Origin of the sequence: Sphingobacterium sp. Ag1, assembly GCF_000988325.1 — a bacterium.
GTDB lineage: Bacteria > Bacteroidota > Bacteroidia > Sphingobacteriales > Sphingobacteriaceae > Sphingobacterium.
Map to the genome: position 1 here is coordinate 1 of NZ_LBGU01000024.1, position 57671 is coordinate 57671.

Annotated in this window: 45 protein-coding genes and 4 tRNA genes (1 of these 49 running past the window's edge); 12 read left to right on the forward strand and 37 right to left on the reverse strand. The window is 40.6% G+C overall.

All coding sequences use genetic code 11. From position 1 onward, the window contains the following. Window positions 1-678: 678 nt before the first annotated feature. Together AAW12_RS03840 and AAW12_RS03845 are read left to right on the forward strand one after the other, a co-directional pair. Window positions 679-2085, forward strand: coding sequence for a Gfo/Idh/MocA family protein (locus tag AAW12_RS03840; protein ID WP_197083968.1), 1407 nt, complete (start codon window positions 679-681; stop codon window positions 2083-2085). Window positions 2086-2253: 168 nt separating this feature from the next. After that, the gene (locus AAW12_RS03845) at window positions 2254-3192 is read left to right on the forward strand and encodes a formylglycine-generating enzyme family protein (RefSeq protein ID WP_231585197.1); all 939 of its coding nucleotides are present in this window, start codon (window positions 2254-2256) and stop codon (window positions 3190-3192) included. 44 nt (window positions 3193-3236) lie between these two features. Here AAW12_RS03845 and carB read toward each other — a convergent pair whose 3' ends face one another. After that, a complete protein-coding gene (gene carB / locus AAW12_RS03850; protein ID WP_046672295.1) occupies window positions 3237-6056 on the reverse strand; it encodes a carbamoyl-phosphate synthase large subunit in 2820 nt (939 codons plus the stop codon). A gap of 354 nt (window positions 6057-6410) precedes the next feature. Then, window positions 6411-8669 carry a beta-N-acetylhexosaminidase gene (locus AAW12_RS03855; protein WP_046672296.1) on the reverse strand — a complete coding sequence of 753 codons (2259 nt, stop codon included), beginning with the start codon at window positions 8667-8669 and terminating at the stop codon, window positions 6411-6413. 149 nt (window positions 8670-8818) lie between these two features. Between AAW12_RS03855 and lipA the strand changes: the two genes are divergently transcribed. Continuing rightward, the gene (gene lipA, locus AAW12_RS03860) at window positions 8819-9700 is read left to right on the forward strand and encodes a lipoyl synthase (protein ID WP_046672297.1); all 882 of its coding nucleotides are present in this window, start codon (window positions 8819-8821) and stop codon (window positions 9698-9700) included. 262 nt (window positions 9701-9962) lie between these two features. Here lipA and AAW12_RS03865 read toward each other — a convergent pair whose 3' ends face one another. The 8 genes from AAW12_RS03865 to upp form a co-directional block, all read right to left on the reverse strand. After that, window positions 9963-12623 carry a hypothetical protein gene (locus tag AAW12_RS03865; RefSeq protein ID WP_046672298.1) on the reverse strand — a complete coding sequence of 887 codons (2661 nt, stop codon included), beginning with the start codon at window positions 12621-12623 and terminating at the stop codon, window positions 9963-9965. Continuing rightward, window positions 12623-13525, reverse strand: coding sequence for a GLPGLI family protein (locus AAW12_RS03870; RefSeq protein ID WP_046672299.1), 903 nt, complete (start codon window positions 13523-13525; stop codon window positions 12623-12625). Before AAW12_RS03870 ends, AAW12_RS03865 begins: the two co-directional genes overlap by 1 nt. 195 nt (window positions 13526-13720) lie before the next feature. Continuing rightward, complete coding sequence (locus AAW12_RS03875; RefSeq protein ID WP_046672300.1) at window positions 13721-15355, reverse strand: amidohydrolase; 1635 nt, start codon at window positions 15353-15355, stop codon at window positions 13721-13723. 270 nt (window positions 15356-15625) lie between these two features. Beyond that, window positions 15626-16036 (reverse strand): BrxA/BrxB family bacilliredoxin, encoded by a 411-nt coding sequence (locus AAW12_RS03880; protein WP_046672301.1) that lies wholly within the window; start codon window positions 16034-16036, stop codon window positions 15626-15628. 150 nt (window positions 16037-16186) lie between these two features. Next, entirely contained in the window at window positions 16187-16720 is a 534-nt protein-coding gene (locus tag AAW12_RS03885) for an AAA family ATPase (protein ID WP_046672357.1), read from the reverse strand. Window positions 16721-16743: 23 nt separating this feature from the next. Beyond that, a complete protein-coding gene (gene pnuC / locus AAW12_RS03890) occupies window positions 16744-17346 on the reverse strand; it encodes a nicotinamide riboside transporter PnuC (RefSeq protein WP_046672302.1) in 603 nt (200 codons plus the stop codon). Window positions 17347-17397: 51 nt separating this feature from the next. Next, the gene (locus AAW12_RS03895; RefSeq protein WP_046672303.1) at window positions 17398-17871 is read right to left on the reverse strand and encodes a ribonuclease H-like YkuK family protein; all 474 of its coding nucleotides are present in this window, start codon (window positions 17869-17871) and stop codon (window positions 17398-17400) included. A 104-nt stretch (window positions 17872-17975) separates the two neighbouring features. Then, window positions 17976-18623, reverse strand: a complete 648-nt coding sequence (gene upp, locus AAW12_RS03900; protein ID WP_046672304.1) for a uracil phosphoribosyltransferase — start codon at window positions 18621-18623, stop codon at window positions 17976-17978. 283 nt (window positions 18624-18906) lie between these two features. Between upp and uvrB the strand changes: the two genes are divergently transcribed. From uvrB to AAW12_RS03920, 4 genes are all read left to right on the forward strand, one after another. Then, window positions 18907-20940 carry an excinuclease ABC subunit UvrB gene (gene uvrB / locus AAW12_RS03905; protein WP_046672305.1) on the forward strand — a complete coding sequence of 678 codons (2034 nt, stop codon included), beginning with the start codon at window positions 18907-18909 and terminating at the stop codon, window positions 20938-20940. 368 nt (window positions 20941-21308) lie between these two features. Further along, entirely contained in the window at window positions 21309-22340 is a 1032-nt protein-coding gene (gene proB, locus AAW12_RS03910) for a glutamate 5-kinase (protein ID WP_046672306.1), read from the forward strand. Further along, window positions 22337-23587 (forward strand): glutamate-5-semialdehyde dehydrogenase, encoded by a 1251-nt coding sequence (locus tag AAW12_RS03915; protein ID WP_046672307.1) that lies wholly within the window; start codon window positions 22337-22339, stop codon window positions 23585-23587. The genes proB and AAW12_RS03915 overlap by 4 nt, the downstream gene beginning before the upstream one ends. A 9-nt stretch (window positions 23588-23596) precedes the next feature. Beyond that, window positions 23597-24001 (forward strand): hypothetical protein, encoded by a 405-nt coding sequence (locus AAW12_RS03920; RefSeq protein ID WP_046672308.1) that lies wholly within the window; start codon window positions 23597-23599, stop codon window positions 23999-24001. Between the two features lie 62 nt (window positions 24002-24063). Here the strand turns inward: AAW12_RS03920 and AAW12_RS03925 are convergent, their stop codons facing one another. Continuing rightward, window positions 24064-25200 (reverse strand): acyl-CoA dehydrogenase, encoded by a 1137-nt coding sequence (locus tag AAW12_RS03925; RefSeq protein WP_046672309.1) that lies wholly within the window; start codon window positions 25198-25200, stop codon window positions 24064-24066. A 415-nt stretch (window positions 25201-25615) separates the two neighbouring features. Here AAW12_RS03925 and AAW12_RS03930 point away from each other — a divergent pair, with 415 nt between their 5' ends. Further along, the gene (locus AAW12_RS03930; RefSeq protein ID WP_046672310.1) at window positions 25616-26251 is read left to right on the forward strand and encodes a peroxiredoxin; all 636 of its coding nucleotides are present in this window, start codon (window positions 25616-25618) and stop codon (window positions 26249-26251) included. A 79-nt stretch (window positions 26252-26330) separates the two neighbouring features. On the opposite strand, the gene AAW12_RS03935 is transcribed toward AAW12_RS03930, so the two are convergent. Together AAW12_RS03935 and AAW12_RS03940 are read right to left on the reverse strand one after the other, a co-directional pair. After that, on the reverse strand, window positions 26331-27437 hold the full coding sequence (locus tag AAW12_RS03935; protein ID WP_231585198.1) for a trypsin-like peptidase domain-containing protein: 1107 nt from the start codon (window positions 27435-27437) through the stop codon (window positions 26331-26333). Between the two features lie 24 nt (window positions 27438-27461). Further along, window positions 27462-28034 (reverse strand): RNA polymerase sigma factor, encoded by a 573-nt coding sequence (locus AAW12_RS03940; protein WP_046672312.1) that lies wholly within the window; start codon window positions 28032-28034, stop codon window positions 27462-27464. Between the two features lie 383 nt (window positions 28035-28417). Between AAW12_RS03940 and AAW12_RS03945 the strand changes: the two genes are divergently transcribed. The 3 genes from AAW12_RS03945 to AAW12_RS03955 all read left to right on the forward strand — a co-directional run bounded on the left by AAW12_RS03945 (window position 28418) and on the right by AAW12_RS03955 (window position 34206). After that, window positions 28418-32464, forward strand: coding sequence for a glycoside hydrolase family 2 TIM barrel-domain containing protein (locus AAW12_RS03945; protein ID WP_046672358.1), 4047 nt, complete (start codon window positions 28418-28420; stop codon window positions 32462-32464). 216 nt (window positions 32465-32680) lie between these two features. Further along, window positions 32681-33922 carry an MFS transporter gene (locus AAW12_RS03950; RefSeq protein ID WP_046672313.1) on the forward strand — a complete coding sequence of 414 codons (1242 nt, stop codon included), beginning with the start codon at window positions 32681-32683 and terminating at the stop codon, window positions 33920-33922. Window positions 33923-33984: 62 nt separating this feature from the next. Continuing rightward, entirely contained in the window at window positions 33985-34206 is a 222-nt protein-coding gene (locus AAW12_RS03955; protein WP_046672314.1) for a (4Fe-4S)-binding protein, read from the forward strand. A 63-nt stretch (window positions 34207-34269) separates the two neighbouring features. On the opposite strand, the gene AAW12_RS03960 is transcribed toward AAW12_RS03955, so the two are convergent. The 9 genes from AAW12_RS03960 to AAW12_RS04000 form a co-directional block, all read right to left on the reverse strand. Continuing rightward, window positions 34270-34346: transfer RNA gene (locus AAW12_RS03960), tRNA-Asp, on the reverse strand. A gap of 24 nt (window positions 34347-34370) precedes the next feature. Then, a tRNA-Asp gene (locus AAW12_RS03965) sits at window positions 34371-34444 on the reverse strand. Window positions 34445-34475: 31 nt separating this feature from the next. After that, window positions 34476-34552: transfer RNA gene (locus AAW12_RS03970), tRNA-Asp, on the reverse strand. Window positions 34553-34612: 60 nt separating this feature from the next. Continuing rightward, window positions 34613-34686, reverse strand: a tRNA-Asp gene (locus AAW12_RS03975). A gap of 73 nt (window positions 34687-34759) precedes the next feature. Further along, a complete protein-coding gene (prfA, locus tag AAW12_RS03980; protein ID WP_046672315.1) occupies window positions 34760-35833 on the reverse strand; it encodes a peptide chain release factor 1 in 1074 nt (357 codons plus the stop codon). 98 nt (window positions 35834-35931) lie between these two features. Then, window positions 35932-36261, reverse strand: coding sequence for a DMT family transporter (locus AAW12_RS03985; RefSeq protein WP_046672316.1), 330 nt, complete (start codon window positions 36259-36261; stop codon window positions 35932-35934). 67 nt (window positions 36262-36328) lie between these two features. Continuing rightward, a complete protein-coding gene (locus AAW12_RS03990) occupies window positions 36329-36919 on the reverse strand; it encodes a Crp/Fnr family transcriptional regulator (RefSeq protein WP_084823069.1) in 591 nt (196 codons plus the stop codon). After that, on the reverse strand, window positions 36901-37656 hold the full coding sequence (locus tag AAW12_RS03995; RefSeq protein ID WP_046672317.1) for a UDP-2,3-diacylglucosamine diphosphatase: 756 nt from the start codon (window positions 37654-37656) through the stop codon (window positions 36901-36903). Before AAW12_RS03995 ends, AAW12_RS03990 begins: the two co-directional genes overlap by 19 nt. 59 nt (window positions 37657-37715) lie before the next feature. Beyond that, window positions 37716-39884 carry a M1 family aminopeptidase gene (locus tag AAW12_RS04000; RefSeq protein ID WP_046672318.1) on the reverse strand — a complete coding sequence of 723 codons (2169 nt, stop codon included), beginning with the start codon at window positions 39882-39884 and terminating at the stop codon, window positions 37716-37718. 330 nt (window positions 39885-40214) lie between these two features. Here AAW12_RS04000 and AAW12_RS04005 point away from each other — a divergent pair, with 330 nt between their 5' ends. Next, window positions 40215-42338: a prolyl oligopeptidase family serine peptidase gene (locus tag AAW12_RS04005; RefSeq protein ID WP_046672319.1), complete on the forward strand. Its 2124-nt coding sequence runs from the start codon at window positions 40215-40217 to the stop codon at window positions 42336-42338. Between the two features lie 128 nt (window positions 42339-42466). On the opposite strand, the gene AAW12_RS04010 is transcribed toward AAW12_RS04005, so the two are convergent. The 15 genes from AAW12_RS04010 to AAW12_RS04080 form a co-directional block, all read right to left on the reverse strand. Then, window positions 42467-43705: a thioredoxin family protein gene (locus AAW12_RS04010; protein ID WP_046672320.1), complete on the reverse strand. Its 1239-nt coding sequence runs from the start codon at window positions 43703-43705 to the stop codon at window positions 42467-42469. Between the two features lie 53 nt (window positions 43706-43758). Beyond that, window positions 43759-44997, reverse strand: coding sequence for a thioredoxin family protein (locus tag AAW12_RS04015; RefSeq protein ID WP_046672321.1), 1239 nt, complete (start codon window positions 44995-44997; stop codon window positions 43759-43761). A gap of 111 nt (window positions 44998-45108) precedes the next feature. Then, complete coding sequence (locus tag AAW12_RS04020) at window positions 45109-46296, reverse strand: aminopeptidase C (protein WP_046672322.1); 1188 nt, start codon at window positions 46294-46296, stop codon at window positions 45109-45111. A gap of 284 nt (window positions 46297-46580) precedes the next feature. After that, window positions 46581-47633: a TerC family protein gene (locus AAW12_RS04025; RefSeq protein ID WP_046672323.1), complete on the reverse strand. Its 1053-nt coding sequence runs from the start codon at window positions 47631-47633 to the stop codon at window positions 46581-46583. A 1-nt stretch (window position 47634) separates the two neighbouring features. Beyond that, complete coding sequence (locus AAW12_RS04030; RefSeq protein WP_046672324.1) at window positions 47635-48606, reverse strand: polyprenyl synthetase family protein; 972 nt, start codon at window positions 48604-48606, stop codon at window positions 47635-47637. Window positions 48607-48656: 50 nt separating this feature from the next. Next, window positions 48657-49220 carry a DUF3109 family protein gene (locus AAW12_RS04035; protein ID WP_046672325.1) on the reverse strand — a complete coding sequence of 188 codons (564 nt, stop codon included), beginning with the start codon at window positions 49218-49220 and terminating at the stop codon, window positions 48657-48659. A 5-nt stretch (window positions 49221-49225) separates the two neighbouring features. After that, window positions 49226-50011 carry a DUF3108 domain-containing protein gene (locus AAW12_RS04040; protein ID WP_046672326.1) on the reverse strand — a complete coding sequence of 262 codons (786 nt, stop codon included), beginning with the start codon at window positions 50009-50011 and terminating at the stop codon, window positions 49226-49228. Window positions 50012-50129: 118 nt separating this feature from the next. Beyond that, on the reverse strand, window positions 50130-50651 hold the full coding sequence (locus AAW12_RS04045; RefSeq protein ID WP_046672327.1) for a DUF2480 family protein: 522 nt from the start codon (window positions 50649-50651) through the stop codon (window positions 50130-50132). Between the two features lie 59 nt (window positions 50652-50710). Beyond that, entirely contained in the window at window positions 50711-52816 is a 2106-nt protein-coding gene (locus AAW12_RS04050; protein ID WP_046672328.1) for a SurA N-terminal domain-containing protein, read from the reverse strand. Between the two features lie 294 nt (window positions 52817-53110). Continuing rightward, entirely contained in the window at window positions 53111-53740 is a 630-nt protein-coding gene (gene lptC / locus AAW12_RS04055; protein WP_046672329.1) for an LPS export ABC transporter periplasmic protein LptC, read from the reverse strand. A gap of 8 nt (window positions 53741-53748) precedes the next feature. After that, complete coding sequence (locus AAW12_RS04060) at window positions 53749-55074, reverse strand: membrane protein (protein WP_046672330.1); 1326 nt, start codon at window positions 55072-55074, stop codon at window positions 53749-53751. Window positions 55075-55249: 175 nt separating this feature from the next. Next, window positions 55250-56233 (reverse strand): DUF6427 family protein, encoded by a 984-nt coding sequence (locus AAW12_RS04065; RefSeq protein WP_046672331.1) that lies wholly within the window; start codon window positions 56231-56233, stop codon window positions 55250-55252. A 20-nt stretch (window positions 56234-56253) separates the two neighbouring features. After that, a complete protein-coding gene (locus AAW12_RS04070) occupies window positions 56254-56463 on the reverse strand; it encodes a CcmD family protein (RefSeq protein ID WP_046672332.1) in 210 nt (69 codons plus the stop codon). A 147-nt stretch (window positions 56464-56610) separates the two neighbouring features. Beyond that, window positions 56611-57273: a cytochrome c biogenesis protein gene (gene ccsA, locus AAW12_RS04075; RefSeq protein ID WP_046672333.1), complete on the reverse strand. Its 663-nt coding sequence runs from the start codon at window positions 57271-57273 to the stop codon at window positions 56611-56613. Between the two features lie 37 nt (window positions 57274-57310). Then, window positions 57311-57671, reverse strand: partial view of a heme exporter protein CcmB gene (locus tag AAW12_RS04080; RefSeq protein ID WP_046672334.1) — the 3' portion only. Its footprint extends 299 nt past the window's final position; 361 of the gene's 660 nt are visible here — the last part of the coding sequence; its start codon lies beyond the right edge, outside the window; the stop codon is at window positions 57311-57313.

Below are 57671 nucleotides of genomic sequence, written 5' to 3' on the forward strand. Positions count from 1 at the left end.
GGCTTCTTTCGTTTAGGTAACTCCCGTACTTCCCTGTACAATGCTATTGCATATCTTCCGTATTTTTTGGTGATCGCAGTACGTTGCTTGAGTTTACTTTCCTTATAGGGTATCCGACTATTGCGAATTATACAGCTAGTGGCTATAGTTCTTGCTATAAAATTCATATATTATACGGTCATTCTACACTATTGTTAAGCTTAATAGGGCAAATATCATTGTATCCACATACTATTTCTCATCTACATATCCCGATCAGGAACCCGATAACATTATACCTCTAGCTAGACCGCTGTGAAGTTACAATTGCTTAGCGATAACAAATGCAGCTCGACATTCATTAGTGATCATTGCTGGAATATACTGTCGCAATTGCCATTATTCTACTCGGAATTTCATTATTAAAAACTCTATGGTTGCAGAATATCGATTGAAAAACAACGAAGATAAAAATTTAAGCAATCGTTTGTGTAGATTAAGCAAACGATTGCTTTCAAGTTTCATTTTTTATTTAGAAAAAAGTGTTATATTATTGTTATAGAGATTAAGTTCTTTAAGTAGAACCAACTATAAATCCGATCCAAAAGGATTTTTCTATTGACTGTTTAGTTTGTTTTAAAATAGGTGATTTTTTAGAGGGACCAATTGGTCCCTTTAAATTTATATGAACTTTAAATTATGGATTCTAGAAGAGATTTTCTTAAAAAAGCCGGAATATTGTCATCGCTGGCTGTTTCACTCCCTACGTTGGTCAATGCCAATGCAGTGGCAGAGTCGTTTAATATGTGTGGCTATGCAGCTCCAAAAATAGATAAGGTCAGGGTAGCGGTAATTGGACTCGGCATGCGCGGTCCTGGTGCTGTTGAACGCTTATCCTTTATTGAGGGATGCGAAATTGTCGCACTTTGTGACAAGCATCCAGACCGGGTGGAGCGCGCAACAAAAATCGTTACATCGAAAGGTCTAGCAGCTCCTAAAGCGTATTCAGGTGAAGATGGCTGGAAATCCTTGTTGAAAGAAGAGAAGCTTGACCTGGTCTATATTTGTACGCCTTGGGATTATCATACTCCGATGAGTATTGCGGCCATGAAAGCGGGTAATCACGTGGCATGTGAAGTCCCGATCGCTTTGGCAATCAAAGATTGTTGGGAGGTGGTAAAAACATCCGAGGCAACTAAAAAGCATTGTATGATGCTGGAGAACTGCTGTTATGATTTCTTCGAAATGCTGACATTGAATATGGTGCGCCAAGGCTTGTTTGGCGAACTCGTTCACGCCGAAGGTGCTTATATTCACGATTTGCTTGATCTTAATTTTGCAAAAAATGGCTATGATAACATGTGGCGCCTAAGAGAAAATATAAAACTAAATGGAAATCTGTACCCTACACATGGACTTGGGCCTGTGGCACAATGCTTAAATATCAATAGAGGGGATAAAATGGATCATCTTGTGGCGATGTCTTCCAATGATTTTATGATGGGAGAAAAAGCGAAAGAGTTAGCCGCTAAGGATTCTTTTTTTCAGGAATTTGTAGGAAAGAAATACCGTGGTAATATGAATACAACGCTTATCCGTACGGCCAAAGGGAAAACGATTATGTTGCAGCATGATGTTACTTCTCCTAGACCTTATTCTAGGCTACATACACTGAGTGGCACCAAAGGGTTTGCACAAAAGTATCCTACGGAGAATATTGCTTTTGGGCATGAATTCATTACAGAACAGAAATTGAAAGAACTGTATGATAAATACACCCCAGAATTGGTAAAATATATTGGTGAACAAGCAAAGCAGGTCGGTGGACACGGTGGGATGGATTTTATGATGGACTGGCGTCTAATTGATTGTTTGCGCAATGGATTACCTTTGGATCAGGATGTCTATGACGCTGCTTCATGGAGCTGTATCGTACCGTTGAGTTTCGAATCTGTCGAAAAGAACTGTAAAACAGTTGATGTACCGGATTTCACAAAAGGTGCATGGAAAAATAATACGCCGGTAGAAATCACGTTAAAAGGTGGCGGAAATACGCCTATCCGTTCGAGATCAGCGAAAAAAGAAAATATACAATTGGGCGTATAGTCCTCCTATATAAAATGACTTATTGAAGGGGAACTTTTTATTGTTCCCCTTTTATGTTTATCTTTAATTATGTTATTCAGTCTGACTCTAATTACCTGTTTATCGTTATTTTCCACCAAGGATACACTTTCCTGTTGTGTTGGGGAAAATATACCTACTCGCGCTGGTATGATAAAATCCCAAATTGCCCAGCTAAAAAGCAAGAATGCGGACACAATGATATTGGTTGAAGGGGGCAAATTTCTAATGGGAAGTTCAAATTTTGAAGATAGTAAGCCCCTACATCAGGTTGAACTAAATTCATTTTATATGGATGAACATGAGGTCACAAATGCACAGTTTGCGCAGTTTGTAAAGGAGACAGGTTATGTAACTGTTGCTGAGCGAGCGCTTGATCCGAAAGATTTTCCGGGAGTGGATCCCAAGATGTTAGTCCCGGGATCGGCTGTGTTCTCTAAGCCCAAAGAACTCAATTCATTAAACAATTACCTGATGTGGTGGGAGTATGTCCCTGGTGCAAACTGGCAACATCCCGAAGGACCCAATAGCTCGATAAAGGACAAAATGAATTATCCCGTTGTTCAGGTTGCCTATGAAGATGCTGCAGCTTATGCGAAATGGGCAGGCAAACGATTGCCTACGGAAGCGGAATGGGAATATGCGGCTAGGGCACGTAATGATGCAAACGACGACTTGTATTATTGGGGAAAGGACTTGAAGCCTAATGGTAAATGGACCGCAAATATTTATCAGGGAAAATTTCCTGTGCAAGATTCAAAGGAAGATGGGTTTGAGGGGGCTGCACCTGTAAAATCATTTCAGGCAAATGCGTTGGGACTGTATGATATGGAAGGGAATGTGTGGGAATGGTGTGCTGATTTTTATAGGCCCGATTACTATCAGCATAGTACAGCCGTGAATCCCAAAGGACCACAGGATTCTTATGATCCGCAGGAGCCAAACCTTGAAAAACGCGTTCAGCGGGGCGGGTCATTTCTTTGCAACGATCAATATTGTGAAAGGTATAAAGCCGGAAGCAGAGGAAAAGGGGAAGTCAACAGTCCTACAAATAATGTTGGATTTCGCTGTGTGAAAGATATCAAATAGAAAAGGCTTGCATTTGCAAGCCTTTTCTATTTGATTGATATGCCTTATTGTGCATTCAAAAACATTGATTTTTGATTGTACAATTCTCTGAAATAAGGATCGTGAAGATCTTTGATAAAGCGAATTGCTTCACCAGTTGATTTCATTTCAGGGCCTAATTGCTTGTCTACTTCAGGGAATTTGTTGAAAGAGAATACAGGTTCTTTAATCGCGTATCCCTGTAATTTACGTTCAATCGTAAAGTCTTTCAACTTATTGACACCCAACATGACTTTAGTTGCGATATTGATGTAAGGAACATCATAAGCTTTAGCGATAAAAGGAACTGTACGTGATGCACGTGGATTAGCCTCGATGACATACACATTCTCACCTTTGACAGCAAACTGAATGTTTAATAAACCTCTTACGTTCAATGCTTTTGCTAGTTTAATAGAGTATTCTTCCATTTTGTCCTGAACAGCTTGTGATAGGCCAAATGGAGGTAATACCGCCGATGAGTCACCAGAGTGGATACCTGCAGGCTCGATGTGTTCCATCATACCAATGATGTGTACATCTTCACCATCACAGATCGAATCTGATTCAGCTTCTTCTGCACGATCCAGGAAGTGGTCAATCAGAATATGGTTTCCAGGAAGGTTTTTCAATAAGTTGACAACAGCTTTTTCTAAATCTTCATCGTTGATAACAATGCTCATGCCTTGTCCGCCCAATACGTAAGAAGGACGCACCAATACTGGATAGCCAACTTCGTTTGCAACTTGTAATGCTTCTTCTGCTGAAGTCGCGACACCGTATCTTGGATATGGAATTTCCAATTCTTTCAATAAATCGGAGAAACGGCCACGGTCTTCTGCCAAGTCCATGTTCTCAAATGAAGTACCGATGATTTTTACGCCAAGTTGCTCTAGACGCTCAGCCATTTTAAGAGCTGTTTGTCCACCCAACTGAACGATAACACCTTCGGGTTTTTCTAATTCGATGATCTCACGTACGTGCTCCCAGAATACGGGCTCGAAGTATAATTTATCAGCCATATTGAAGTCTGTCGATACAGTCTCTGGGTTACAGTTGACCATAATCGCTTCGTAACCACATTCTTTAGCGGCTAATAAACCATGTACACAAGAGTAGTCAAACTCGATACCTTGACCGATACGGTTTGGACCAGAACCTAATACGATGATTTTCTTTCTATCTGAAGAGATGGATTCGTTCTCTTCTTCGAATGTCGAATAGTAATAAGGTGTTTGTGCCGGGAATTCTGCAGCACAAGTATCGACCATTTTGTAAACACGGTTGATCCCTAACTCCTTACGACGATCGTACACTTGATCCTCGGTTACATTTCCTAATAACCATGCAATTTGTACATCTGAATAACCTTTTTGTTTTAAGGTCATGAAGAAGTCGCGCGGGATATTATTCAATTGATAACGACGTAATTCTTGCTCAAGGTGTACCAACTCTTGGATCTGTACCAAGAACCATTTGTCGATACGTGTTGCCTTACGGATCGATTCCAAAGGAACGCCTAATTCGAAAGCATCTTTGATATGGAATAAGCGGTCACCACTTGGATGTTCCAGGCTATCCATGATTTCGTCAAGGTTTCTCCATTGACGACCATCAGCACCTAACCCAGCGCGGCCTGTCTCCAAGGATTGACATGCTTTCTGTAAAGCTTCGATAAATGTACGGCCGATTGCCATAACTTCACCTACCGCTTTCATCTGTAGACCTAATTCTTTGTTTGCTCCTTTGAATTTATCGAAGTTGAAACGAGGGATCTTAACAATCACATAGTCTAATGTTGGTTCAAAATATGCGGATGTTGTCTTTGTGATCTGATTTTGCAATTCATCCAAGTTGTAACCGATCGCCAGTTTAGCTGCAATCTTCGCAATTGGATAACCCGTTGCTTTCGATGCTAAAGCGGAAGAGCGTGATACACGTGGATTGATTTCGATGGCGATGATCTCTTCGTTTTCTGGGTTTACAGAGAACTGAACGTTACAACCACCTGCAAATGTACCAATTGAACGCATCATCAGGATAGCCTGATTACGCATATCTTGATAACATTTGTCTGATAATGTCATGCCTGGTGCAACAGTGATCGAGTCTCCAGTGTGGATACCCATTGGATCAAAGTTTTCAATAGTACAGATGATGATAACATTGTCATTGGTATCGCGAAGTAATTCCAACTCAAATTCTTTCCAGCCCAATACAGCTTGTTCAACCAAAACTTCATGTGTTGGTGATGCATGTAAACCTCTATTTAAGGCTGCGTCAAAATCTTCTTTTCTGTGAACAAATCCACCTCCTGTACCTGCAAGGGTATAAGATGGACGTATAACAAGCGGATAGCCAATCTCTTGTGCCGCTTCTTTACCTTCAAGGAATGAGTTTGCAATTTTGGATGTTGCAACGCCCACACCGATATCAACCATTAATTGACGGAATTCTTCGCGGTTTTCAGTTTTTTCAATGGCAGCAACATCAACACCGATAACTTTTACATTGTATTTTTCCCAAAGGCCTAGGTTGGAAGCTTCGATACATAAGTTCAAAGCCGTTTGGCCACCCATGGTAGGAAGTACAGCGTCAATGTTGTGTTTTTGCAAAATTTCTTCAATACTTTCGCAAGTTAATGGAAGTAAGTAGACATTGTCCGCAACAACTTTGTCCGTCATGATTGTTGCAGGGTTTGAGTTGATGATGGATACTTCAATACCTTCTTCTTTCAATGAAAGGGATGCTTGAGATCCAGAATAATCAAATTCACAAGCTTGACCGATAACGATGGGACCTGATCCGATGATTAAAACCGACTTAATGGAAGTGTTTCTTGGCATTATATCTAGTTCAAAAAATTAAATTTCCTATTGTAAATCTGAGCAAAGACAATCAAAAATAGCTCATGGGGAAGGGTCATTCCGACTGCTTTGTCGGAGTGCAAAGTTACATTTTAAATTTTGAAAATTAAGTATTTATTTTAATAATATTTCAAAATTAAATGCCGTTTGTTGGAAAAGTAGTCCTGAAAAACAAAAACGAGTATAGAACCTTCATGATTTTAGAGCTATTGGTGCCGTGAAATCATGAAGGTTGTTGTTTTCCGATAACAGTGAGTTTTGAACTCATTGATGCTTTAATGAGAAAACACAAATTAATAAAACATGCAGGTTTAGAAAACTGTCCAGATGTGTTTAATAAACGATGATTTCGTCTGTAAACAAGTAACCTTTTTTAGGATTGCTGGCTTTGATCTTTATATAACGCGCCTGCTGTGCTTTGTCAAGTTTGAGTTCAAACCTTTTGAAAGTCAACTTGGACTCTTTATCGGATATATCATTTTTGATTGTTCCTACCGATCTGAAGGTACGGCCATTATCCGAAAGCAGGACTTCCATTTCTCCGGGCATATAAACGCCCGGGCCAATCATCTGCATAAAATTCATGGCTACCTGGTGTATTTCTTCTCTACGTTCCATATCCACGACCACATCAATCGGACTGGTGAATCCTTGCCATTGACCATCGTGATAGGAAAGACCACCCATGATTCCGTTTGTTAAGGTAGAATCTTTTTGTGCTGGATATCCCGACCATGCTGTGTTGTACGTTACTTTTTTTCCGATAGCGCGATGAATGTCAATATCAAAGGATAGGGTTGGACCAATTTTGATAGAATCTAGAAAATAAGCCGCATTGATATGACCTGTTGAGCTGAGTTCAAATGGTGCAGTATAGGGGGTAGACTGGATTGTAGGCTCACTGCCATCAATGGTATATCGGATCTGATCTGTTTTTAGTTGCTCGGTTGTCAGCGTAATTTTATTGTTGTTTTTAGCTGCATTGTATGTTGCTGTATAAGCGACATTAAAGGAAGGACGGTAATAATTGACGTTCAGATCTTGTAAAAGCTTATAATGAGATTGCAGTCTTCGCTGAAAGTCAGTCCAACTTTTCCCATCTTTATTGGTCCAATTGACCTCTGCTAAAGCCAGTGCACGTGGGAATACCATATACTCAAGGTGTTCGGTGGTAGGAACATATTCTGTCCATATATTCGCTTGTGCTCCGAGAATATGCTTGGCTTTATCTCCTTGTATGGCCGCTGGAATAGGATCATATGAATACACCTTATCCAGTGTCAGGTAACCGCCGATGGCCTCAGGCTGTGTCCGAGGGTCTGTCTGATAAGAATCAAAATAGAGGTGTGAACCGGGAGTCATGATGACATCGTGGCCTGCATTTGCGGCCTTTATGCCGCCATCTTCACCGCGCCAGCTCATGACGGTAGCTCCTTCGGTAAGTCCCCCTTGTAGGATTTCGTCCCAACCGATCAGTTTTCTACCCATAGATTGCAGGTATAGATCCATTTGTTTGATGGCATAGCTCTGTAGTTCGTCGACAGATTTCAGGCCTTCTTTCTGCATGAGTACCTGATCTTTTGGACAGGTTTCCCAATGCTTTTTCTCAGCCTCATCACCACCGATATGAATGTACTGGGAAGGGAATATTGTAAGCACTTCATCCAATACATTTTTTAGAAATTCAAAGGTTTTTTCATTGCCGATACAGAATTCTCCTTGACTATAGGGCTTTCCGGAACAGGAGAGTTCGGGATACACGGCCAATACTTCTTCCGAATGTCCGGGCATTTCTATTTCGGGAATAACATTGATTCCTTTGCGGGCTGCATAATCGACCAATTCGCGGGCTTCCTCCTGTGTGTAGAATCCACCGCTGGCATTTGGCGTACCTTTTTCCACATATTGACGACCATTGTTCCACCAATCTTTCCAGCTGGTATGTGTTCGCCAGGCCGCCTTTTGTGTTAATTCCGGGTATTTCTTAATCTCCAATCGCCATCCCGCTCCATCGGTTAAATGCCAATGAAAGTTGTTGAACTTATAGATGGCCATGATGTCGATATACTTCTTTACAAAAGATAGCGGCATAAAATGGCGCGATACATCCAGGTGTAATCCACGATAAGCAAAGCGAGGCTCATCGACTATAGTCGCATAGGCTATTTTACTTGGATCAGCTTGTAGATAGCCTAATTGAACCAGCGTGTAAATTCCATTGATCACCTGAGGTACATTCCAAGCCCTGAGTAGCAGGCCTTTTTCATCGATTTGGATGGAATAGGCGTTTTTACTCAGATTATCTGCATCGACGGCCTTAATAATGCGAAAGCCTTCTTTAGGGCCTTTTTTATTTTTCTTGAGTACTTCGACAGCGAGGCTTTTGATGGCGGGGTGTTCAGTAAGTAACTGTGTCGCCTCCTGAAATTCATCTGAAACAATAACCTGAAGATGTGCAGGGATAGCGTATGTTCCAGTAGCCAAGGTGATTTTCGAAGGTTTGGGTATAATGTCAAAGTTGGTTTGGGCTTGTGCTGTAAAAATGGTTGCACCCCCAAGTAACAACATGGATAAAGATCCGCTCAGTCGCATAGTTTTGTTATTAGATTAATGATAATCAACACAAATATCCTAATTTTTGTTTCATAATTCTATTATTGACGGTAATCGCTCATTTTTTATGATATAAAACCAACAAATTGACGGTTAGAAATTACATTTTTAATCCTTAACTTTGTTGTATGATTGAACTTCCAGTTATTCCGGCAACTCCTGCACAACGCAAGCCTGATTGGTTGCGTGTCAAATTGCCTGTTGGTAAAGAATATAGACATGTCAGAAGTCTTGTAGACGAGCATAAATTACATACAATTTGTGAGAGTGGAAATTGCCCGAATATGGGCGAATGTTGGGGGGCTGGAACAGCAACCTTCATGATTTTAGGAAATATCTGTACACGTTCTTGCTCATTTTGTGCGGTAGCAACAGGCCGTCCGTTGGCGGTGGATCTGGATGAACCTAATCGTGTTGCCAATTCTGTTAAGTTAATGCAGGTAAAACACTGTGTGATCACTTCGGTGGATCGTGATGACCTAAAAGATGGTGGTTCGATAATATGGGCGGAGACAATAAATGCCATCCGTAGGGAAAGTCCTGAAACAACCTTAGAAACACTTTTGCCAGATTTTAAAGGACAATGGGATAATTTGGACCGCGTGATCGCAGTACGTCCCGAGGTTGTTTCGCACAACCTTGAAACTGTACGTCGTTTGACAAGAGAAGTTCGCGTTCAAGCTAAATATGATCGTTCACTTGAGTGCCTGCGTCGAATTTCTGAAGCTGGACTCCGTACAAAATCAGGAATTATGCTTGGTTTAGGTGAAACAGAGGAAGATGTTATCGAGGCAATGCAAGATTTATATAACGTTGGGGTACATATTTTGACACTGGGGCAATATTTACAGCCTACCAAAGCTCACCATCCTGTAATCGAGTGGATTACACCTGCACAATTTGAGAAATATCAAAAAATTGGTTTGGAAATGGGATTCAAGTATGTGGAGTCTGGACCGCTGGTTCGTTCTTCTTACCATGCAGAGAAACATTTATTTGATATGCAATAGAAAACATTTCTAATTTTTTTAACAAAGAATATTTTTCGCAAGATATAAAAAGAAGCCTGGGTGATTTTTTTGCTCAGGCTTCTTTTTTCTATTTTTTTTATGAAACGGTTTACCTCTAGGGGCTGAAAAACTTATTACTCCTGTTCATCATCGATAATCTGCTAAAATAGCAGGATTTCGGTTGGAAGAGATTGGTCTATGGGCGCAACAATAGACGAGCATTGGAAAACGAAATTGTTTCTTTCCGATGGGATCCGATGTCTTATAGGTTGAAAACTGTACGAAGTAAAATTGTTCTCCCGCGAAGTTCAAATTCATTTTGTGAAATCATATTGGCCGTCATCAGGTAGGTGCGATAGTTTTTGATATTGGCCAAATTATTCATTTCCAATTCGATATCCATTTTCCACTTGTTGATCTTATAGCGCGTAAAAAAGTCTATGAAGGTGTAACTTGCATTCTTCATGTTTGTTTGAAAGGTGGCCAGGTTGCGCAGGTTTAGCCGCATAAAGCCATTTTTGAAGGGACTGGCCGGAAAGCCTATATTATGCATCATGGTGGTAGTTTTGTTTTGGATCGCATTGTCAAGGCCCTGTTGTTTGCTCCTGTTCCAATTGAATAGTCCTGAATAGGAAATATTATAAGATTTAAATACCTTAGCTTCAATACTGGGCTGAAATAGATAGCTCGTACTTCGAGTAGGCACTAGCGCATTGTTTAACAATTGATTGTATTTGAAGTAAGAAATGCTTCCTTTTAGTTTGAGGGTACTTGCCAAAGGGAAGATGTATTTATCAAATCCGATCTGAGATGACCATCGATCTTGCAGGTTATCCATATTGACCAATATATTTTCGGTGATGTTATTTTTTATAACGGACGATAACATCGTGTTGGAAAGCGATCTTGTATAGCTAATACCAGCATTTGCAAATAATACTTTTAGGGTGCGGGCCAAAGTATAATTGAGATTAAACGTATGTTTTTTGGATTCATTTAGCGCGGCATTATTTTGGCTAAGCATTCTATAGTTCCGTAATACGGCACCACGGTATATATCTTCAATATTGCCTACATCCTGCGCAAATTGATAGTTAAATTGAAGATAGTCTTCTTGTGAAATCTGCCATCTTGCTTTTAAATTAGGATTGATCAGCATGGAATTTTTGGACGTGGCCAGTTGATGGCTGACATCTTCATAATGCGTAAACAAATAGGTGATCGGGATCTCGAGCTGGGTTTCAAATCGATTTGTTTTCCAGGAATATTGCGGTGTAATAAACGCTTGGGATCTGCTCCAATACAGATTATTACGGGTATTATCGCCCAATGTTCGAACACGTTGCTCATTATCTACTATGGTAAGGAGTGAGGTGAAATGTTGACGATCTGTATTGAAGCCAATTTGATAGTATTGTTTGATTCTGCCTTTATTGAAGCGATAACCTGTACTGATCTCCGTAAAAAACGAAGGAACTTCGATTTGCTGGCGGCTGCTTTTATAGGGAATGCTATCATTGAGTATTTCTGGAAAAACACCGGGATAGATCTGTAATGTCTGCGGTTTAGTGCCATAATTTAAAGACCAGTTGATTGCAATAATGTCATTGTTTTTAAGTTGGGGTATATAGCTGAACAAGTTGCTGAATCCCTTGATGTGGTGTTTTTGGAACTGCTCGATCTGCCCTGAGGAATTTGCCAGCAATGCTGTAATATCTTTTTTTTCATATTCAAATGATAAAGTATTGCTCGCATATTTCTTTTCCGTATTGGTAGATGCCGAAAGTCTGGCTGCGCCAAGCCACCGCGCTGTTTTCATGTGATTTTGCTCATTAAAATAAACGTCACCATCGTCGAGCAGGTATTGCGTGTTTGAGGCATTATTTTGCCGATCGTTGTCGTATAAGACCTGAAGATTGGATTTTAGCTGCCAGAGATTCTTGAGGTTGTATAGGTTATTGGTGTTCAGTGAACCGGTATTGTTGAAGTAATAATTGTTTTTAGGAATATTTGGACTGCCTGTTGTGCTCGTCGCCAGGAGATTGTTGATAGTCGAGCTGCCGAACTTGGCCAGTAAAGAGGATTGATTGGCCCCAATGATATCTCCGGAAAGATCATGACCTGTATTATTCCCGCTGAGAACATTCAGCATCTTTACTTTCTTGTTGAATAGGATGGAATTCAATTCAGGATCATAGAGATTGGGGGTGCCGACGCCAATTTTGGCCTGTCCAGTGAGCTTCAGCTTGGCTTCCTCTTTGATAACGAGATTGATGGCGACGTCGTCTGTAAATCTTTTATTTTTAAGGACCTTATAATGTTCGTGATTGTCGAGCACCTGAATGTCCTTTACCATTTTATGCGGGATTGTCCGTGTACCTACACCATAGCGATTTTCCAACAGATCGTCACCGTCAATGTAAAGTTTAGAAACGGTTTTATCCTGGTATTTTATAAGCCCCGATTCGGTAACTTCCATGCCCGGAAGGCGTTTGATTACGTCGCCTATATTGCGATCCTCCTCTTTGGCAAAAGATCCGACGTCGTAGGAAATCGTATCATTTGAACGGCTCACTTTAGGTTTGCTCTTTACAATGACGTCTTGTAGCAGATTGGTTTTTGGAACGAGTGCGATCCGAAGATTGGATGTCTGTGTGCCAAGTTTGAGTTCAAATTTTTCGTAAGTAAGGTGATTGATCTGCAGGTAAAGGCTCGCATATTCCTTTGTCAATGTGATTGTGAAACGCCCATCTTTATCTGTCGGCTTGAAAGCGATGATTTTACCGTCTGAAAGGATGTTGACACTGGCAAAGGGTACAGGATGCTGTGTCTTATCCACTTGGACCGTTCCACTAATCGTTTGCTGGGCAAAGGTTCTTTGCCCAAGCAAAACGACTATAAATAAACATAGAAATACTTTCATTAAGGCGTCAGCTCTATCGGATTATTGGTAACCTTCGAAGGTTTGTATTTATCGTCTCTTGAAATATTGAAACTTTTTATTTTGGATGGATCCAAAGCACCAATAGGGGAGTTTCCACCTGAATTACCGGATCGAACGGCAACGATGTTTCCGTTTGAGCCTACATTGATGGCTCTATTCTTTCCGGATTGCGCTTGCATGTAGGCTTGAGGATTGGCCTTAAAGGCTTCCTGAATTTTCTTTACTTCATCTGCCGTGCTTGCGATGGTATTTTGTGGCAGTTCGACAAATGTTTTTCCATCTTCAATTTTATCGAATCCGGCGTAAGCGAAAATCACTTCATTTTTTGTGTCCCGTGCGTCAAGGATAAGTCCGGGTAGACCATGGAGTTTCCAGGGGCCATAGGAAAACGGAAGTTCGGTTGTAAACCAGGCGATATAGGTGCGGCCTTTGAATGTTGCCTTCGCATTTTGGCAATTGTAACCACCGATTTCTTTACGATCTCCCAAGATTTCCCAATCCTGTGTGGGATATGGTGAAGTAATGGAGAAATGGTCACTAGCAACGGATATTACCTCTGTTATTTTATTTTGATCGGGGTTGATTAGATAAGATGATGATGAGGGCGAGGAGCGCGTAGTAAGGGTTAGATTGCCGGAAAATGCGGGATCTTCCATCTGTTTTTTGACCTCTTCCTGCATGCGTTTGGATGAATATGACGTATAGTAGCTGGCCTGCTGATTCAGGTAAACCACTGTTTCATCGCGTAAAAATTGGTCCCGTTGGGTACTGTCATTGACATGTTTGAATTCGTAATGTACTTTAGCGATGGCAGGAGTACGCTCTTGTGCAAATAATAGCTGCGTGGCCACAGACAGTAAGATTGATAATGAATATTTCATAAATATATGTTTATATCGTAAATATACGAAATATTCGTAATTGTAAAAATTTATTTGAACTTTTCGTTATTATCCTCCCTAGGGTTGTGCTAATGCATGTTAAGAAAGGTTTGACTCGTTAGCAATACTTTGTTAGCTATCTTGTTTTGTTGGCAGTATAAGTTTATTGGGTATGGCTAGGCCTATCAGTTTTTGTTATCTTTTAAACAGGGTCTCACCTGCAATTACTGTCCGTTCTGTTTTTACATTTCGCAGTTGCTCATTTGGAATTTTCAAGATATCCTGTTCGAGGATAACAAAATCGGCATCTTTTCCCACTTCGATACTTCCTCGTTTTTTCTCCTGAAAACAGGAGTATGCCGCCCAGATCGTCATTCCTTTTAAGGCATCTTCACGGCTTATGGCATCTTGCATCTGAAACCCGTGGTTAGGATAGCCTTTTTTGTCGACACGTGCTACCGCTGCGTGGAAACCGTATAAGGGGTTAAAATGTTCAACCGGAAAGTCACTGCCCAGAGCGAGTTTACCATATTCTGCCAACAGACGCTTATAAGCGTAAGCGCCTTTCATACGTTCTTCACCAAGTCGATCTTTGGCCCAGTACATATCGGAGGTTGCGTGTGTAGGTTGTACAGATGGTATGATTTGATACTTTCGAAACTTGTCAAAATCTGTAGGCGATATAATTTGCGCGTGCTCGATGCGCCATCTGCGGTCGCCATTATTGTGGAGGTATTTGCCATAGATATCCAGAATAATACGATTGGCCGAATCGCCTATTGCATGGGTATTTGCCTGAAACTTACTTTCGGCAATCTGTTTGATCATGGCTTCGTATTCCTGGGGGCTATGGAGGAGAAAGCCGTGGGTGGGGGCATCATGGTAATGTGCGAGGAGGCATGCGCCACGAGATCCCAATGCACCATCGGCGAGCAGTTTAAATCCTTTGATCTCGAAACGGTCCGTTTCATAGAAACCCTGATCGATAAATGACTTTATGTTTTGGGGATTGCCGAGGATCATGGCATAATCTCTAATTTTCAACTGTCCTTCGCGATAGTATTTTTTTAGGAGATCGAGTCTTTCTTTTGATAAACCTGCGTCTACAATAGTGGTTAGACCGACGGAAAGGAGGGAGTCTTGCGTTCGCTTGAGCATTCTTAAATAGTCTTTCTCACTCGGAACCGGGATTGTCTTATTGACAAGATCCATTGCATTGTCGATCAAGAGGCCATTGGGGATATTATTATTCCCGCCGACCACACCGCCACGAATCGTGGGAATACTGGTTAATTTGGCCCATTCTAGCGCTTTGGAGTTGGCTACCGCCGCATGATAATCTACACGCATGAGGTAGACGGGGATATCCGGGAAAGCTTTGTCGAGTAGGTCCTTGGTTGGGAAAGTTTTATCTTTCCAGCGATTTTGGTCCCAGCCACCACCGATCAGCCAAGTTTTGTCCGGATTTTTTTGCTGGTAGTTTTTGACACGTTGAATAACCTCCTCGAAAGAATCGCTACCGTTTAGGTCGACTTGATCCATTAGTTCGGCCTCGTCAAATAAATGCGCATGGGCATCATAGAATCCCGGATAAATGGCCTTTCCCTGCGCATCAATTTTTTCTATTGCTTTGTATTTCCGCTGTATTTCTTCATCGGAACCAATGGCAATAAACTTACCGTCTTTGACCGCAAAAGCATGTGCCATACTAAAAGCCGAATCTACAGTATATACTTGCGCATGATAAACAATGAGGTCCACTTTCGTTTGTGGTGAACATGAAATGATGGTCAAGCAGAACAAAAAAATGATGATTGGGAAGGTTTTCATAACCTAAAAATAGCAAAAAGCTTTGAATAAACGGAACTAGGCTTGGGGCTAGATCTATTGAATATGCGGACTCGGGGTTTTGACTTATCGAATTGCTTTACGTGAAGTACCTACGCTGAATTGTCGCGTATTATTGGGACAGGAGACCATCAGTAAAGTAGTGAAAGGCGACCTGAAGGAAAAGTAATGCGAATACGGATTATCCAAATGCAAAAAAGGCTATCCAAATAACTTGGACAGCCTTTTTAATTCAAAAATCAAAATACGTGATTAACAGTACTCGTCAAATGCTGCAACTAAATTGTCAGCAATCATTTGTGCCGGGCGACCTTCAATCATATGTCTTTCAATCATGTGTACCAATTTTCCGTCTTTAAATAAAGCCATTGCTGGTGAAGATGGCGGATAAGGCAACATGTAGTTACGTGCGGTGTTTACAGCATCAGTTTCCATACCTGCGAAAACAGTGACCAATTTAGTTGGGTGTTTTTCATTTTTTACAGCAGCTTTTGCAGCTGGGCGTGCATTTGCTGCAGCGCAACCACAAACAGAGTTTACAACCACAAAGACAGTTCCTTCTGATGCGATAGCCTGATCAACTGCTTCAGGAGTTTTTAATTCTTCGAATCCTGCATCAACTAACTCTTGACGCATTGGAGTTACTAAATATTCTGGATACATTATTTCTTAAGTAAAGTGTTAATATTCTATTTTAATTGTTTCTATAAAGCTTTCTGTCGTTGGGCAAGTATTCTTAGTCCGTATAAACAACAGCTATACTTTATGCTTACAAATATAGCTGTAAAAGGCTGCTTCGTCAAGACACTTGTCTCAAATCAATGTCAGAAAATCTTTTACCGCATGAAGTCCATTTTCAAGACGTTGGTCGCCGAGCCCGGAAATAAGACGGTAATTCGCATTAATGGCGTTCAATTCGCTTTTCCAGATCTCCATGAAGTGTTCACGCTGTTCGGGAAAATCGCGTAGTGGATCATCCTGCCAGGGTAGATCGATATCCATCAGCAGGTAGAGATCATAAACATGTTGTTGAATTTTATCGGTGACTTCCTGCGGCGTATGACCGAAAAGATGATCTGACCAAATTTTTACCGTAAGAAAGGTGGTGTCACAGATGAGGAGCTGGTCTTGTGCTAAAGGGATCAGGGCCTCCTCTAGGGCTACCTGTCCATAAAACATATTGACTTCGTCCTGCAGGGTATATTTATTGTTGAGGCTTTGGCAATAATAACGTGAATACTCGGGTACGCATACCGTCTGAAATTCCTTGGCAAGAAATTGTGCCATCGTTGATTTTCCGGTGGACTCGGGGCCAACAACGGCAATTTTTATGAAATTTTTTCCCACATCGATCGTTTTGATAGGCAATATTACGCAAAATTTTTATAGGTTTTCTGCCAATCGCGATAGCCATTCCAAGCGATGAGTGTGAAAACAAGGTAGAGTACTGCGGTCAGCATAAGGTCTTTGTGTATATAGAGCGGGATATAACAAATATCCACAAATACCCATAAGAGCCAATTTTGAAGCACTTTGCGCGTCATCAGAAATTGAGCAACAAAACTTACGGAGGTGCAGAATGCGTCAATATAAGGGACATCGGAATTTGTCTTGCTATCGAGGAGATAACCGATTGATAGCGTTAGGATCAGGATTGCCAGGAGGCAAAGGAGCAATTGTCCCTTGCTGGCTTTGACGATAGGTTTCTTTTTTTCTTCTTTTCGTCTTATCCAATAATACCAACCGTACACAGCTGTGGACAGGAAGTAGAACTGTAGTACAGTATCTCCGTACAGTTTGGCATTATAAAACAGAATCGCGTAGGACGCTACGCTGATGATACTGATTGGCCAGTTCCATATATTTTGTTTAGCGGCCAAATAGACGCAAAGAAAGCCTGTCAGCGTACCTAACCATTCAAGCCAAGAGGTCTGGGCAAATTGACGCGCAATCTGCTGAAAAAATTCCTGCATATGGTGTATTAAAATTACACCCTAAATATACAAAGTCTGCCCTATAGTCCGTTATTGAACCTGTTTATTCGCACAATTGGTACTGGCAAAGGACTCGGGTTTAGCCTTAAAAACAAACCCCATACCCATAATATAGCCCATAGCTTCTTTCAGGGCAACATTTGACTGGAAATTTGGATTGGTGTTGATGTCGGCGTGGACTTCGAGGTCTACTTTGTGTTTTTCGAGGAGGGGGCAGAGTTGATAGGCTATATCGATGGATTTTTGGACTTCGAGCAGCATCCTTTCTTTAATGCTCATTCGGTGATGCCTTTTGTCCCGTTGGATAAACATAAATCCACCTTTATGTTCCCGGAGAAAGACGATGACTGTAGCGAAGTCGATGATGCCTCTCTTGACTTGGGAATCGGTGCCTATATAAACCTTGAGCTTATTCCCTAGGGCATCTTCTCGTTTAATGACTTCCTCAACAGCATCGAAAATCGTGGAGCGAATGGATTCGCCATTGTATTTTTGCCATCTCATAGCGATATAGATTAGATATAAAAAAAATAAACTTCATCATTGACATAAATTTACTGAATTTCAATGATCTAAGTGTTAATTTAGTTTTAAATAATTTATCCACATTAATGATGTTTTACACCGTAGGCCAGGTCTCCGGCATCACCGAGTCCAGGTACAATATAAGCTTTTGAGGTCAGTTCGTGGTCGACGTCACCTACCCAGATGTGCGCCGTAGGTACAAAAGCCTGAACGTGATTCAGTCCTTCCTCGGATGCAATGGCTGCAACAATGTGTAATTCCTTGATGTCATATTCGGCCAGGAGATCCTTACAGCATAATACAAGGCTCTTTCCTGTGGCCAACATGGGGTCTACAATGATTACTGTACGATTATCTAAGTTTGGTGTATTGACATATTCTTTATGAATTTCAAACTCACCGCTCTTTTTTGTATGCCGATAGGCCGCAATGAAGGTATTGTCGGCATGATCAAATACATTTAAAAGTCCCTGATGAAAGGGAAGTCCCGCTCTCAGAATTGTAGCGAGTACGGGTTGTTCCATCAAGAGATGGGTTTTGGCCACACCTAACGGAGTTTCAACTTCAACAGGTTTATAAGCCATCGTCTTGCTGATTTCATAAGCGAAAATTTCACCTAATCGTTCCAGATTCCGACGAAAGCGCATGCGATCCTGTTGAATCGTGATATCTCTCAGTTCGGCAATAAAATGATTTGCAATGCTATTTTGGGTAGATAGAATAGTGACCATGGCGTGTGTGCTAGTTCAGTTAAGCTAAAGATAATAAATAATCAATTGAAAGTAATAACATCTATGGTATTATTATAGTTTGCGCTAAAATGGTAAAATTTTTAGTAAATTTGTGTAAGACCATAGCAGGATATGACCTGGACCACAGGTCAACAAATCGTCTTGAAGCAGATTGAAACCATCGGATTACAAAAACTGTTTTTGAGCTTAGGGCTCAAGCAATTCGTGGTGCAATGTTTGCTGGAAAAGGCCTGACTGGTTTTCTTAAAGAAATAGGAAATATATGAAATTTGAATTGACATCGGAATACAAACCCACAGGCGATCAGCCAGAAGCAATTAAGCAGTTGGTAGCAGGGGTAGAGCAGGCAGAGCAATACCAGACGCTTTTGGGGGTGACAGGTTCGGGTAAGACCTTTACTGTGGCTAATGTGATTCAGGAAACCCAAAAGCCGACATTGATTTTAAGCCACAATAAAACTTTGGCGGCTCAGTTGTACGGTGAATTCAAACAGTTCTTTCCCAATAACTCGGTCAACTATTTTGTGTCTTATTACGATTATTATCAACCCGAAGCTTTTATTGCTTCGACGAATACCTACATCGAGAAGGATTTGGCGATTAACGAGGAAATCGAAAAGCTGCGCTTGGCGACGACTTCGGCCCTGATGTCGGGGCGGCGTGATATTGTTGTCGTCTCTTCGGTATCCTGTATATACGGTATGGGAAATCCGGAAGATTTCTCCCGGTCTATCTTTCGTTTTGGGGTCGGTATGACTGTCACTAGAAATGCTTTCCTGCATAAGTTGGTGGAGATTTTATATTCGCGAACGACCACAGAGTTTAAACGCGGTACCTTTCGGGTTAAAGGTGATACAGTGGACGTGTTTCCGGCATACTTGGATAATGCTATTCGGATTTCATTCTTTGGGGATGAAATTGATGAACTGAGTGAGATCGATCCCATTTCAGGGAAAACGCTCAACAAGATGGAAGATCTTGCTCTTTTTCCAGCAAATCTCTTCGTTACACCGAAAGAAAAATTCAAAGAATCGATCTGGGCTATTCAAGATGAATTGATGCAACGGAAAACGCAACTGGAAGACGAGGGCTTAATGCTGGAGGCGAAGCGTTTAGAGGAGCGGGTCAATTATGATCTGGAAATGATGCGTGAACTGGGCTATTGTTCGGGGATTGAAAATTATTCCCGCTTTTTTGATGGTAGACAACCGGGGATGCGTCCGTTCTGTTTGCTGGATTATTTTCCGGAAGATTACCTGTTGGTCATTGATGAGAGTCACGTGACCTTACCGCAATTACGTGCGATGTATGGAGGTGACCGATCGCGAAAAGTTTCCTTGGTGGAACATGGGTTTAGGTTGCCCGCGGCTTTGGATAATAGACCTTTAAACTTTCCGGAGTTTGAATCCCTGACAAATCAGACGATTTATGTATCGGCGACTCCGGGCGATTATGAACTGCAGCAGACTGAAGGTGTTGTCGTTGAGCAGGTTATTCGTCCGACAGGACTTCTGGATCCGATTATTGAAGTACGACCAGCGATTAATCAGGTCGATGATTTCTTGGAAGAGGTCGATAAGACCATTAAAGAAGGAGGACGTGTCTTGGCTACTACATTGACCAAACGCATGGCTGAAGAACTTTCCAAATATATGACCAAGCTGAATTTAAAGGTCCGTTATATCCACTCTGAAATTAAAACCTTGGAGCGGGTGGAAATTTTACGGGGTCTTCGCTTGGGTGAATTTGATATCCTGGTTGGGGTGAACTTACTCCGTGAGGGGCTTGATTTGCCGGAGGTCACGCTTGTCGCTATTCTCGATGCGGATAAGGAGGGCTTTCTGCGTTCCGAACGATCGCTTATTCAGACGATTGGTCGCGCTGCCCGGAATGATAAAGGTCGGGTTATTATGTATGCGGATAAAATGACGGATAGCATGCGCGTCACAATAGATGAAACCAATCGTCGCCGAGACAAGCAGATGAAATATAACTTGGAACATGGCATTACACCGCGTACTGTGGGCAAAACAAGAGAGGAGATCTTAGAGCAGACTTCTGTTGCTGATTTCTCGGGTATTGAACCTAAAATTTATGTTGAACCTGATCCGTCGCAGGCCATTGCAGCTGATCCAGTGATGCAGTATCTCAGTGAGAAGGATCTGAAGAAAGCGATCGATAACGTACGGAAGAAAATGGATAAAGCAGCAAAAGAAATGGATTTCTTGGAAGCAGCGAAATATCGTGATGAAATGTTCTCCTTGGAGAAGCTCTATGAAGAGCGTTTCCCATCGTAAAGCAGGGCGACTTGTTAATATGTATTAATTATTGTTAATCAATTTAAGATTTGTTAAACGACGCTAAATAGCGTTTAAATTAAGATTCCGGTCCGCATAGTTGTGGCAATTGTAAATAAATTGACCACATATGAAACATTTAATCTACGGAATAATATCGTTTTTTGTGCTTTCCACAGCATTCTGTCAAAGTAAAAATTTCCTACGGAATAAATGCCGGGTACACGAATGCCTCCTGACCTAAGGGATTCGGCCGTATTCCTAAGTTTTTCTATTGAACTATATTGTTCAATTGTTAACATATTTTGCGTAAATCAAATTCTTCTCAGTAAATTAGTGCTCAAATCTAAACTAAAACATACTAAAGAATGAAAAAGCCAATTCTCGTTGTCAAATTTGGATCGGCTTCTATTACCACGAAAGAGGGAGAAGTTGATGAACGTATTGTTTTGGAGATCGCTAGGCAAATTGCTTCCTTACAAAAGAAATACAATATCGTCTTGGTCTCTTCAGGTGCTGTTGCTGCCGGTAAACGTTTTCTGCCCAGCTACACAGGAACGCTATCCGAACGCAAAGCAGCTGCTGCAATTGGGAACCCCATATTGATTAATACGTATTCTACTTATTTCCGACCGTTTAAAATTTCATTGGCGCAGAGTTTATGTGAGCGACATCACTTTTCCAATCGGGATCAATTTCTACAATTGAAAAATACGTATGAGGAATTGTGGCGGAACAATGTTATTCCAATTGCAAATGAAAATGATGTGGTGAGTAATAAAGAACTGAAGTTTTCAGATAATGATGAGCTGGCAACCTTGATTGCTGTTGGTTTTGGTGCCGAAAAATTACTGTTTAGCACTTCCGTTCCTGGTGTGTTGGATGCAAACAACAAGATTATACCGCAAATTGAAACAATTGACCGGGATATTTTAGGGCTGGCAAGGAAGGATAAATCTTCCGTAGGATTAGGGGGAATGACCTCGAAATTGAACTTTGCCCGATTGGCCAATCAAATGGGGATTGCTGTTGTGATTTTTAGTATGCAAACCGAGGAAGCGATACAAAAAGCGGTTAAGCACGAGACTGGCACACTGTGTCTGGCTCAAAGTAAGAAGATCTCTTCCCGCAAGAAATGGCTCGCGAGTGGAAGTTTAATAAAAGGGGAATTGATGGTTGATCGTGGAGCGGAGGAAGCATTATTGAAGCACAAAAGTTTACTCGCTGTGGGGGTAACCCGTATCGTCGAGCATTTTGAAAAAGGAGAAGTGTTAAATATTGTCAATCTAGAAGGCTTAACTGTTGCCGTTGCCCGCGCGAAGATGGATTCATCCGCTTTGTCCCAGACCAGTAAAAAAAATGTAGAAATTGCACATGCAAATGATATTGTATTATTATGAGTGAATCCATCTTAAACCAACTTCAGGCGGCGGCCAAAGCAAAACAAATTTTGCAACAACTGGCTCCTGATACCAAAATAACTATTTTAAATACCATCGCAGACGGTCTTATCGCACATACTACTGATATATTAAAAGCCAATAAGATTGATTTGGATCGTATGGCTGATGACGACCCCAAAAAGGATCGTCTTTTGCTCAATAGCGATCGTCTAAAAGGTTTGGCTGGCAGTGTTAAGCAGATCGCTCAGTTGGCAGATCCAACAGATCAGTTATTACTAAAAAAGATATTGCCAAATGGATTGGAGATCGAGAAAATTACGGTTCCACTCGGGGTCGTTGGGGTCATCTACGAATCGCGACCTAATGTGACGATAGACGTTGCTGCATTATGTATTCAGTCGGGTAACGTTTGTCTATTGCGCGGTGGTTCTGATGCGTTACACACCAACGAGGCGTTGTTGAAAGTAATCCATGCTGTCTTAGAGCAGTATGGTATTGCAACAACTATTGTGCAACTGTTGCCTGTTGATAGGAAGCATGTTTCGGAATTATTGGAAGCTACCCAATTCGTGGATATTATCATACCACGGGGTTCACAGTCGCTGATCGATTATGTCAGGGAACACGCTAAAGTACCAGTTATTGAAACTGGAGCAGGAGTATGCCATACTTATGTGGACCGTACAGCAGATTTGGATATGGCAGCCAAAATTGTTGCTAATGCTAAAATTTCGAGGCCATCGGTGTGTAATTCTTTAGATACCGTTTTGGTTGATCGTGCTGTTGCTGCCGAGTTCCTGACGAAATTGAAAACTTATTTTGAAGATGCTCAAGTGGAAGTTTTCGCGGACCCTACAGCTTATGAGGTATTACAGGGTCAAAATTTTTCAAATTTAAAGCGCGCAGATGAAGCCGATTTTGGAAGAGAATTTTTAGATTTGAAGTGTTCAATAAAGACGGTCACCAGTTTGGACGAAGCTTTGGAGCATATCGCAAAATATTCTTCCAAACATTCGGAATGTATTGTTTCTTCCAGTGAACTCCATATTGAACAATTTTTGAATACAGTGGATGCTGCTGCGGTATATGCCAATGCATCTACACGTTTTACGGACGGAGGTGAGTTTGGTCTGGGTGCAGAAATCGGTATCTCGACCCAAAAGTTACATGCCCGTGGACCATTTGCATTGGAAAAATTGGTAACAGAGAAGTGGATTGTCCGCGGAAATGGACAGATCAGATAAGCATAGATCATGGGATTAAGTTTTAAGAAAGATGTATTGATGAATTGGATCGAAGAAATTGGTAAATTTCTTCGCATATGGACAGAAGGGCATGATGCTTTTACGGAGCCGACTGATCCAGCAGTGTTTGAAGATGCTTATGAGAAATTCTTCGAAAAGAGTAGGACCTATTTTTTAAATCTCTCCGAAAATGAACTTTCGGCATATCTCAAAACAGATCTTCAAATTCAGCAACTACATCCATTGGCTTTAACGTTGTTATTTGATGGGTTGAATGCTACAGATGGCAATCAGGAGAATTTACTTCGTAAAGCAAAGTTTATTTTGAATCTGGCGATGGCTGAAACGGCGAGCTTTGCCTTTCAGGATTATCAATATCTTGCTATGATCGATAACAAATTGAAGAGTCTTTAGATTAATAAAGCTATCCGTCATGCAAAGCCCTAACTTTTTGGGTTCATTGCATGACGGACAGCTTAGCGAAGGATCTCACGGGCAATCACCAGACGTTGGATCTCAGAGGTTCCCTCATATATTTGCGTGATTTTTGCGTCGCGCATTAACCTCTCGACATGATATTCTTTTACGTAACCGTAGCCACCGTGGATCTGTACAGCTTCGACAGTGTGTTTCATGGCGACTTCAGATGCATGCAGTTTGGCCATGGCAGCTTCTTTACCGTAAGGAAGCCCCTGATCTTTCGTCCAGGCAGCTTTATACGTCAAAAGTCGAGCTGCCTCGATATCAACTTCCATGTCGGCCAATTTAAACTGTATGGCCTGATGGTCCGAAATCGGTTTTCCAAAGGTCTTTCGTTCTTTTGAGTAAGCCAAAGCAAGGTCATAGGCACCCGCAGCAATTCCTAAGGCCTGTGCCGCAATCCCAATGCGACCGCCATCGAGTGTTTTCATAGCAAATTTAAATCCGAAGCCATCTTCTCCGATACGGTTTTCCTTGGGAACCTGAACATCGGAAAATAGAAGTGAATGGGTATCGGAACTACGAATACCCAATTTGTTTTCTTTAGGACCAATGGTAAATCCCGGCAGCCCTTTTTCAACGATCAATACATTGATTCCTTTGTGGCCTTTTTCAGGATGTGTCTGTGCAATGACAAGATAGATATCGGCATGGCCACCATTGGTGATCCAATTTTTTGTACCATTTAGGAGATAGTGATCCCCCTTATCTTCGGCGGTGGTATGCTGTGAGGAGGCGTCCGAACCAGCTTCAGGTTCTGACAACGCAAAAGCACCAAGTTTTTCACCTTTCGCTAAAGGAATTAGGTACTTTTGTTTTTGTTCCTCTGTACCATAAGCATTGAGTCCATATAATACCAGGGAATTGTGGGCGGATACGATAACGGCCGCTGAGGCATCAATTTTGGCAATTTCTTCGAGCACGAGAACATAGGCCAACGTATCCATTCCAGCTCCGCCATAAGCTTCGGGGGTCATGATACCCATAAACCCGAGTTCGCCCATTTGCTTGACAAAATCTGTTGGAAATTTTGCGGCTTCATCGCGCTCGATTGCCCCAGCCTTTAGCTCTTGGGCAAATTCCCGCGCTGCGTCGCGGATCATTTTATGCTCTTCGCTTAATTCAAAATTCATGGCATTTCAGTTTTTTGGTTCATCAGTTACCAAGCCGATAACGTCTATATATAATAAGGTTTGCTGTCAAAAAGTTTCCTCCCAACTCACAATCATTTTATGAGCTCGGTGTACCAACATACTCAAATATACAAAATATATGTTATGCAAGCATAGTAATATAGCAAATTACTTTTTAACCTACTTGAGCTAATCATTATAAGCATTTTGGAAAGTAATGGCCAGAGTAGGGCGGATAAGTAGCAAGGGGCATGTTGGTTTTCATTTTGTTTATAAATGTAAAGTCCTTACTTTCAATTGGATTAAGTTTAGTTTTTTCATTTCAATTTAAAAAAATGAAGAATTACTTGTTTGCTAAATTTAATCTACTATATTTGTAGACTATATAATTTAAACACATTTAAAAAATAAGATTATGAGTTTAAGATTAGGGGATGAAGCGCCAAATTTTAAAGCGCAAACAACCATTGGTGAAATAGACTTTCACGATTATATCAAAGATAGCTGGGTCGTTTTCTTTTCGCACCCATCAGATTATACGCCGGTATGTACTACAGAGTTGGGCCGTACGGCAAAATTGAAATCTGAATTTGACAAGAGGGGTGTGAAGGCCATTGCGCTAAGCGTCGATAATGTAAACGATCACTTGAATTGGATTAAGGATATCAATGAAACGCTAAATACCGAAGTGAATTTTCCGGTTATTGCTGATGAAGATCATCATGTATCCGAATTGTACGATATGATCCACCCAAATGCTTCCGCAACAGCGACCGTACGTTCCGTATTTATTATCGGTCCTGACAAAAAGATCAAATTGACGCTGACCTATCCAGCATCAACAGGTCGTAATTTTGATGAAATTTTACGGGTCATAGATTCTTTACAGCTAACTGCCGATTATCAAGTCGCTACGCCCGCTGACTGGAAGCATGGTGAAGATGTTATTGTTGTGCCAGCGATCAAGACAGAAGATATTCCTGCTAAATTTCCAAAAGGCTTCAAAGAGATCAAACCGTATTTGAGAACGACGCCACAACCTAATCTATAGGGAGTAAGCCCTTGGAATTAAAGAACAAAAAAAGGCAACGTTGAAAAACGTTGCCTTTTTTATAAGTTATAAATGCCTCCTAATAGACTTTAACCATGTAGATATAGTCTTGCATTTTCTTGATTTGTTCTGTCCTTGGTAAACCTGCCAAGCTATTCTTTTTGTTGATCTTAAGACCGGTAACCAGTGAATCACTTGGTATGTCCGCTAAGGCGTTCAAGATTGATTTCGTTTTGATTGCAAAGGCGGCACCATCTATGCCACGTTGTTTTCCGGAAATAATACCAATCACATTACCTCTGCTATCCAATACCGGACCGCCACTGTTACCTGGATTGACAGGTACGGAGATCTGATAAGCGATGGTATCACCGGCATAACCTGTTGATGAACTTAGGTATCCCTGACCATATACTGCTTCGTCCCGAGGAAACCCGATCGTATAAATATCTTCACCAAGATCTGAAGTCGACGTTTTGAATGTGTAAGGTAAGCTTTTAGCTTTCTTAAAGGCCTTATCTGCGATGTATAAGATAGCCAAGTCTTTGCTTGGATCGGTGTGTACGATTTGTGCTTTATACGATTCGCCTTTACTATTTTGTAAATAGATCGAATCAGCCCCGCTAATGACATGGTAATTGGTGACGACATAGCCATCTGTCGTCAACATAAATCCTGTTGCACCAAACTGGCTTTCGGTACCTTTTACAGATTTTTTGTCATTGATATCCCTGATAGCAGCATTGTGTGCGTTGACGTTCTTTTTGACATTGTTCATGTCTCTACGTAATGCACTGTAATCGGAAGATGCTTTCTCGAGGTTGCTGTAATAACCGCTCAGCCATAATGTGCCAAATACTGCAAATACCGCTACCACCGCAGCCACTAAAGAACTTGCTTTGATGCGTTCCCAAAGTGAAATTACCGCTGATTGTTTTATAGGAACTACCTTTGCGGCTTTGTTTTGGGTTTTATGGTATTCTTTTGCTGATTGTGCTAATGCATTTTTGAAATCCAGCCGTTGACTGGTTTCTTTCATATTGGCAACAAATTCGCGGTGTTGTTGTAATTGGGCAGCATAGGAGGGCTGATCAGCACAAAAAGATTCAAATGCAGCTTTTTCTTCGGCCGATAATTCGCCGCGAAGATACTGGTCTGCTAATTCGAAAAATTCTTTTTGATTCATTGTTCCCATGGTGTTACACTAATTTTAATCTGTTGAAAAAAATATTTTTTTCAGCCGTTGTAGGCATTTATACTTCTGAGTCTTGGCATTATCTGTATTGGTGTAACCAAATTTATCACAGATGTCCTGCATCGAATGGTTTAAGATGTAGAAATCATGTAAGATTGTCTTACAAGGTTCTCCCATTTTCTCTAAGGCAAGTTCCATTTGGTCGAACTTCTTTTCAAGTTCTTGATGCTGTTGTAGATCTTCTTCCTCAAATAAGGAATCTTCATAACCGCTAATGTCACTGTTGCCAAAACCAGCACGATTGAGTTGCTTAAGCCAAAGCCTTCTGCAAATCGAGTAAAGATATGTTTTAAGTTTGCTGCTGAGCTCAAAGTTCCCTTTGGTAACTTTATCGTAGAGCACAATGACAGCTTCTTGAAAAATATCTTTCGCTTCATCCTCACTTCCATTGTTTTGCAAGATCATATGGCTTATAGACGGATAGTACCGCTTGTAGATAGCATCTATCGCCAAGCTGTTGCCGTCTTTGATGCCTTCAATGATTTGCTCATCATTTTCTAGCAGGACTGATTTACTGAATTTACTCACCTATTAATACCTTAATGCTTAAATTGTAACCCTTTGAAAAATAAAATTCTTCGAAATATTTTCAAACGTAAACTTTTATTTGTTTAAAGCGAAATCTATCCCCAAAAATAAGGCTTATTCCTTGAAACCGAAAGCATTTGTTTTTTATTGGAATCAGCTTCTTTTGGGAGGACATCGTTATTTTTCGCCGGGTCAATTTTTTACGTTTTTACATTGTTTTATTTACGATCCTCAAAAGGAGATCTTATAGTACAATTTTAAAGTTCGATATGATCTTTTTTGTATCGAAAAAGTTTCGCAATCGAGTGCTTTAATAATCTGCTTGTTATTACTACAAAATGAAGTTACATTTGGTTTCCTGGACTAAATTGCTTAATTACATTATGTTAAGAAACTCTGTTATTTTTTCAACGATTCTAGCCTCATTGCTGTCGCTGGACACTACTGTTACGATAGGGCAAACGATTACCTCATCTATCGACGGTTTCCAGTATGGAGCTACAGCAGCTCCGAAAGGGAATGAATGGGAATCGCCTCAATTATTATCACTTAATAAGGAGTTGCCGCATGCGTCGTTCTTCTCCTTTCAGAACGTAGAAAGTGCGCGAAAAGTACTTCCCGAGCATAGTAACTATTGGCTTTCGCTCAATGGATCCTGGAAGTTTAACTGGGTAAAGACCCCGGAAGAGCGACCAAAGGACTTTTATGATCCGAATTATAATGTGGGTGCCTGGGAATCTGTTCCAGTCCCTATGAGCTGGAATATTTATGGTATACAGAAGGATGGAAGCTTAAAATATGGTGTACCTATTTATACCAACCAACGTGTGATCTTTCATCATCAAGTTAAGGTCGATGATTGGCGCGGCGGAGTTATGCGGACACCAGCCCAAGATTGGACAACTTATGTCTACCGTAATGAAGTGGGATCGTACCGACGTAACTTTACAGTACCTACTCATTGGGACGGTCGTGAGGTATTTATCAATTTTGACGGTGTAGACTCCTTTTTCTACCTGTGGATAAATGGCAAATATGTCGGATTTTCAAAAAATTCCAGAAACGTCGCATCTTTCAATATCTCGCCTTACTTAAAAAAGGGTGCTGAAAATGTGTTGGCTGTTGAAGTTTATCGGAGTTCGGACGCTTCCTTTTTGGAAGATCAGGATATGTTTAGATTGCCCGGGATATTTCGGGATGTTTCGCTGACTTCAACGCCAAAAGTTCAGATTCGCGATTTAGCGGCCATTCCAGACTTGGACAGCAATTACGAAAATGGTTCGTTGAAAATTACGAGTACTGTACGCAATCTGGGTAATAAGAAAGCTGAAGGGTATAAAGTAGTTTATTCACTTTATAAAAATAAACTATACAGTGACGAGAATACCCTTGTTGATCAGACAGAAGCTTCATCAGCTGTGCCAGCCCTGGATGGTCAAGTTTCCAATAGCATAGTAGCAACGTTGAACGTCAAAAATCCGGATAAATGGTCTGCCGAATTACCTTATCGGTATACTTTGGTGGCTGAATTGAAGGATAAAAAAAACAAAACGGTTGAGACTATTTCTACCTACGTTGGATTTAGAAAGGTTGAGATTAAAGATACCAAGGCTGCGGATGATGAATTTGGCTTGGCCGGACGTTATTATTATGTCAATGGTAAGACGGTGAAACTGAAAGGCGTCAACCGTCATGAAACCAATCCTGAACATGGCAAAGTAGTGACCAGAGAACAGATGGAAGCTGAGGTAAAATTAATGAAACGGGCGAATATCAACCATGTCCGGAATTCGCATTATCCAGAACCTGCTTATTGGTATTATTTATGCGATAAATATGGAATTTATCTCGAGGATGAAGCCAATATCGAAAGCCATGAATATTATTATGGCAAAGAGTCTCTTTCTCATGTTCCTGAATGGAAAAATGCCCATGTAGCCCGTAATATCGAGATGGTGCATTCGACCATCAACCATCCGGCAGTGGTTATCTGGTCTTTAGGAAATGAAGCCGGTCCGGGTGATAATTTCGTGGCCGCCTATCAGGCTATCAAGAAAATCGATACGTCAAGACCTGTTCAATACGAGCGTAACAATACAATCGTTGATATGGGCTCCAATCAATACCCCTCAATAGACTGGGTAAGAGGAGCTGTAAAAGGCACTTACAAATTGAAATATCCATTTCATATCTCGGAGTATTCACATTCCATGGGTAATGCCGTTGGTAACCTAATTGATTATTGGGAAGCCATCGAATCGACCAACTTCTTTATGGGCGGTGCCATCTGGGATTGGATTGATCAGGCCATGTATTATTACGATAAGAAGACCGGCGAACGCTTTCTCGCTTATGGCGGCGACTTTGGAGACAAACCCAATGATGGAACCTTTGTCAATAATGGGTTGATCTTTGCCGATATGAAACCTAAGCCACAGTATTTTGAGGTCAAGAAAGTGTACCAAAATGCGGGCGTAAAGGCTGTTGATATTCAACAGGGGAAAATTGAGCTTTTCAATAAAAATTATTTTAAAGATCTATCCGATTATCAGGTTCAATGGTCGCTATATAAGGATGGGGTAGAAGTAAAAAATAGTGCAGGTACAATCAGTGCCGCTGATTTGCCGACAGCGCGCCAGCGTAAGCAGCTTGTATTGCCGATAAATTATGCGCAGTTAGATGCGGGATCGGAGTATTTTGTAAAAATACAGTTTATCCTCAATACGGATCGGCCTTGGGCGGCCAAAGGTTTTGTTCAAATGGAGGAACAACTGTTTGTCAAAGCGGCTGAAAATAAACCGTTGATTTCCGCTGTTGCACAAGGAGGGGCTCCGTCGCTTTCCAAAGAAGGTGATTTGCAGGTGGTGAAGGGAGATCAATTTATCGCGAAGTTTGACAATAAAACAGGCTCGATATATAATCTAATGTATGCCGGTAAACAAGTTATCCGCGATGGCGAAGGCCCAAAATTGGATGCACTACGTGCTCCGGTTGACAATGACAACTGGGCTTACCAACAATGGTTTGAAAAAGGATTGCATAACCTTAAACATAAGGTTTTGTCGTCAAACAGTTATACCAAGAAAGATGGAACAGTTGTATTGGCGTTTACGGTTGAATCCCAAGCCCCATATGGTGCGTCTTTGTTGGGGGGAACTTCGGGAACCTACACGCTTAAAGAGCATACAGATAAGCCTTTTGGCAAAGATGATTTTAAATTTACAAGCAATCAGATCTGGACAATTTATAAGGATGGCTCTATTGAATTGTCGTCGAGTATTACATCCAATAATGCAAGTGTTGTATTAGCTCGATTGGGATATGCTTTGCAATTGCCGACCGAGTATGGCAATTATAGTTATTATGGACGTGGGCCGATCAATAATTATGCTGATCGGAAGACAGCACAATTTATTGAATTGCACAAAAGCACTGTAAAAGATCAGTTCGTGCCATGGCCTAATCCGCAAAATATGAGCAACAATGAGGATGTGCGTTGGACAGCATTGACAAATAATGCTGGACAGGGAGTTGTTTTTGTTGCGAAAGAGCATTTATCAACATCCGCTTTGGACTATAGTGAGCTGGAGTTGACCTTTGCACCGCACCCTTATCAATTACCAAAGAGTTCGGGCGTACACGTGCATCTTGATGCAGCTGTAACAGGACTTGGTGGTAATAGCTGTGGACAAGGGCCACCGTTAGAAAAGGACCGTGTGAAAGCAGTACCAACGGCTATCGGTTTCATTATCCGTCCGATTCAGAACAATGATATGATAGCAAAGGCTCAGGTAGCGACTGCCGGTGATGCGCCCATTTCGTTGGCAAGAAGTTCAAATGGAGAAGTTTCTATTCAATCGGGAAATAAAAATGAGACCGTATTATACAGTTTGAACAATGCAAAGGCAAGTGTCTATAAAGCGCCTTTTGATTTACGCGCCGGCGGTACAGTAACGGCTTGGTATCAGCAAAATGAAAAATTGAAGGTAACACAACAATACACTAAAATCGAAACCATTCCAATGGAAGTTGTTTTTGCTTCAAGTCAAGAGACTGGTGAGGGGGATGCCAAGAACCTATTGGATGGAGATCCTTCCTCGATTTGGCATACGATGTATTCGGTTACCGTAGCACAGTATCCACATTGGGTTGATTTTGATGCTGGGAGTAGCAAAACAATTAAGGGCTTCACTTTTCTACCAAGACAGGATGGACCGAATGGCGATATCAAGGATTATAAGATCCAGGTGAGTAAAGATGGGAAGAACTGGGAAGATGTGATGTCCGGATCTTTTGAACGGAATAAAAAATTAAAAACTGTTCGATTCGAAAAGCCTGTGAAAGGACGTTATATCCGCTTTACAGGACTTAACTCCCAACGTGGTGATGATTATGCTTCCGGAGCTGAATTTGCTGTTATCGCTGAATAATTTGCTTTAAATCGCATATTGAGCCAGCACCTGTCAAACAGGTGCTGGCTTTTTTGTTGGCGACCCAGGATAAGATTAAATAGTGCGATCGATATGTCTGAACGATCGTTTCGTTTCACGTAAGGTCTCGGGCGATAATTTTGCAAACTTATTACATATAATGTTCGCGCACTTCTGTATTTTTAGGCCAGTTTAAACCGAGGCAAACCGGACAGTATGGAAATAAATAAACTTGATAATGCGCCTTTTACGGCATACCAAAAACTTGTGGTCTTTTTATTGGCCATGACACAATTTACGGTCGTGCTTGATTTTATGGTGATGTCACCGATGGGGGATATCCTGATGAAAGCCATCGATCTCAAACCAGCTCAATTTGGGATTGCGGTTTCGGCCTATGCTTTTAGCGCGGGTGCTTCTGGTCTGCTGACCGCGGGCTTTGCCGATCGTTTTGATCGAAAGAAGCTGCTGCTTTTTTTCTATTCTGGCTTTATTATCGGGACCTTCTGCTGTAGCTTTGCTAACGATTACTGGACTTTGGTCGCTGCTCGAATCATCACGGGCCTCTTTGGAGGGGTCATTGGTTCGATCTCCATGGCTATTATCACCGATATCTTTACGCTTCAGCAACGTGGACGTGTGATGGGCTTTGTACAAATGGGCTTTGGCGCCAGCCAGGTCCTAGGCATTCCGATAGGTCTGTATATCGCAAACAATTGGGGCTGGCATAGCGCCTTTTTATGGATTGCCGTGATGGCTTTGATTATTGTCATTATCATTGCAATTAAACTCATTCCGATTACAGCACATATCGGTCTTCAGAAACATCAATCTGCGTTAAAGCACCTTTGGCTGACTTTTTCACAGCGAGAATATCGTATCGGCTTCGCTGCAACAGCCTTGCTATCCATTGGAGGTTATATGATGATGCCTTTTGGAAGTGCTTTTGCAGTCAATAACCTCAAAGTTAGCCATGAGCAGCTGCCGATGTTGTTTATGATTTCGGGTGTCGCTTCATTGATTATTATGCCTATCGTTGGGAAATTGAGCGACCGTTACGATAAGTTTAAGATTTTCGCGTTCGCTTCCCTTTGGCTCATGGTTGTCGTATTTATCTACACGAACCTAGGTGTTACTCCATTTTATATTGTTGTTATCTTAAACATTTTAATGATGGCGGGCATTTTAAGTCGGATGACGCCTTCTTCCGCTTTGATCACGGCTGTTCCGGAGATGAAAGATCGGGGTGCATTTATGAGTATCAGTTCATCGTTGCAGCAGCTGGCAGGAGGTGTGGCAGCTTCGCTAGCAGGTGTAATCATTGTTCAAGAAACAAAAGAAAGCCCCTTGGAACATTATCCTACATTAGGGATGAGTGTGATTCTGCTCTCTATCATCGGTATTTTTATGATCTACCGGGTGAGCAGTATGATTAAAAAGCGAAAAGCCAATTCTTAAAACAAAATTGTTCTTATCGTTATTAGTTCTTAAAATATAAATTGCTAAAGAGAGATGGAATTATGGAAAAAATAGTTAGATATCCACATCCAAATGGAGAGATAACCGTTCTTTGGATACCTGAACGCTGTGCACATGCTGCGGTTTGTGTGAAGAGTCTCCCAAATGTGTATCATCCGAAAGATAGGCCTTGGATCACAGCCCAAAATGCCAGTACAGCTGAATTGATTGAACAGATCAAGCATTGCCCTTCTGGAGCACTTCAGTACGAATTGAAAAAATAATAGTTGTTGTCTTGTTAAGGCAAAAAAAAAGCATCATTTATAATTAAATGATGCTTTTCTTGTTGGCGGTCTGGACGGGACTCGAACCCGCGACCCCATGCGTGACAGGCATGTATTCTAACCAGCTGAACTACCAGACCAACAATGTGTTTTTAAAATTTTAGCGGTCTGGACGGGACTCGAACCCGCGACCCCATGCGTGACAGGCATGTATTCTAACCAGCTGAACTACCAGACCTAAAATCTTAAGGATTGTTTTTAATAATTTTTGGCGGTCTGGACGGGACTCGAACCCGCGACCCCATGCGTGACAGGCATGTATTCTAACCAGCTGAACTACCAGACCTAAAAATCTTAAAAACTTATTTTTGTTAAAGAACGTATGAGATTTCTCTCTCTTTTGAAGCGGTCTGGACGGGACTCGAACCCGCGACCCCATGCGTGACAGGCATGTATTCTAACCAGCTGAACTACCAGACCTCAACCCTTCTCCTCAGAAGGTGTGCAAATATAGCGTTTGTTTACGTATCTGCAAAGATTTTTTGAAAAAAAACTAATCTACTTGACCGTCTTTCATCTTCTCTGCATTCTCCGCAAACTGCAATGCATCGATAATTCCTTGAATATCACCGTCCATAATTGCCGGTAAGTTGTACATCGTCATTCCAATACGGTGCTCCGTTACGCGACCTTGTGGGTAGTTATAGGTACGAATTTTTGCCGAACGGTCTCCAGTAGATACCAAAGTTTTTCTTTTTGCAGCGATGTCGCCGTTCTTTTTGTTCAGCTCGAGCTCGTAAAGTTTGTTTCGCAACATCTCCATCGCTAACTCACGGTTGGCTAATTGGGAACGTTCTACCTGACAAACAACAACGATACCCGTCGGTTTATGCGTCAACTGTACCTTTGTTTCTACCTTGTTGACGTTCTGTCCACCGGCACCACCTGAACGGGATGTCTGTAATTCAATATCACCCGGATTGATCTCAACATCGACATCTTCAGCTTCAGGAAGAACTGCAACAGATGCTGCAGAAGTATGTACACGACCCTGTGTTTCCGTATCCGGAACGCGTTGTACACGATGTACACCTGATTCGTATTTCAATTGTCCGTAAACGTCTTCACCGATGACTTTTAAGATCACCTCCTTATAACCGCCAGAAGTTCCTTCAGTAACGTCCATTACTTCGTTGCGCCAGCCTTTGGTTTCGAAATAACGTGTGTACATGCGGTAAAGGTCGCCAGCGAATAAGGCTGCTTCATCACCACCTGATCCACCACGAATTTCGATAATGGCGTTTTTCGCATCTTCAGGATCCTTCGGAATCAACATTAAGCGAATTTCTTCTTCTTTTTCTTCTTTTGCTACGTATAAAAGATCCAATTCCTCTTTAGCCATCTCACGAAGTTCTTGATCTTTCTCGTTCATGATGATGTCCTTATTGGTATCAATATTACTCACCATATTTTTGTAAATATGGTACTGATCCACGATTTTGCCCAAATCTTTGTACTCTTTATTCAATTTGGCAAAACGTTTCATATCTTGCATGGTATCAGGGTTGCTCAATTCGGCTTCCACTTCTTCCCATCTTTCTTTTATCGCTTGTAATTTATCTAACATATATCGAAAATGCTTCTTCTAGGAATGTATGACCTAGATTACTATTGAGTGTACAAAAGTAAGGAAATTTTGTTGCTTTTAAACAACCTAGCCTGCTATTAATGAGAGGAAACTGCTTTTAGTCCCACGATGGAAGCAATCAGCGTGAAAATAAAGAATATGCGCCAAAAATCTGCCGGCTCCTTAAAGAAGATGATCCCCATTAAAACGGTACCTACTGCACCTATTCCGGTCCAAACAGCATAAGCTGTGCCTAAGGGAAGTGTCTGTGTAGCTTTGATCAATAAGCCCATACTTGCAAATAAGAATACGACAAAGGCACCGTACCAGAGCCATTGCGCATTTCCGGTTGCATATTTGGCTTTACCTAAGCAGGTCGTAAAGCCGATTTCGCATAATCCACCCAATATTAAAAATACCCAGTTCATATCTTTTTTTGATTTTTTGTTTCGACACAAAGATCCGGCTTTAGGGCGATAATAATTTTTACAAATGTTAAAAATTTGTGTGAATATTTGCGCGAATCCGGCTTAGGGTAACCTGACTGACACCGAGATAGGAGGCGATGTAACCAAGTTTGATCCGTTGAATATATTGGGGGTATTTTTGAAGTAACTCGGCATAGCGCTCTTGGGCAGTATTAAAGAGCTTGGACATGGTTCGTTGCTCGGCCTTGATAAATTCAAGTTCAGCCATCTTTCTTCCCCAGTTGGCAATGGCAATATCACTTTCGTAGAGATCAAAAAGTTGCTTTTGGTCTATCTGATAAACAACACTGTCCTCCAAAAGGTCTATATTTTCATAACCTGGGGTATCATGTACATAACTATTCATGGATATGAGCGTTCCACCGGGTGAAACAAAATCCAGGGTAATCTGACGGTTGGCCGTCTCGTAGTAAACGCGGGCTAATCCGGAAGCCAGAAAATAGATGTGTTTTTGAATTTTGTCCTGTTCGATCAACAGGCTATTTCTTTTCGCTGTGATTTTCTTACTGACCTGCTCCAATTTTGCAGCACTTTCGGGTGTTAGGAAGTGGTAACCATTCAGGCAATCGGATAAAGAAATTAGGATTTGCTCGCCCATTTTTCCAAACGTAAAGTTTCACCATCCCATACTGCATAGGTATGGTAATTGATCCATTCCCCTAAATTTAAAATACGGCTATTGGAGTTCAGTTCAACATCATAGGGGAGATGTCGATGACCAAAGATATAATAGTCGTGATGTTGGGTTGACTCCAGCTCCTTGGCATAGCCAATCAGCCATTCTTTATCTTCGCCCAAAAACTTTTCGTCTTCATTATTCGAAAGCCTGCTATGTTTGGACCAGCGTGTTGCGATTCCGATTCCGAGATTTGGGTGCAACCGCGCAAATAACCATTGGCATAGACGGCTCCGAAATACTTTCTTGAGTATCTTGTATTTGTAATCCCCGGAACCTAATCCATCGCCGTGGTGAATATAAAAGTGTTTTCCGTTGAGTTCTAATTCCAGCTCATTGTCGATGATTCGAACATTTAATTCCTTTTTGAGGTAATCAAACATCCACATATCGTGGTTTCCTTTAAATAAAGTAATGGGAATGCCGAGATCCGAAATTTCGGCTAATTTACCCAAAAAGCGGATATAGCCTTTCGGGACAACCGTGGCATATTCAAACCAGAAATCAAAAATATCACCAACAAGATAGAGCTGTGCAGCATCTGTTTTGATCTGGTCGAGCCACTGTATAATTTGCAGCTCCCTTTCCCGTGAACGTTCCAAGGGGTAAGATCCAAGATGAAAGTCGGAGGCAAAATAAATTTTTGTTCTTGTTGACATGTGGCCAAAACTAAAAAAAATGGAGGCGAATACAAAATGCGCCTCCACAATATATTTTGCTATGATTTAGATAATTCGGTGATGAGCGCCTTTAGATATTCCGTAGCATCGGGATCAATGCGCTTCAAGGACTGCTGAAGTTGATCTGGATACGCACTTTTTATTGCCATGATTGAACTTGCGATAACCATATAGGATTTGTCGGAGACAGCATTCAGAATTAGACTTTTATATTTTTTATCTTTTGTCTGTGCAAGCTTTTGAATCGCAGAGGCACGGATGACAGAGGCTTCGGATTTCTCTGCAAGTGTCAAGATGGTTTTTTCTGTCGACTTGCGGACCGTGGGATTGCTTAAATCGAGCCCTTGAATTGCTGTTGCAGCAAGATCCGCATCGGTATCCGCCAATGCTTTTGTTAAGATTTGCTGGCTGATGATATTTGTCGGATTTTTTGAAGCATAGGCAATCGCACCGACGCGGTTGGCAAATGAAGGCGCATGTTCATATTGATACAGATAGTCGGCATCAGATTTATCGATCTGAATTTGGCCAACGAGTGTTTTTTCGGGATCGATATCAATAAATTCAACAGCAGCAGGTAACGGAATCATAAATTGGGCATTTCGCTTGTTGAGTTGAAAGGTCTGTCTGATCTTACCATTTTTGGTATAGATATCGACGGCCAAAGGAAGTTGGAATGTCTGCACGGTTGAATCTTGTATTTGGGCTACATTCAAGATAATACTGTTCTCTCCGTTTCTTGTCGTGATTTTCAAAATTGGATGTCCACCTTGGTAATACCATTGATTGAAGTACGGAGCCCAGTCTTTTCCGGTCACCTCTTCCATCGCTAGACGGAGCTGTTGCGGTTCGCCGGTTTTAAAGGAATTGTCTGTCAAGTATTTTTTCAACGATTGATAGAACGCTTCATCACCCATTTGTTCTTTTAAGGCATAGAGAATCAATGAGCCTTTTGCATAGCTGATATTATCAAACATATCTTCTTTATCATGATAATAATAACGGGCTAAAGTCGGACTTTTTCCATTTTTAGTCGATTTGAGATAAGACTGGAGTTTTTCAAATCTAGATTTATCGCCACGATCTTTACCACCATCGTGCTCACGCCAGATAACCTCGCCGAAAGTAGCGAAGGATTCATTCATGGTTAAATTGGACCAAGATTCTGCTGTTACCAAATCGCCAAACCACTGGTGAAACAGTTCATGGGCGATCGTTCCCTCCTGATTATCGTCCAACAATTCGCGTTTCGTCTTCTGTACATGTTCGCCATGTAATGTTGCACTTGTATTTTCCATGGCGCCTGAGACATAATCGCGACAGACAATCTGCGCATACTTATTCCAAGGGTAAGGAACGCCTAGAGTCTTGCTGTAAAAATCCATCATGGCCGGTGTCTTTCCGAAAATATCCTTGGCATAGGGTGCATATTTCGGTTCCAGGTAGTAATCAACAGGAATATTATTGTACTTGTCCTGATAGATTTTAAAATCACCAACGGCCATCATAAATAGATATGGAGCATGTGGCAGATCCATTTTCCAGGTATCTGTACGGGTACCATCACTATTCTTCTGTTGACTGCTCAATGCACCGTTCGATAAACTGACATAATTGTCAAGAACGGTCATGGAGATTTCAGCCGTCGTTTTTTGGTTGGGGCGATCAATCGTCGGGAACCAGGCGGATGATGCCTCGGTCTCACCTTGTGTCCATATTTGACGGGGTTTGTTTGGCGTATGCTCATCTGGATTGATAAAATAAAGCCCCTTTGCATCGTTGATTGCCGCGCTGCCCTGAACTTTTAATAAGTTGGGTTTTGCTGTGTAATCGAGGTATACTGTATATTGCTCCTTAGCAAGGTAATTACGGTCGAGCTTAATCCGTAGAGAGTGATCATCATAGGTATATTTTAAGGGAATCAATTGTGAGCCATTGACCAAAGAAACCTGTTTAATATCCATGCCTTTTGCATCAAGGCGGAGGGAGTCTGTTGGGTAGAAATGAGGTTTTAATGTAACCCACTCTTTTCCATTGAGGAATTGATTGGTATAGTCAAAACGCACATCGAGTTTGGTGTGGACAAGATCGTTGATCTGAGTGGGAGTGGATCGATATTGTTGATCTATGGAAAGTTGTTGTGCTTCGCTTATTCCAATTTGAAGAATGGAAATGGACAAAGAAAGGTATACGACTTTTTTGAACATGGTTATAGTATTTTCAAGATTTAAATAAATCTAAAGAAATTTCGGTTGTGATAAAAATATACGCTGCAGAAATGTGTTTAATACTACTATGAGCGGCTCATGTTTTATTTATCTATTTATTTATTCGCTTTGATGTAGGTGGTTTGATTGCTAGCGTAAAGGACAAGCGGGAAGTGATGAATCGAGGTTTTTTAGTTCTTATTCGAGGAAGAGAAAAAACTACCTGAGGTAGGTAAGAGGTCGATAAATTTGTTTATATTCAACTCAAATTGAATTTTCAGATGCTAGGTGAATAAAACTTAGATTGGTTGAAACAAGTATAAAGGTTTTATGAAAAATAAGAAATTTGGTCTTATCCTAATGATGATAGGTATGGCAGGTACAGCGACGACTGGTTATGGACAACAGTTGACATATCCGACGACAAATAAAGGAACTGTCGTGGATGAATTTTGGGGTGAAAAGGTAGCAGATCCTTACCGCTGGCTGGAAGATGACCGTTCAGCTGAAACAAAAAGCTGGGTACAGGCAGAGAATAAAGTGACTTTTGACTATTTGAATGCAATTCCATTCCGTACAAAATTAAAAGATCAATTGACCGAAATATGGAATTATGAAAAAATAGGAACTCCGTTTAAGGAAGGTGGGTATACATATTTTTTTAAGAATAATGGCTTGCAGCAACATGCTGTGCTTTACCGTAAACTAGGGGAGGGGGGAGCCGAAGAAGTTTTCCTGGATCCAAATACATTCTCGAAAGATGGATCGACTTCATTGGCTGATGTTTCATTTTCAAAGGATGGGAGCTTAGTCGCCTATTCTATTTCTGAAGGTGGATCAGACTGGCGAAAAGTCATTGTGCTGAATGCCAAAGATAAAGCGCCTGTAGGTGAAACGCTCGTGGATGTCAAATTCTCTGGTATTGCATGGAAAGGAAATGATGGTTTTTATTACTCGAGTTACGATAAGCCAAAGGGATCTGAACTTTCTGAAAAAACAGACCAACATAAATTATACTACCATAAACTTAAAACAGCCCAATCTATAGATAAATTGGTTTTTGGCGGTGCTGCAACACCGAGACGGTATGTCGGTGCTTCATTAACAGACGATCAACGTTACCTGATTATTTCTGCTGCAAATACGACATCAGGAAATGAACTTTATTATCAGGATCTCCAGCAACCGAATAGCAAGATTGTCTGCCTACAAGATCATTTTGATGCCAATACAGGTGTCGTTGACAATATTGGGGATAGTTTCTTATTGGAGACAAACTACAAGGCTGCCAACAACCGTTTGGTAAGAGTTGATTTGAAGAATCCTGCAAAGGAGAACTGGAAAGATGTTATTCCAGAAACTGAAAATGTGCTTTCGATCAGCACCGGAGGTGGTTATCTTTTTGCAAATTATTTGAAAGATGCGGTTTCAGTGGTGATTCAATATGATTATACCGGTAAAAAGATTCGGCAAATAGAATTGCCAGGTGTGGGCACAGCGAGTGGTTTTTCGGGCAAGAAAAAGGAAAAAGAAATTTATTTTGGTTTTTCAAATTACATTACGCCTTCTTCAAGCTATAAATTTGACGTGAATTCCGGTCAGTCTGCACTTTATATTAAACCTAAGGTGAAGTTTGATTCCGATCAGTATGAATCGAAACAGGTTTTCTACACATCCAAAGACGGTACTAAAGTTCCGATGATTATTACCTACAAGAAGGGGATGGTTTTGAATGGCAAAAACCCGACGATTGTGTACGGTTATGGTGGCTTTAATATCAGCTTGACACCTGCCTTTAGTACTTCCGTTGCGGTGTGGCTGGCAAATGGCGGTGTTTATGCTGTTCCGAATTTACGTGGGGGCGGCGAATATGGTCAGAAATGGCATGATGGCGGTAGGCAGTTTAACAAGTTGAATGTGTTTAACGATTTTATTGCCGCCGCACATTATCTTCAGGAAAATGGTTATACGTCACCCGAGTATACCGCTTTATCGGGGGGATCTAATGGAGGGCTTCTTGTTGGTGCAACAATGACAATAGATCCCAAAGTAGCCAAGGTCGCGCTTCCCGAGGTCGGTGTTTTGGACATGTTGCGTTATCATACCTTCACAGCCGGTGCAGGTTGGTCCTATGATTATGGTACAGTCAATGATAGCAAAGAAATGTTTGACTATCTGAAAGCATATTCTCCGGTACATAATGTGAAAACTGGAGTTTGTTACCCAGCGACAATGGTCTTTACGGGAGATCATGATGATCGTGTGGTACCAGCACACTCCTATAAGTTTGCTTCCGAACTACAGGCAAAACAAGCTTGTGATAATCCGGTATTGATTCGTATTGAGACAAAAGCTGGTCATGGTGCTGGGCGGTCAACAGAAGTTCTGATCAATAGTACAGTTGATAAATATGCTTTTGCTCTTTGGAATATGGGCATTAAAGAAATAAAGTAAGCAGGCAGCTTCCGAGCGCTCAAAGCATTGCCTGTTGGCTCAAAATGCTGTCAGTTGCGCTATCAATAAAAAGTCCCGATCACATATTGATTGGGACTTTTTTGTCGAGTGACTATCAGCACATCTTGTTATTGCCAGGTCTTTTCACCCTTTTTCATTTTTTGTAATGTTGCTACATATTCTTCTTTTTGAGTAGCATCGGTAATGAGTGAGATCGCTTTTTCTTGCGTTTTAATTGCTTTTTCTTTTTCTCCAAGGCGATAGAGTATGTTTGCAAAAGTGTCTAGATACATGGGCGCATCTTTTTCTTTCTCGTTGGACAATTTGCTCCATTCGGCTGCCGCCTTTAAGCATGCAGGGTCATTGCAGTTTTCAAAAATGGACCAAGCCATGTTGTTTAGTTCTGCAGCGGTGATAGTTGAACCATATTTTGCAATGTATTTATTGAAGCTATCTCTTAGTCCAGGGTAATTTTTGGTATAACCGTAATAACGCGGTTGCATTTCGAGACTTGCTTTTTCTGTATTGACAGTCGGATATTTTTGCGCCAATTCTTTTTCTATGCTCGTGAAATCAACCGTTTCCTTTGCACGAATTTTGGTGTTTACTGCATTGCTAACCAACAGTTGGGACAAGAAATCATTGGCTTTTACTTTTTCACTAACGGCATCAAATTTAGCAGGATTGTCTTTGATTAAATTAAAAGCCTTAGAATCGACAACATTTGCTGCCGAAAGTAATAAACTGACATTCTCCTTTGTGAAGATTTGATCTGTAGTCAAGGACGCTAATACGACTCCTTCCGCTTTTGCCTGTGTCTCTTGATCATAAGCTTCCTTGGCTGCCACAGCCATGCTTTTGGCGATGTTTACATTTGTTGGGTCGGCATTGAATTTTGCTAATAGTGTTTCATATTGTGTATTTGGATCAAGTGATTTTTGTGCTTTTGCTATAAAGTCGTCGGCTTCACCACCACCTACGATACGATGTACCAGGGTACCTTTTGAATCAAAGATCAGAAAAGTTGGGTAGGCTCTAACTTTATAGTCTTTGGCAAAACGGTCGGCCTCTTCGTACCAAGATTTTACGTCTTCATTATCATTCTTGGTTTTATCCATCTGAATTTTAGCGTTGATAAATTTAGCATTGAAAAAATCACCTACTTTGGCTTGTGGGAAGATGGTACTCGACATATATTTACAAGGACCACACCAGGTTGTAAAACAGTCTACAAAAATGAATTTGTTTTCTTTAGCCGCTTTTTCTTTAATCTGACTCCAATTGAGCCCATGCTCAAATTTGATTCCCTCGCTTTGCGCAAATAGTAGGGTTGGAATTAGAAATAGCATTAAAATCAATTTTTTCATAACGTCGGTATTTTAGATTTTTAATTTAATCGTTCGTATAGGCTGGGATAAGTTTAGTTTTCCCAAGTTTTTATTCCTTTCATCATCTTCTCTAGAGTTTCTTGATAGATAGGACGGTCGTCCTCACTAGCCATTTCGATCGCTTTGTTTTGCCACTTTATGGCTTTTTCTTTTTCTCCTTTCTTATAGAGCAGATTTGCATAGGTATCCAAAAATGCACTGCTTGGGTCATCAATAATTGATTTCTTGCTCCAGCTTAACGCGGATTCGATGCAGGCAGGATCACTGCTATTGTTGAAAATAGTCCAGGCAAAGGTATTTAATTGATGTGGGGTAAAATCTTCGGACGAAAGGTAATCATTGATGGTATTCTTCATGGCTACGTAATTCTTCACCTGAAGGTAATAGTGTGCTTTTATCTTCTTGAACATCGGTACGAAATCGATGTCTGGATATTTTGCCGCCAGTTCATTTTGATAACTGTCCCAGTTGGGTTCATGTTTGGCATCTATTTTAATCTGGAATAATTCGTTGACGACAACATTGGCCAGCGTGCGGTTGGCAATGCCTGGCGACTCTAATAGAATATCGATTTTCTCTTTATTGTTGCGGATAAGATTAAAAGCTTTTGAATTGGTGAATTTGGCAGCTGCCAATAAAATATGAACATTTTCTTTTTTGAATAATTCATCCGTGCCCAATGAGTTCGCTAAGGTATTTTCTGCCTTTCGTGCTGTATTTTCATCGTAAGCGATATTTGCTGCTTTCAGCATCTGCTTGGCCGTATAAATATCTTGGGGTCTTTTCTCGAATTTTTTTAACAGCGTGTAATACTGTGTTTCGGGATTTAGTCCATCCATCACATGCCCGACAAATTCGGGAGCATCACTTGCGCCGACAATCCGGTGTACCGCCTGCCCATTGGGATTAAAGATAAGAAATGTGGGAAAGGATTGAATATTGTATTCGTTGGAAATAGCACGCGCATCGGCATACCATTTTTTGACAGTGGCATTGTCGGATTCTGTGGAATCCATTTGTACCCTAACACTAATGAAGTTCTGATTAATTGGCTGCCCCACCTGCTCTAAAGGAAAGATCTCATTGCTCATATATTGGCATGGGCCACACCAGGTTGCAAATAGCTCTACGAAGATAAACTTGTTTTCAGCTTGTGCCCGTTCCTTTATCTGTTTCCAACTCAACCCTTCTACAAATTTAACCCCCTTAGTTTGGGCTTGAGCCAAATTCCCGAATAAAATTGTAAGGCATAACGCGATTATACTTCTCATACTCACTCAACAAAAGATTCATAATTATGTTTAAGTTATTAAATTAATCTGAAAACAAAAACACCTCTGAAGTATTAATTTCAGAGGTGTTTTCGTGGACTGATAAATCGCTTATTTGATATTTATCTTCGATTTTAAATCTTTTGTTAGACCGTCTTTATGTAACATCAAAGAAGTTGTTTTATAACGTACAAATTCTTTTGATGCATATAAATAACCGTGATAGTCATTTGTGGTGCCCCAAGAGTTTTTAACAATGTAATATTCTTTTCCGTTTTGATCTTTTACAAGACCTACGATATGCATACCGTGGTCATCTGTCGTTTGCCAGTTGTCGAAAGCTTTTTGTCTTTCTTCCGCTGTTACTTTTAACTCTGGTTTAGGACCAACAAACATCGTTGACTTTTCTTGATCTGTCATTTCCTCGAAAGGTTTTTCTGGTACATAAGCTACACCGTTTTTCCAAGAGAACCCTTTTTCTGATACGTCAGTTGCCCAAGCTACCGTATAACCTTTTTGTAAAGCATTGTCAATGATGTCCGTTAAATCGTTCATCTTAACATTATAGAAACGGTCGAATGACCAGTTATCTGGAATCAACAATACGAATTGGCTGTAGTATGGATGGTCGGTCACCGAAGCAATACCTACGTAATCATCCGGATTGATACCGATTACCTGATCTGCAAAGGTGCGCGGTGTATAGGATTTACCGTTATAATCAAATTTCTCAGGTACTTCTCCAAGATAAGAATCCATCGCAGCGGTATACGCTTTTTCCCAGTTTGGCGTTAATGTTTTGCCTTTTACTACTGCTCCTAACATCGCATCCAACATATTGGTCATCTCACCAAAGTTGTTACGTGTAGTACCGTAGTGAAGACCTGTGTAAGCAGATTGTGGCATTGTACCATATTTACGGAATGAGTTTAATACATCGTGGAATTGACCACCTTCACCCAATGACAATCTGCCATGAAGGCGTACATACGTACGTGCTTTGTCTAAATACGTGTTGCGCGCAGTATAAATTTGGGAGATCTCCACTGGTTTTTTACCCATACGGATCATCTCTGACTCCAGGAAAGAGTTACCTGAATAAGACCAACAAGTACCTGATGAACCTTGGTTTTTGATGGATGTGTTACCTAGATTGATAACTTCAGTAAATGTAAATCCAGATTTGCTATTGTCATTTTGATTTGCTTTTAGCGCATTGATCAAATTGTCTTGTGCTTGTACTTGGAATGAAGCTGCGAAAAGTGAAGCAGCTAGTACAATCGTTTTATTCCAATTCATTGTTAGTATTTTGTTAATTTAGTGTGGTGCTAAATTAAATAAATTAAATTTAGTAAGGTAAATTCCTCTGTAAAATAATTGTTCAAAAAAATCTGCCGTTTTTCTGCATATCTTTTGCTGAAGAAAAGGATATGCATAAAGCATAATATCACATAGAAATGGTCAGAAATTTCTTCCTGACCATGCTGTTTTGTATCGCTTATAGCTTTGCGCGGACTACTGGAGTTTTTCGCCGAATAATGACCACGGGTACCTTATTAATCGCAGCTTTAATTGATTGTAACTTAATCAGCCGGTGAAGTTTTTTTTGGAAAAAGCAGCGAAGCAATGATACTCAATGCAAGTATGCTGACGATAACGATCAACGAATGCGTTGTTGTAAAACCTACTTCGGCCAACCAATGATGCAGCAACATCTTTAGACCAATGAAGACCAGCAGAAATGCTAAACCTACTTTGAGGTATTGGAATTTGTGAATAATATTGACCAGAAGGAAGAACATCGATCGCAAGCCAAGTATTGCAAAAATATTAGAGAAAAATACAACATAGGCGTCTTTGGTCACCGAGAAAATTGCAGGGATAGAATCCACAGCAAAAATCAAATCCGTAAATTCTATGACCAGTAATACAAGAAATAGTGGCGTCATATATTTCACGCCGTTCTCTACATGGAAGAAGTGCCCGCCATCTAATTTGGGGGTTACCTTAAAGTATCGGGAAGCGAATTTAACGACCGGGTGGTTCTGTGGATCCACTTCTTCTTCCTGATTACGGTTGATAAACATTTTGACACCTGTAAAGACCAGAAAAGCGCCAAAAACATAGAGGATCCAGCCAAATTTAGCAATAAGGGTTGCACCAAGGAAAATAAATAGGAAACGCATTATGATCGCTCCCAAAATTCCCCATACCAAAACTTTATGGTAATAGCGCTCCGGAATACCAAAAGAAGTAAATAATAATACCATCACAAAGATATTATCTACCGATAGGGCATATTCCACAACGTAACCAGTGAGATATTCCAGCCCAAGATTTTTGTTGTAGAGCTCGAGACTCGCCGCTAAATCACCTGGAATGATTTTAATATCGTGATGGTGTTTGGTAATGATTTCTTGAAGGTGGTCCAAGTCATGGATGTTGTGCAATTCAAATCCATAGTGACGAAGGAGCCAATAGAAACCCAAAGAGAATAAGACCCAGATGGCGCTCATGATGCTAGCCATCTTTAGGCTAACAGGTTTGTCGCCTTTGGAGAATAAGCCTAGATCTATTGCTAGCATAAGTGCAATAAAGATGAGGAATCCGCCAAAAAACATTAATTCGTGACTCATTTTATTTTTTTCTTTCTGTTGTATATTTTACCAGCTGTTCCAACCCCGCCTTGTATTCACTGTCGGGAAAGTCTTCCAAAATTCGGAAAGCATCTTGTTGGTATTCCAGCATCTTATTTGTAGCATATTCGAGCCCTCCACTCTGGCGGACAAAGTCGATGACTTCGGCCACTTTGTGTGTGTCTTCATTATGGTTTTTAATCAGATTAATGATCCTTCGCTTTTCACTTGAAGTCACTTGATTCAAAGCATAGATTAACGGTAAGGTCATTTTCTTCTCTTTGACGTCATTGCCCAGTGGTTTGCCAACGTCATCTAACCCAAAGTCGAATAAATCGTCCTTGATTTGGAATGCAATTCCGATCTTTTCACCAAATTGATGAAGCTTATCGATTGTTTCCTGATCTGCATTTGAAGAAGCCGATCCACAGGCACAGCAAGAAGCAATGAGCGAAGCTGTTTTCTTTCGGATGACCTCAAAATAAATCGATTCTTCAATATCTAGTTTACGGGCCTTTTCGATTTGAAGCAATTCACCTTCGCTCATCTGATCAACGGCTTCCGATACAATTTTTAATAAGTGATAATCCTGATGTTTTACAGAAAGGAGCAGTCCCCTTGACAGCAGAAAATCACCCACCAAAACAGCAATTTTATTTTTCCATAAAGCATTGATGGAGAAAAAACCTCTGCGTTCGTAGGAGTTATCTACCACATCATCATGTACGAGTGATGCGGTATGCAGCAATTCTACGAGAGCAGCTCCTCTGTAGGTGGATTCATTGATTCCGTTGCATATCCCAGCAGAAAAGAACACAAACATGGGCCGCATTTGTTTGCCCTTACGTTTGATCAGGTATTGTGTAATGCGATCCAACAAGGGGACGGAGCTTTTCATTGAAGCTTTGAATTTTTTTTCAAAAGCCTCAAGTTCATGGGCAATAGGACGTTGGATCTCTCTTAATTTTGACATGAATTGGGGTGAAATACCAAAATAGTTAAAGCTTAAAGATAGTGATTTTGTTACAACTCTTCGACTGCTTTCTCAAGATTTTTGTACCATTCTTCACCATAGGTGCGGATGAGGGGATCCTTTAAAAATTTAAAGACAGGAACCTGTAATTCTTTACCAAATGAGCATGCATCTTTACAGATATGCCAGCGGTCATAGTGAAGTACGTCGAATTCGGGATAATGTGTTGTCCTGATAGGATAGAGGTGACACGAAACGGGTTTTCGCCAATGCACCTCGCCAAGTTCGTAAGCTTTTTCGATAGCGCATTTTGTAATGCCATTTTCCCAGGTCACATAAGCACATTCTTTATTTCCATCAACACAAGTGGTCGTTAGATCACCATCAACATCGACAACATACTTCCCTTGCTCTTCAATCGCTTCAATACCTTTCTCGGTCATATAGGGCTTTACTTTGGGATAAATCTCCTCCAATATAGCCTTTTCACTCTCCAATAAAGGTGCGCCTGAATCGCCTTCAATACAACAGATACCTTTACATTTTGATAAATTACACACAAAGTCATTGTTGATTAGATCTTCGTGCACCAATACATTTCCTACTTCAATCATTCTAATTATTTTGAGTAGCTTGCTCTTTGCCCCAATTTGTATTTTAATCCACTGGCTTCGAGTAATTCTAGTGTTACCGAGCCAATCAGAATATCTACATTGGCTTTGACCGGAATACGGTTGCCATCATTGGTTACCCACAGATAAAGCTTGCTATTTTTTTTAAAGATACGTCCTGGTTTAATCTCAGGACTGAATTTGAGACATTCTAAAGTGCCTAATTCCGTTTTTATTTTTTCTATTCCAATATATTGTATGCCTAAGGTGGCAATCTCATCATTCAAAAAATAAGTCAGCTTAAAAGATTCTCCCGGTTTAACAGTCGACAGATCTAGATTTCGGGCGAAATAATAGGAAGAAAGCAAGTCGAAAGTCTGATCTACCTTCGAATTGAAAGTTCCTTTGTTGCCTACAACGCTATTTGTCTCCTGGTTGAAGCGCACCTTATCATTCCGTCTATATCCACCTTCACGAATGTTCTCTGTATAGTAATACGGTAAAAAAGTCTTGCTGTTGATATACGAGTTGTATTCATTTCTTACGGTATATATCGCAAAGGCGCCAGCAGTTTTGCCAGCAGCGTATAAATGAAAGGAAGGATTTCCGGTTCCATCCTTGGTATCCTCAACGGTTAATGTCCCTGTCGCGGCTGAAATAAAGCCATAACGGAGTTTATATTTTAATTTCTCGCCACCTTTAAATGCCGATTCTTTTAAATGTGGTAAATCTTGAGCGAAAGCAGTACTTACGATAACGGATAAGTAAAGGAGCAAAGTCGATATAAGTTTCATGTACGTAAGTTTACGAAATTTGTTTGAAAAAGAAATGTTAATTTCATTCAAATAAATTTAACTTTTGGAGTTAATGAGACCTTCATGGACGATGACTTATACTTATTTTAGAGCTGATCTATTTAGGCTGCGTCCGCTTAAATACGGGGACCGTAGAACAAGGTTCACCATACATAATACTCTTGGCCACCTTACTTAGTTTTACCGTAAACTGCACAAATGTAGATTCTGGAATAAAAATATCACCACAACCTTTCACAACCACACGTTGACCCCGAAATTGTTCCATGTCAATTTGGTCAATTGCTGCGGCATACTGCATACGCAACAACTCTGCTGAATCCCCGAAGATAACTGTCGCAGCATAGGGTTCCAATTTGTTGGCCAATAACATATAAGCCCAGGTCGGAACAATAGCATCGGCAGTACACGTAATGGCGACATGTTTACCTGCGTATTGCGACCAATCGTGTGTCTTAATGAATTCGCGGAAGTCCTTTTCTTTAAGAATCAAGCCATGGAAGAGATTATCTTTAATATCATATACTACATTGTCCGCATTAGGATGGTAGTTGGCCAAGTCAACTGTGACTAAACCACTTTGCGCAACTTTGTTGACAATAGCTGTTTGAATATCCATATTTACATAAAAAAAGCCGGACGATAATTCGTCCGGCTACAAATTTACTTAAAATTCTTTTAAAAGAATTTCACTCTATTGTCAATGATTTCAGCTTTGTCTTGTAATGCGCGGAAAATAGATCCCCAAGCGCGTTGTGCTTTCGCTGCAAGCATTTGTTTCTTTTGTCCGTTGATATCCGAAATAGCAGCAGGATTGGTAAAACCATTTACTTGTACAACATATACACCTGTATTCCCTTCAATAGCTTTGGAAGGTTTGTTTGGTTGTAGTCCGAAAACAGTACCAACCACTTTGTTTTCTAATGCAACACCAGGGATAACTGGATTTGCGAAAACAACATTTTCAACGTGAATAGCTGCTTTACCAACTTTTTGTGCAACTTGATCAATAGAAGATGTACCTGCTAAAGCCTTGTCAAATTTATCTTTCAAGATTTTAGCTTTAACCATATTTCTTACGGCAGGTTCGATATCTTTCTTAACAGCGTCCAAGGAAAGAGATCCTTTAGGCTGTATGTCGACCAAGTTTGCTAAGATATAAGAAGTTTCAGTCTCGAATACTTTATCTGAAATATCGCCTTTTTTAGCTTCGAAAGCCCATTTAATTAAATCACGCGGAGCTTCGGCACCATCTAATACATTATCCATGGCTGTTACGCGTGATGCTGTTTTTGCTTCCAAACCAAGTTTTTTCGCTTCTTGAGCAAAGTTCTGTGCTGTAGCTGCAGATAAGAATGCTGTTGCTTTGCTATGTGCATTGTTCAACGTTTCTTTTCCACTGTTGATCACTTTGTCAATAATGGCAACTTTAGCATATTTTGAACTACCTGTTTGTTTCTCAATTTTGATGATATGGACGCCAAACTGAGATTTAACAACTTTGATATCACCTGTTTTTCCTTCGAAAACAGCTTTCTCAAATTCAGGAACCATACGGCCTCTGGTAAAAGTACCCAGTTCACCACCGTTGGTTTTGCTTTCTGGATCTTTGCTAAACTGAACTGCAAGCGCTGCAAAATTGTCTCCTTTTTGAATCAAACTTTTGATCGAGTCAGCTTTTGCGAGGGCTTTATCAACACCGCCTTCGGCAGCAGGATCCAATAGAATGTGGGATGCTTTCACAGAGTCAGGGCTTACGATCGTCGAAACAACTTTTGCGATTTCATACGCATTGTTGTTTAAGAAAGGTCCAACTGTCGTTCCAGCTGCAACATTGAATACAACTGAATCTAAAGAAGGACTCAACTGTCCTTTTTTTACATAAGTAAATGGAAACTTGTTGTCTGAATTGATCGAAGCAAACAAAGAGTCATCTTTGGCAACGATTAAATCTTGTTTCAATTTATTGATCGTCTCTTTTACGGCCAATGAATCTTTAGCAAGAGGTTTTGCATCGACCATTACGTATTGAATCGCACGTGTTTCCTCTTGTGTTTTGAACATACTTTTATGTTCATTATAATATTCTTGGTAATCTGCATCAGTCAATTTAGCATCAGCATCTTTAACAGAAGCGTAATCTAAAAGAATGTATTTGAAGTTTGCCAATTTATTACGCTCTTGGTACTCTTCATTTGCTTCCAAAGAAGTAACATACACACTATTCGAAAGCAATTCGCCATATTTACTGCTTAAACGCTCATCTCTAACGCCTTCAAGTAGTGCTTCCCATTGCTGAGCCACTTGTTGGTTACCTGATGTGTTCATTTGGCTAATAAAAGCACGTAGTTGACTCGGGTCAAATTGCCCTGTTTGTGGGTTGGTGAATGCTTGAACGATTTGAGGTGAAGGGTTGTTGCCTTGCACTAAATCATTTAATTCGTCTTTACCGACAGTCAAACCGATTTTTTCAATTTCCTTTTTCAAGATTTCTCTTGACAAAAATTGATTCCATACTTGTTGAACAGCATAGGTTCGCATTTGAGGGGTCACCGCACCGCCCATTTGTTGTTTGAACATTTCCTCTGTCTGTTCAACTTGCTTACTGAACTCAGGATATTCAATTTCAGTTCCGTTGACTTCCCCTACACGATTTTGATGTCTCGCCCAAAAAGGAGCTCCCCCTCGAACGACATCGCCTAGTAAAAATGCTAAAATTGCGATAGCCATAGCTGCGGTCAAGATGACACCAGCTTTGTTACGCAAAAAGCCCATTAATCCCATAGTCTGCTTATTGTGTTTATATTGTGTAAATACTTGTATTTCGTTAATTTATGCATAGCATAGCAAAATGCGGTGCAAGATACAATTTTTATAAAAAAAAACGGAATATTTTCCTGAATGTAACAAAACAAATTTGAAAACTATTTGTATAAAGTAGATTTTTTTGTGCTCTTTTAGTTCAAATGATTCGTTTTGAATAACTTAATCGTATAAATAAACTGCCTGGAGCTATCGTCTCGGATCCATGCCTGCTTTTAAACCAAACCGAAATCTGAATTTATGGCCAGCGAATAGCTATTTACTTAGCGAAGGGAAGAGATTGTTGTTGGTGATGACCGTATACCCAGTTGCATTGGCTATATTGACATGTTTAAAATCTTTGTCTGAAGTAAATGATGAACCTTGTAAGTTACCCCGATTATCTCGAAAGAATGCGGTAATGGGAACATGATTATAAAAGGTCATGTTGCTGTTGCTATCGGCCTTACTTTCGTCGTAGATGATTTCTTCTGTTTTGATAACGGACCCGTCAGCCATGGTAACCACCACATTTTTAGTAAAGACGGTAGTCTTTTCTTTTTCCCGCCGAATAGCATGGTCGGAAGTGATTCGCTGAGTTTCCTTTAAATTGTCGTCGTAAAAGATGATTTTAATGCTTTTTGGAAATTCATATACTTCGGTACTATCGTGTTTGATACGCATTTCAGGCGCTGTGAGATTTGCTTTTACCCGTGTGGAATCGCTATAAATAATATCGACGTGACGTGAAATGTCGACCGCCTCTTCCTTTTTCATATTGGCAATGCGGTCTACCTCTTTTAGATCCGGTTCGCAAGAGGTCAATGAGAGCGCCCCTAGTAAAAATAAGATTACTAGGGGCGATATATTTTGGAATATGGATGAAGCAAATGTCTTGCGTACCATCGTATTAATTAATCTAAAGGGGGTTTTCTAAACCAGCGGTCATTTAGGGTAAAGCCGATATTAAAGTTAATATAGCGTTCACGTAGGAGGCTATTGCTGATTTTGCCCATTTGGCCAAATTCTGCAGAGAAGTTTATTTTAGAGAAGGCTCCTGAAAATTGATTTCTTGCCAAGGGCAATCCAACACCTACAGTAACCGCCATATCGTTGATATTCTGGTCGCTTAAGAAATATTGTGTTTTATTATACCTGAAACCAACTCGATAGTCTACTTGGTTCAGATATTTAAGCGAAGTAACATCTGGTGTAATCTGACCACCAATCGCTACGCCATAATTCTTCCGTAGTTCGTTTTCACCCGCTCTTGTCTGAAATCTTGACCAATCGGCATATTTAAAATCGGCCCCGATTAACCATCGGTTGTTACGTGCAAGGGTAATCCCTACATTATGTCGCAACGGAAGCGTCAGATGCCTGCTGCTACGGTCAGAAACATAGGTACTATCTAAAGGGATATTTTGGTTGTCTGGATCCGTTGAAGGCGTAACCCGTGTATTAAAAATTGTTGCTCTTTCTTTGATGTCATTATTGAGTGATCCCGAATAACCAACGATCAACGAGTATTCTCTATTTAAAGGTTGTTCGTATTGCAAACCGTAATCAAAGATAATCCCTTGGATTTCGCGCTTATTTTGTTGTTGTGTATTTAATGCTCCGGATGAAGGCAAAAACTCTACACGGCTATAGTCATTTAAGGTTCCAAATAAATAAGACATATTGGCACCAATACTCAGACCTTTTACAATGCGTACCCCCCAACCTGCATAGGCTTTAGTTAAACCACCTTCGCCCGTAAAAACTTTGGTATAAGGGTCAGAATTGACCGTTCCCGTTGAAGATGTCCGATAGCCGATATCGGAGTAAGGAAGGATACCCAAACTGATACCACCAAATCGTTTCATTGGGAAAGTCATGGTGATGTGGCTAAAGGCAAAATCAGCGGTATTATCGGATCTTGTCGTCGAATTTAACTGCGTGTAGTTCCCATATAAACCAGCATCAAAGGTCGTAAACTGTGTAGCAGAATAAGATGCAGGGTTGCTTGGGTTGGTATTATACACGCCATTGATTCTCCGGACAGCGGTATTGACACCTCCCATCCCTCTATATTGTGGCAATAAATCTTCACGCATCTGACCAAGTCCAAATTGAGAATAAGGTGATGCGGATGTCGTTTTTTGTGCAAATGCGGTAGTAGAACTAGCTAAAATTCCACCTGCTAACAACAGTTGGAGTGATTTATTTCTTAGAGAGCTTGTAAAGCGTTTCTGCATGGTCAATCTATAAAATTGAGAAACTAATGTTTATTTAGTTTTAGTGAAATTTTCGAGTTATCTGACTCTTATATTAAATGTTCTTTGCTTTTAATCGCATACAAAACTATTCAATTTTTGCGAGCTTGTTAAGCCGATTTTGTTAAAAAAGGTTAAACGCTTATTGCACAAAGGTTTAGAAAAACTGAAAGTAGATTATGGTCAATGTTATGATGGCGTATACAACTTCAAAAAACCATTTCTTTTTGGCATAAGTGAAATAATAAGCCATATAAATAGCGATTGACGGGGCACAAAGTAAAAAATGGGCCTCCGTTAGTTTTTTGTTCCAGTAAAAAGAGACTATCGCAAGGCATAACATAAAAAACAACAGTTGAAATGACTTGCGAATATGCACGACACTTTTGAAAAAATTGTCTTTTAATACCAAAAGGAAGAGTATTAACGTAAAGATGACCGGGACGAGTACCAAATAATCGACTAACTGAATGCGAATAGCAGTAGGGAATTTGTAGGTAAACGGTAGCCAAATGGTATAAAATTGCTCCATTTTACCCATCCAAAGATAGATAACTGCTAAGATAAAATAGACTGTTGCCAGACCAAGTAAAGGGGTGATCCACTCGCGCCAATTAAATGGCCTAAAAATGAGTAGGCCTATCCATAATAAGAAGAACATACTCAGAAAAGGGAAGTAGATCAGACTTCCTATACCTACAATCATACCGAGGTCAAACATTTCGGCTTTGACATCTGTCTGCCGATAGAGGGAGAGCAACTTGCTTAACATCCATATCGAAATAAAATTACAGATGAGCGTTGGAGACAGTACCAAAAATGGTAAAAATAGGCTGGCCAGTGTCATGTACATCAACGCAACCAAGAAACTGGGCTTACCCAGCAGGTTAAAATGGCTTGTGATGCGATTGAGTATCGTTGCCTGAGAAATCGTCAAGATCAGTGTGATAAAAACATTGGTCGAAGGAGAGAGGTTGATTAAGTTGTTTTCTCCCAAAAGATTCCCCAAGGCAGGTTCAAAGATTACAGAATCAAGTTTGTCCGGAAGGTGAAGAAATATGCCTAAGCATAAAACAAAACCCACGATGGATAGAAATAAAATATTGATGGGTGAATAATTTCTAAACTGACTTATAATCATTGTATACGATCAATAAAATGCTATTTATTCTTTTTTTCCAATTTGCTGATACGACGATCGAGCAAGAAAAGGAAGAAAGCCAAACCCAGAAAAATGACCAACATGACCAATACAACAACGTAGATCTTACCTTCGCTACGTAATCCAGTCGCCATCTCGACATCATCCTGTGCAAATGTGCTCAAAGTTGATAAGAGTAGTAAGGCGATTGACAATGTTATTTTTTTCATTTGTTTAAAATATTATTCGTGTCGTTTTCATTGTTATGTATGATTCGATACACGCTATTTGATTTATGTAATATTCTGTTTTTTACTGATTGGGTTCTACCGGATTTCTTTATTTTAGAAATAAAGTGCGGTATTAGCCGTTCAATTTTATGCGTTCAAATCTTTCTTTTCGAGCAAACGTACTCTATAGCGAAGTGAACAGATCCATGCTGCAATCATTGGCCAGCCAATCATCGCTGCATAAAATGTAGGACGAAGTTCGCTGCTCATTTTTAAATCGCCAAAAGCGGCGTTTCCACCACTTCCAGGGTGAAGAGAGTCTGTCATCTTTGGTAGAATATAAAGTAGCACGATGATAATTGGAAATGCAAAGATATTGTACACAGCTGATATTTTGGCTCTTTTTTGCTCTTCTTCCAATGCATTGCGGAGCACCAAATAGGCTAGATACATCAGTGTTGCTATGGCAGAACCATTAAGCTTCGGGTCGTTTGGCCAAGGCTCTCCCCAGGTGATGTTTGCCCAAAGCATACCTGTTGCAAGTCCAAGAAAACAAAATGTTATTCCGGTATTAACAGCTTCAATGGCCATTAAATCATACTCCTGTTTGCCCGTATTGAGGTATTTGATACTATAAATAACAGAAACCAGGTACATAACGAACATAGCCGACCACATTGGGACATGAAAATAAACGTTGCGTATGCTTTCGTGAAGGATGAATAGGCGGGGAACAGGTCCCAAAAGACCATTGATAATGACCGCACAGATAATCATTACCGCTAATATTTTCCACCATTTTTTTCTCATGGATAAATTGAATTTAGTTTGTTCTCAATTCTGACACTTAATCTCGCCAAAGGTACGGAAATAACAATAAAGAAATAGTGATGGTGATTACATTAATTGCAAGTAATACGATTATTTCTTTGCTGCTGGAAGCCCTTTCCAGGCCTTCTATTGCATTGCGGGATAGCTTGATTAATACGATTAACAGTGGGATGATGGCGGGGAAACTCAAGATGGCCATTAAGGTGCTGTTGTTTCCCGCTTTGGAGCTGATTCCGGAGATCATGGTAAAGACGGTGGCAAAACTGATGCTGCCTAAGATGACCGAAATGAAGTAAAGTGTTGGATCACCGACAGGGTTTCTGAATATCGTCGAATAGACAAAATACGCAATGATCGCCAGCAGGGTCATCATCATC

Excerpts from the sequence above, each read along its gene's own strand:
- AAW12_RS03840 (WP_197083968.1), top strand. The coding sequence starts at position 679 with ATGGATTCTAGAAGAGATTTTCTTAAAAAAGCCGGAATATTGTCATCG.
- AAW12_RS03845 (WP_231585197.1), top strand. The coding sequence starts at position 2,254 with ATGATAAAATCCCAAATTGCCCAGCTAAAAAGCAAGAATGCGGACACA.
- carB (WP_046672295.1), bottom strand. The coding sequence starts at position 6,056 with ATGCCAAGAAACACTTCCATTAAGTCGGTTTTAATCATCGGATCAGGT.
- AAW12_RS03855 (WP_046672296.1), bottom strand. The coding sequence starts at position 8,669 with ATGCGACTGAGCGGATCTTTATCCATGTTGTTACTTGGGGGTGCAACC.
- lipA (WP_046672297.1), top strand. The coding sequence starts at position 8,819 with ATGATTGAACTTCCAGTTATTCCGGCAACTCCTGCACAACGCAAGCCT.
- AAW12_RS03865 (WP_046672298.1), bottom strand. The coding sequence starts at position 12,623 with ATGAAAGTATTTCTATGTTTATTTATAGTCGTTTTGCTTGGGCAAAGA.
- AAW12_RS03870 (WP_046672299.1), bottom strand. The coding sequence starts at position 13,525 with ATGAAATATTCATTATCAATCTTACTGTCTGTGGCCACGCAGCTATTA.
- AAW12_RS03875 (WP_046672300.1), bottom strand. The coding sequence starts at position 15,355 with ATGAAAACCTTCCCAATCATCATTTTTTTGTTCTGCTTGACCATCATT.
- AAW12_RS03880 (WP_046672301.1), bottom strand. The coding sequence starts at position 16,036 with ATGTATCCAGAATATTTAGTAACTCCAATGCGTCAAGAGTTAGTTGAT.
- pnuC (WP_046672302.1), bottom strand. The coding sequence starts at position 17,346 with ATGCAGGAATTTTTTCAGCAGATTGCGCGTCAATTTGCCCAGACCTCT.
- AAW12_RS03895 (WP_046672303.1), bottom strand. The coding sequence starts at position 17,871 with ATGAGATGGCAAAAATACAATGGCGAATCCATTCGCTCCACGATTTTC.
- upp (WP_046672304.1), bottom strand. The coding sequence starts at position 18,623 with ATGGTCACTATTCTATCTACCCAAAATAGCATTGCAAATCATTTTATT.
- uvrB (WP_046672305.1), top strand. The coding sequence starts at position 18,907 with ATGAAATTTGAATTGACATCGGAATACAAACCCACAGGCGATCAGCCA.
- proB (WP_046672306.1), top strand. The coding sequence starts at position 21,309 with ATGAAAAAGCCAATTCTCGTTGTCAAATTTGGATCGGCTTCTATTACC.
- AAW12_RS03915 (WP_046672307.1), top strand. The coding sequence starts at position 22,337 with ATGAGTGAATCCATCTTAAACCAACTTCAGGCGGCGGCCAAAGCAAAA.
- AAW12_RS03920 (WP_046672308.1), top strand. The coding sequence starts at position 23,597 with ATGGGATTAAGTTTTAAGAAAGATGTATTGATGAATTGGATCGAAGAA.
- AAW12_RS03925 (WP_046672309.1), bottom strand. The coding sequence starts at position 25,200 with ATGAATTTTGAATTAAGCGAAGAGCATAAAATGATCCGCGACGCAGCG.
- AAW12_RS03930 (WP_046672310.1), top strand. The coding sequence starts at position 25,616 with ATGAGTTTAAGATTAGGGGATGAAGCGCCAAATTTTAAAGCGCAAACA.
- AAW12_RS03935 (WP_231585198.1), bottom strand. The coding sequence starts at position 27,437 with ATGAATCAAAAAGAATTTTTCGAATTAGCAGACCAGTATCTTCGCGGC.
- AAW12_RS03945 (WP_046672358.1), top strand. The coding sequence starts at position 28,418 with ATGTTAAGAAACTCTGTTATTTTTTCAACGATTCTAGCCTCATTGCTG.
- AAW12_RS03950 (WP_046672313.1), top strand. The coding sequence starts at position 32,681 with ATGGAAATAAATAAACTTGATAATGCGCCTTTTACGGCATACCAAAAA.
- AAW12_RS03955 (WP_046672314.1), top strand. The coding sequence starts at position 33,985 with ATGGAAAAAATAGTTAGATATCCACATCCAAATGGAGAGATAACCGTT.
- prfA (WP_046672315.1), bottom strand. The coding sequence starts at position 35,833 with ATGTTAGATAAATTACAAGCGATAAAAGAAAGATGGGAAGAAGTGGAA.
- AAW12_RS03985 (WP_046672316.1), bottom strand. The coding sequence starts at position 36,261 with ATGAACTGGGTATTTTTAATATTGGGTGGATTATGCGAAATCGGCTTT.
- AAW12_RS03990 (WP_084823069.1), bottom strand. The coding sequence starts at position 36,919 with ATGGGCGAGCAAATCCTAATTTCTTTATCCGATTGCCTGAATGGTTAC.
- AAW12_RS03995 (WP_046672317.1), bottom strand. The coding sequence starts at position 37,656 with ATGTCAACAAGAACAAAAATTTATTTTGCCTCCGACTTTCATCTTGGA.
- AAW12_RS04000 (WP_046672318.1), bottom strand. The coding sequence starts at position 39,884 with ATGTTCAAAAAAGTCGTATACCTTTCTTTGTCCATTTCCATTCTTCAA.
- AAW12_RS04005 (WP_046672319.1), top strand. The coding sequence starts at position 40,215 with ATGAAAAATAAGAAATTTGGTCTTATCCTAATGATGATAGGTATGGCA.
- AAW12_RS04010 (WP_046672320.1), bottom strand. The coding sequence starts at position 43,705 with ATGAAAAAATTGATTTTAATGCTATTTCTAATTCCAACCCTACTATTT.
- AAW12_RS04015 (WP_046672321.1), bottom strand. The coding sequence starts at position 44,997 with ATGAGAAGTATAATCGCGTTATGCCTTACAATTTTATTCGGGAATTTG.
- AAW12_RS04020 (WP_046672322.1), bottom strand. The coding sequence starts at position 46,296 with ATGAATTGGAATAAAACGATTGTACTAGCTGCTTCACTTTTCGCAGCT.
- AAW12_RS04025 (WP_046672323.1), bottom strand. The coding sequence starts at position 47,633 with ATGAGTCACGAATTAATGTTTTTTGGCGGATTCCTCATCTTTATTGCA.
- AAW12_RS04030 (WP_046672324.1), bottom strand. The coding sequence starts at position 48,606 with ATGTCAAAATTAAGAGAGATCCAACGTCCTATTGCCCATGAACTTGAG.
- AAW12_RS04035 (WP_046672325.1), bottom strand. The coding sequence starts at position 49,220 with ATGATTGAAGTAGGAAATGTATTGGTGCACGAAGATCTAATCAACAAT.
- AAW12_RS04040 (WP_046672326.1), bottom strand. The coding sequence starts at position 50,011 with ATGAAACTTATATCGACTTTGCTCCTTTACTTATCCGTTATCGTAAGT.
- AAW12_RS04045 (WP_046672327.1), bottom strand. The coding sequence starts at position 50,651 with ATGGATATTCAAACAGCTATTGTCAACAAAGTTGCGCAAAGTGGTTTA.
- AAW12_RS04050 (WP_046672328.1), bottom strand. The coding sequence starts at position 52,816 with ATGGGATTAATGGGCTTTTTGCGTAACAAAGCTGGTGTCATCTTGACC.
- lptC (WP_046672329.1), bottom strand. The coding sequence starts at position 53,740 with ATGGTACGCAAGACATTTGCTTCATCCATATTCCAAAATATATCGCCC.
- AAW12_RS04060 (WP_046672330.1), bottom strand. The coding sequence starts at position 55,074 with ATGCAGAAACGCTTTACAAGCTCTCTAAGAAATAAATCACTCCAACTG.
- AAW12_RS04065 (WP_046672331.1), bottom strand. The coding sequence starts at position 56,233 with ATGATTATAAGTCAGTTTAGAAATTATTCACCCATCAATATTTTATTT.
- AAW12_RS04070 (WP_046672332.1), bottom strand. The coding sequence starts at position 56,463 with ATGAAAAAAATAACATTGTCAATCGCCTTACTACTCTTATCAACTTTG.
- ccsA (WP_046672333.1), bottom strand. The coding sequence starts at position 57,273 with ATGAGAAAAAAATGGTGGAAAATATTAGCGGTAATGATTATCTGTGCG.